54 protein-coding genes, 1 tRNA gene and 2 riboswitches (2 of these 57 cut by a window edge) are annotated in these 57,671 nt (G+C 46.2%); of the genes, 35 read left to right on the top strand and 20 right to left on the bottom strand.

The window, feature by feature from the left end; translation table 11 throughout:
• From J2S25_RS08055 to J2S25_RS08035, 5 genes are all read right to left on the bottom strand, one after another.
• On the bottom strand, positions 1-106 hold the 5' end (the start) of the coding sequence (locus tag J2S25_RS08055; RefSeq protein ID WP_044395632.1) for a hypothetical protein. Its footprint begins 113 nt before the window's first position; only the first 106 of its 219 coding nucleotides appear in the window; it begins with the start codon at positions 104-106; its stop codon lies off the left edge, out of view.
• Positions 107-639: 533 nt separating this feature from the next.
• Positions 640-1,764: a Ger(x)C family spore germination protein gene (locus J2S25_RS08050; protein ID WP_044395630.1), complete on the bottom strand. Its 1,125-nt coding sequence runs from the start codon at positions 1,762-1,764 to the stop codon at positions 640-642.
• Entirely contained in the window at positions 1,745-2,875 is a 1,131-nt protein-coding gene (locus tag J2S25_RS08045) for a GerAB/ArcD/ProY family transporter (protein ID WP_044395628.1), read from the bottom strand. The genes J2S25_RS08050 and J2S25_RS08045 overlap by 20 nt, the downstream gene beginning before the upstream one ends.
• Before the next feature lie 16 nt (positions 2,876-2,891).
• On the bottom strand, positions 2,892-4,397 hold the full coding sequence (locus J2S25_RS08040; protein WP_307191628.1) for a spore germination protein: 1,506 nt from the start codon (positions 4,395-4,397) through the stop codon (positions 2,892-2,894).
• Between the two features lie 119 nt (positions 4,398-4,516).
• A complete protein-coding gene (locus J2S25_RS08035) occupies positions 4,517-5,854 on the bottom strand; it encodes a sodium-dependent transporter (RefSeq protein WP_044395626.1) in 1,338 nt (445 codons plus the stop codon).
• 156 nt (positions 5,855-6,010) lie between these two features.
• Here J2S25_RS08035 and iadA point away from each other — a divergent pair, with 156 nt between their 5' ends.
• Positions 6,011-7,180: a beta-aspartyl-peptidase gene (iadA, locus tag J2S25_RS08030; protein ID WP_044395624.1), complete on the top strand. Its 1,170-nt coding sequence runs from the start codon at positions 6,011-6,013 to the stop codon at positions 7,178-7,180.
• A gap of 1,442 nt (positions 7,181-8,622) precedes the next feature.
• Here the strand turns inward: iadA and J2S25_RS08025 are convergent.
• Positions 8,623-9,816: a chromate transporter gene (locus J2S25_RS08025; RefSeq protein ID WP_307191627.1), complete on the bottom strand. Its 1,194-nt coding sequence runs from the start codon at positions 9,814-9,816 to the stop codon at positions 8,623-8,625.
• Between the two features lie 137 nt (positions 9,817-9,953).
• On the opposite strand from J2S25_RS08025, the gene J2S25_RS08020 reads away from it, so the two are divergent.
• Positions 9,954-10,463 (top strand): hypothetical protein, encoded by a 510-nt coding sequence (locus J2S25_RS08020; RefSeq protein ID WP_044395007.1) that lies wholly within the window; start codon positions 9,954-9,956, stop codon positions 10,461-10,463.
• 69 nt (positions 10,464-10,532) lie between these two features.
• On the opposite strand, the gene J2S25_RS08015 is transcribed toward J2S25_RS08020, so the two are convergent.
• Positions 10,533-12,032, bottom strand: coding sequence for a multicopper oxidase family protein (locus J2S25_RS08015; RefSeq protein ID WP_044395005.1), 1,500 nt, complete (start codon positions 12,030-12,032; stop codon positions 10,533-10,535).
• 316 nt (positions 12,033-12,348) lie between these two features.
• On the opposite strand from J2S25_RS08015, the gene J2S25_RS08010 reads away from it, so the two are divergent.
• The 9 genes from J2S25_RS08010 to J2S25_RS07970 all read left to right on the top strand — a co-directional run bounded on the left by J2S25_RS08010 (position 12,349) and on the right by J2S25_RS07970 (position 27,404).
• A complete protein-coding gene (locus J2S25_RS08010; protein WP_307191626.1) occupies positions 12,349-14,196 on the top strand; it encodes a GAF domain-containing sensor histidine kinase in 1,848 nt (615 codons plus the stop codon).
• Positions 14,171-14,821 (top strand): response regulator, encoded by a 651-nt coding sequence (locus J2S25_RS08005; protein WP_307191660.1) that lies wholly within the window; start codon positions 14,171-14,173, stop codon positions 14,819-14,821. The genes J2S25_RS08010 and J2S25_RS08005 overlap by 26 nt, the downstream gene beginning before the upstream one ends.
• 985 nt (positions 14,822-15,806) lie before the next feature.
• Positions 15,807-17,237, top strand: a complete 1,431-nt coding sequence (locus J2S25_RS08000) for a S8 family serine peptidase (protein WP_307191625.1) — start codon at positions 15,807-15,809, stop codon at positions 17,235-17,237.
• Positions 17,238-17,485: 248 nt separating this feature from the next.
• A complete protein-coding gene (locus tag J2S25_RS07995; protein ID WP_307191624.1) occupies positions 17,486-19,942 on the top strand; it encodes a S8 family serine peptidase in 2,457 nt (818 codons plus the stop codon).
• Positions 19,943-20,084: 142 nt separating this feature from the next.
• Positions 20,085-20,312 (top strand): CsbA family protein, encoded by a 228-nt coding sequence (locus J2S25_RS07990; protein WP_044395000.1) that lies wholly within the window; start codon positions 20,085-20,087, stop codon positions 20,310-20,312.
• 214 nt (positions 20,313-20,526) lie between these two features.
• A complete protein-coding gene (gene uvrB / locus J2S25_RS07985) occupies positions 20,527-22,506 on the top strand; it encodes an excinuclease ABC subunit UvrB (protein WP_044394998.1) in 1,980 nt (659 codons plus the stop codon).
• 7 nt (positions 22,507-22,513) lie between these two features.
• Positions 22,514-25,390 carry an excinuclease ABC subunit UvrA gene (gene uvrA / locus J2S25_RS07980; RefSeq protein ID WP_044394996.1) on the top strand — a complete coding sequence of 959 codons (2,877 nt, stop codon included), beginning with the start codon at positions 22,514-22,516 and terminating at the stop codon, positions 25,388-25,390.
• 555 nt (positions 25,391-25,945) lie between these two features.
• A complete protein-coding gene (locus J2S25_RS07975; RefSeq protein ID WP_044395570.1) occupies positions 25,946-27,043 on the top strand; it encodes a DUF4097 family beta strand repeat-containing protein in 1,098 nt (365 codons plus the stop codon).
• A 13-nt stretch (positions 27,044-27,056) separates the two neighbouring features.
• Positions 27,057-27,404 (top strand): phage holin family protein, encoded by a 348-nt coding sequence (locus tag J2S25_RS07970; RefSeq protein WP_044395572.1) that lies wholly within the window; start codon positions 27,057-27,059, stop codon positions 27,402-27,404.
• Between the two features lie 44 nt (positions 27,405-27,448).
• Here J2S25_RS07970 and J2S25_RS07965 read toward each other — a convergent pair whose 3' ends face one another.
• From J2S25_RS07965 to J2S25_RS07955, 3 genes are all read right to left on the bottom strand, one after another.
• Complete coding sequence (locus J2S25_RS07965; RefSeq protein ID WP_307191659.1) at positions 27,449-28,108, bottom strand: N-acetylmuramoyl-L-alanine amidase; 660 nt, start codon at positions 28,106-28,108, stop codon at positions 27,449-27,451.
• Positions 28,109-28,213: 105 nt separating this feature from the next.
• Complete coding sequence (locus J2S25_RS07960) at positions 28,214-28,441, bottom strand: DUF2164 domain-containing protein (protein ID WP_044395576.1); 228 nt, start codon at positions 28,439-28,441, stop codon at positions 28,214-28,216.
• Positions 28,442-28,690: 249 nt separating this feature from the next.
• Positions 28,691-28,822, bottom strand: coding sequence for a hypothetical protein (locus J2S25_RS07955; protein ID WP_439117491.1), 132 nt, complete (start codon positions 28,820-28,822; stop codon positions 28,691-28,693).
• A 224-nt stretch (positions 28,823-29,046) separates the two neighbouring features.
• Between J2S25_RS07955 and hprK the strand changes: the two genes are divergently transcribed.
• The 13 genes from hprK (at position 29,047) to hisIE (ending at position 39,710) form a co-directional block, all read left to right on the top strand.
• On the top strand, positions 29,047-29,976 hold the full coding sequence (gene hprK / locus J2S25_RS07950; RefSeq protein WP_044395578.1) for an HPr(Ser) kinase/phosphatase: 930 nt from the start codon (positions 29,047-29,049) through the stop codon (positions 29,974-29,976).
• 54 nt (positions 29,977-30,030) lie between these two features.
• On the top strand, positions 30,031-30,843 hold the full coding sequence (gene lgt / locus J2S25_RS07945) for a prolipoprotein diacylglyceryl transferase (RefSeq protein ID WP_307191623.1): 813 nt from the start codon (positions 30,031-30,033) through the stop codon (positions 30,841-30,843).
• A gap of 40 nt (positions 30,844-30,883) precedes the next feature.
• On the top strand, positions 30,884-31,828 hold the full coding sequence (locus J2S25_RS07940) for a nucleoside recognition domain-containing protein (RefSeq protein WP_044390485.1): 945 nt from the start codon (positions 30,884-30,886) through the stop codon (positions 31,826-31,828).
• Positions 31,824-32,462, top strand: a complete 639-nt coding sequence (gene ppaX, locus J2S25_RS07935; protein WP_307191658.1) for a pyrophosphatase PpaX — start codon at positions 31,824-31,826, stop codon at positions 32,460-32,462. Before J2S25_RS07940 ends, ppaX begins: the two co-directional genes overlap by 5 nt.
• Before the next feature lies 1 nt (position 32,463).
• Positions 32,464-33,006 carry an acyltransferase gene (locus J2S25_RS07930; protein ID WP_044390487.1) on the top strand — a complete coding sequence of 181 codons (543 nt, stop codon included), beginning with the start codon at positions 32,464-32,466 and terminating at the stop codon, positions 33,004-33,006.
• Between the two features lie 197 nt (positions 33,007-33,203).
• Positions 33,204-34,379: an ATP phosphoribosyltransferase regulatory subunit gene (locus tag J2S25_RS07925; protein ID WP_307191622.1), complete on the top strand. Its 1,176-nt coding sequence runs from the start codon at positions 33,204-33,206 to the stop codon at positions 34,377-34,379.
• Positions 34,376-35,002, top strand: coding sequence for an ATP phosphoribosyltransferase (gene hisG / locus J2S25_RS07920; protein WP_044390489.1), 627 nt, complete (start codon positions 34,376-34,378; stop codon positions 35,000-35,002). The genes J2S25_RS07925 and hisG overlap by 4 nt, the downstream gene beginning before the upstream one ends.
• 26 nt (positions 35,003-35,028) lie before the next feature.
• Positions 35,029-36,294 carry a histidinol dehydrogenase gene (gene hisD, locus J2S25_RS07915; protein WP_307191621.1) on the top strand — a complete coding sequence of 422 codons (1,266 nt, stop codon included), beginning with the start codon at positions 35,029-35,031 and terminating at the stop codon, positions 36,292-36,294.
• A 24-nt stretch (positions 36,295-36,318) separates the two neighbouring features.
• Positions 36,319-36,906 (top strand): imidazoleglycerol-phosphate dehydratase HisB, encoded by a 588-nt coding sequence (gene hisB, locus J2S25_RS07910; RefSeq protein ID WP_044390493.1) that lies wholly within the window; start codon positions 36,319-36,321, stop codon positions 36,904-36,906.
• Positions 36,907-36,935: 29 nt separating this feature from the next.
• Positions 36,936-37,577, top strand: a complete 642-nt coding sequence (gene hisH, locus J2S25_RS07905) for an imidazole glycerol phosphate synthase subunit HisH (RefSeq protein WP_044390495.1) — start codon at positions 36,936-36,938, stop codon at positions 37,575-37,577.
• Positions 37,574-38,305 (top strand): 1-(5-phosphoribosyl)-5-[(5-phosphoribosylamino)methylideneamino]imidazole-4-carboxamide isomerase, encoded by a 732-nt coding sequence (hisA, locus tag J2S25_RS07900; RefSeq protein ID WP_044390497.1) that lies wholly within the window; start codon positions 37,574-37,576, stop codon positions 38,303-38,305. The genes hisH and hisA overlap by 4 nt, the downstream gene beginning before the upstream one ends.
• Positions 38,305-39,063: an imidazole glycerol phosphate synthase subunit HisF gene (gene hisF, locus J2S25_RS07895; RefSeq protein ID WP_044390499.1), complete on the top strand. Its 759-nt coding sequence runs from the start codon at positions 38,305-38,307 to the stop codon at positions 39,061-39,063. The genes hisA and hisF overlap by 1 nt, the downstream gene beginning before the upstream one ends.
• Complete coding sequence (hisIE, locus tag J2S25_RS07890; RefSeq protein WP_044390501.1) at positions 39,060-39,710, top strand: bifunctional phosphoribosyl-AMP cyclohydrolase/phosphoribosyl-ATP diphosphatase HisIE; 651 nt, start codon at positions 39,060-39,062, stop codon at positions 39,708-39,710. Before hisF ends, hisIE begins: the two co-directional genes overlap by 4 nt.
• A 661-nt stretch (positions 39,711-40,371) precedes the next feature.
• On the opposite strand, the gene J2S25_RS07885 is transcribed toward hisIE, so the two are convergent.
• On the bottom strand, positions 40,372-40,674 hold the full coding sequence (locus J2S25_RS07885; RefSeq protein WP_128721462.1) for a hypothetical protein: 303 nt from the start codon (positions 40,672-40,674) through the stop codon (positions 40,372-40,374).
• Between the two features lie 266 nt (positions 40,675-40,940).
• Here J2S25_RS07885 and J2S25_RS07880 point away from each other — a divergent pair, with 266 nt between their 5' ends.
• A complete protein-coding gene (locus J2S25_RS07880) occupies positions 40,941-42,449 on the top strand; it encodes a tetratricopeptide repeat protein (RefSeq protein ID WP_044390503.1) in 1,509 nt (502 codons plus the stop codon).
• A 102-nt stretch (positions 42,450-42,551) separates the two neighbouring features.
• On the opposite strand, the gene J2S25_RS07875 is transcribed toward J2S25_RS07880, so the two are convergent.
• Genes J2S25_RS07875 through tenA form a run of 8 tightly spaced genes read right to left on the bottom strand, consistent with a single transcriptional unit; the run spans position 42,552 to position 48,755 of the window.
• Complete coding sequence (locus J2S25_RS07875) at positions 42,552-43,571, bottom strand: MoeB/ThiF family adenylyltransferase (protein WP_307191620.1); 1,020 nt, start codon at positions 43,569-43,571, stop codon at positions 42,552-42,554.
• Positions 43,568-44,335 carry a thiazole synthase gene (locus J2S25_RS07870; protein WP_044390505.1) on the bottom strand — a complete coding sequence of 256 codons (768 nt, stop codon included), beginning with the start codon at positions 44,333-44,335 and terminating at the stop codon, positions 43,568-43,570. The genes J2S25_RS07875 and J2S25_RS07870 overlap by 4 nt, the downstream gene beginning before the upstream one ends.
• Before the next feature lie 2 nt (positions 44,336-44,337).
• Positions 44,338-44,541, bottom strand: coding sequence for a sulfur carrier protein ThiS (gene thiS, locus J2S25_RS07865; RefSeq protein WP_307191619.1), 204 nt, complete (start codon positions 44,539-44,541; stop codon positions 44,338-44,340).
• A 13-nt stretch (positions 44,542-44,554) separates the two neighbouring features.
• On the bottom strand, positions 44,555-45,154 hold the full coding sequence (locus tag J2S25_RS07860; RefSeq protein WP_307191618.1) for a thiamine phosphate synthase: 600 nt from the start codon (positions 45,152-45,154) through the stop codon (positions 44,555-44,557).
• A gap of 56 nt (positions 45,155-45,210) precedes the next feature.
• A complete protein-coding gene (locus J2S25_RS07855; protein ID WP_044390510.1) occupies positions 45,211-46,011 on the bottom strand; it encodes an energy-coupling factor transporter transmembrane component T family protein in 801 nt (266 codons plus the stop codon).
• Complete coding sequence (locus tag J2S25_RS07850) at positions 45,995-47,455, bottom strand: ABC transporter ATP-binding protein (protein WP_044390511.1); 1,461 nt, start codon at positions 47,453-47,455, stop codon at positions 45,995-45,997. Before J2S25_RS07850 ends, J2S25_RS07855 begins: the two co-directional genes overlap by 17 nt.
• A 13-nt stretch (positions 47,456-47,468) precedes the next feature.
• Positions 47,469-48,050 (bottom strand): ECF transporter S component, encoded by a 582-nt coding sequence (locus J2S25_RS07845; RefSeq protein ID WP_044390513.1) that lies wholly within the window; start codon positions 48,048-48,050, stop codon positions 47,469-47,471.
• Positions 48,051-48,065: 15 nt separating this feature from the next.
• On the bottom strand, positions 48,066-48,755 hold the full coding sequence (gene tenA, locus J2S25_RS07840; protein WP_044390581.1) for a thiaminase II: 690 nt from the start codon (positions 48,753-48,755) through the stop codon (positions 48,066-48,068).
• Positions 48,756-48,863: 108 nt separating this feature from the next.
• Positions 48,864-48,971: riboswitch (TPP riboswitch) on the bottom strand.
• A gap of 276 nt (positions 48,972-49,247) precedes the next feature.
• Here tenA and trxB point away from each other — a divergent pair.
• The 6 genes from trxB to J2S25_RS07810 all read left to right on the top strand — a co-directional run bounded on the left by trxB (position 49,248) and on the right by J2S25_RS07810 (position 54,293).
• Positions 49,248-50,198 (top strand): thioredoxin-disulfide reductase, encoded by a 951-nt coding sequence (gene trxB, locus J2S25_RS07835; RefSeq protein WP_307191617.1) that lies wholly within the window; start codon positions 49,248-49,250, stop codon positions 50,196-50,198.
• Positions 50,199-50,609: 411 nt separating this feature from the next.
• Entirely contained in the window at positions 50,610-51,068 is a 459-nt protein-coding gene (locus J2S25_RS07830; protein ID WP_307191657.1) for an NUDIX hydrolase, read from the top strand.
• A 39-nt stretch (positions 51,069-51,107) separates the two neighbouring features.
• Positions 51,108-52,001 (top strand): RNase adapter RapZ, encoded by an 894-nt coding sequence (rapZ, locus tag J2S25_RS07825; protein ID WP_044390519.1) that lies wholly within the window; start codon positions 51,108-51,110, stop codon positions 51,999-52,001.
• Entirely contained in the window at positions 51,998-52,981 is a 984-nt protein-coding gene (gene mgfK / locus J2S25_RS07820; protein WP_044390521.1) for a gluconeogenesis morphogenetic factor MgfK, read from the top strand. The genes rapZ and mgfK overlap by 4 nt, the downstream gene beginning before the upstream one ends.
• 88 nt (positions 52,982-53,069) lie before the next feature.
• Positions 53,070-54,017: a DNA-binding protein WhiA gene (gene whiA, locus J2S25_RS07815; RefSeq protein ID WP_044390523.1), complete on the top strand. Its 948-nt coding sequence runs from the start codon at positions 53,070-53,072 to the stop codon at positions 54,015-54,017.
• Positions 54,018-54,035: 18 nt separating this feature from the next.
• Entirely contained in the window at positions 54,036-54,293 is a 258-nt protein-coding gene (locus J2S25_RS07810) for an HPr family phosphocarrier protein (RefSeq protein ID WP_044390525.1), read from the top strand.
• A 46-nt stretch (positions 54,294-54,339) separates the two neighbouring features.
• Here J2S25_RS07810 and clpP read toward each other — a convergent pair whose 3' ends face one another.
• Complete coding sequence (gene clpP / locus J2S25_RS07805) at positions 54,340-54,945, bottom strand: ATP-dependent Clp endopeptidase proteolytic subunit ClpP (RefSeq protein WP_044390527.1); 606 nt, start codon at positions 54,943-54,945, stop codon at positions 54,340-54,342.
• A gap of 405 nt (positions 54,946-55,350) precedes the next feature.
• Here clpP and J2S25_RS07800 point away from each other — a divergent pair.
• From J2S25_RS07800 to rpoN, 4 genes are all read left to right on the top strand, one after another.
• Positions 55,351-55,422 (top strand) — tRNA-Arg (locus J2S25_RS07800).
• A 285-nt stretch (positions 55,423-55,707) separates the two neighbouring features.
• Positions 55,708-55,790: riboswitch (cyclic di-GMP riboswitch) on the top strand.
• A gap of 76 nt (positions 55,791-55,866) precedes the next feature.
• Positions 55,867-56,583 carry an EAL domain-containing protein gene (locus J2S25_RS07795; protein ID WP_044390531.1) on the top strand — a complete coding sequence of 239 codons (717 nt, stop codon included), beginning with the start codon at positions 55,867-55,869 and terminating at the stop codon, positions 56,581-56,583.
• Complete coding sequence (locus J2S25_RS07790; RefSeq protein ID WP_052806904.1) at positions 56,583-57,149, top strand: PilZ domain-containing protein; 567 nt, start codon at positions 56,583-56,585, stop codon at positions 57,147-57,149. The genes J2S25_RS07795 and J2S25_RS07790 overlap by 1 nt, the downstream gene beginning before the upstream one ends.
• A 364-nt stretch (positions 57,150-57,513) precedes the next feature.
• Positions 57,514-57,671, top strand: the 5' portion of a protein-coding gene (rpoN, locus tag J2S25_RS07785; RefSeq protein ID WP_044390532.1) for an RNA polymerase factor sigma-54. Its footprint extends 1,186 nt past the window's final position; the window shows 158 of its 1,344 coding nt (coding positions 1-158); the start codon lies at positions 57,514-57,516; its stop codon lies off the right edge, out of view.

Here is a 57,671-nt window from a genome sequence, read left to right as displayed (position 1 = left end):
TAGTGTTCGCAGCAGATTGTTCAATTGCAGAAGTGATCATATCTTTTACAATAGAAGTAATTGCCTCTGCTTGTTTCAATTTATTTGTATCAATTTGATTAGCCATGTTTATTTCCTCCTTTTTGTATTAAGTACAAAGTATAGAATCCTTCAAAAAAAAGATTTTACCCTCAATTTTTTTGAAATTTATAACTTACGGGTTTTCTAAGAGGGTAACTTTCGTCCGGAATGGTGCCCTTATGAGGAAGGATTCGCCTCCATAAGGGTATCTTTCAGCCGGAATGGTACCCTTATGAGGATAGATTCGCTTGCATAAGGGTATCTTTCAGCCGGAATGGTACCCTTACGAGGAAGGATTCGCCTGCATAAGGGTATCTTTCAGCCGGAATGGTACCCTTATGCGGATAGGTTCGCCTGCATAAGGGTATCTTTCGTCCGGAATGGTGCCCTTATGAGGATGGATTTGCCTACATAAGGGTATCTTTCGATTGCCAGGCTTCCACTCATCGCGTTCCTCCAGCGCGCCAGCCAGCAGCCAGACGTGGCGTGATAGGCGGTGAGGCACTAAGAAGCGCCAGCCCCGCCTGCCATCGAATGTGGCGTAGAAGCGTTTGGCCGAGTTGCCCGGCGCTTTGCTGTCTATTCCACTACACCGGTCCGTAAAATTTCCAGGTCTACTTTTACATTTACCTTGCTTTCTGGGTACATTTTGTGCCATTTGGCTGAGGTTAGATTCGATCCTCTGACGCTCTTTCGATAGATTTCGCCAAAACCGAATGGGTCTGCCCCAGTTTGGCGTGCTTTTTCAATTAGTGCTTCCAAGTCTGAGGTTATTTTTTCGCAAAGCTTCGTTTCCAGTTTTTCTAGTTTTGCTGGGCTCTTTAAATCGTATGCCTGGTTGATTTCAAGCAGCCTTGTTTTTAACTTGACCTTCAATTCGAATTGTAGGTTATTTTTGTTAATCAGATCAATATCGCCATAGCTGGTGATGGTGTCGATTACCACTGTCAGCTTCTCGGGAGTCTCCTCAGAATCAGGTATGTCAAACTCCGATTTGTCGATCGAAAGTTCGATTGATCCAGCCTCAAAACGGTCATTAATCAGCTTGAGGTAAAAGGCCTCCTGGGTATTGATTTTGCCAACCATTTTGTCTTCCTTGATCAACGCCATGCCGGTAATAGTGATTTCCCCATTTCCTCCTTTTAAAGTTGGCATGACAGGATCAACACCAGGGGCATAAAAATCATGCATGACTTCCTGCATGGTTGACGAGGGGATTTTCTCGCCTTTAATATTTTGCTCCAGTTCCTTGTAAATAAACTGGCTCGTGTCAGAGATACCCTCGGTCTTTTGTGTGAGAAGTTCGTGGACGCTTCCTTCGACAACACCTAGATAGATAAGATCACTGATTGCAGGATCGCGTGACAGTGTGTCTGTAAGATTAATCAAACCTGCACGAACTACCTCTTCGCTAAACAGCGCTACCCGAAGCTGGCCTGACTGCAATTTTTTGGGGCTCTTTAAATCGGCCTTGCTTCTCGCTCCTTTGCTAGTATCTGCTGTTGCCGACAAGGCTATTGTTTGCTCTTTCGCCTCGGGATCGATTTGCAGCAGTACCATGGTAACGAGAATTTGTTTGTCTTCCGTCAAATCATAACCACGTGTTGTAATCAAGCCCATTCTCTCGAGCGTTCTCGAATCCGCACAGCCTGACAGGAGCACGACAAGGAGGACTAGGAAGAGTTTATTTATTTTTGGGGACATTGGCGCTTCCTCCTTTTTTTGAAAAAAATTTCTTTTTCATCACAACCGCAATAAATAGGAGGAAAGGGTATCCAAAAATCAAAAATAAAGCGCCCTTTGCAAAATAATCATCCAGCATATTGATTTGGATCCTATTAAGGGGATAGAGGAGAGTCAGGAATAAAAAGACGAGCAGCTTCCAACTGACCTTCTGTTCTTTTTTATTGAATATTCGCGATAATCCGCGGGTGGCGGCCCACAAATAGAGCATCAGATTAGGCAAAATCAATAGCATCCAAAAAGAGATGGCAACATACTCGAATCTTTCGATAAACGGAAAACGCACGATTTTAAAAAGAGACAGAGTGCCCCAAATCGTTCTTTCAAGCTGGTCGCCGCTGAAATAGGCGATTGAAATGACCATAATCGCAAGGTACAGAATGGTGGTGAAGCCGAGGCCAAATTGCATATATTTATGGACCTGATCCTTTTCTTTTAAAAACGGATAGAGGACATAGATGATTTCAAAGCCGACTACGGTAAAGGTCATCTGCTTCGCCCCCATTAAGATCTCAGGAATGCTCGCTTCAAAAACCGGCAATAAATAATCCCAGTTGGCGAACTGGAAGGGAAAAGCCATCAGGAGAATCAGCCAAAGGGCAAGGACAACACTAAAGAAGCTGACGCCGACAATAGTTCTTAGCCCGCCATTTAACCCGTAGTAAACTAGGGAAAGGAGCGAGAAAAAAAACAGCCAGCTCGGAACTTCAGGGAAGATCCATGCCTGAATGACTTCAATATAGTTTCGGGCGACCATGTGAAAGGCTGCGAGAAAATAACAGACAAAAAGGATATTCAACAGGTTCCCAAGCCATTTCCCAAACACATCGTATTGAATTCCGTAAAGGTCCGAATTTTTATAGGAATGTAAAGTTTTGACCATGATAAATCCGACAAGAGCGGCTGCGATTCCACTGAGTATGACGGAAATCCAGGCATCCTGCTTGGCTTCCATATAGATGATCCGCTGGAAACCTTGGATGCCAACTCCTACTTGCATCGAATGGATCACGAACATAAGCAGGATCGTATTGATCATATTTTGCGGTTTAGGCTCGATAAGGACTTTCATTTAAAACACCACGTCTTTATTGTTTGGTTTTTCGAGCTCTGTATTTCTTTCGGTCCAGCGGTCTTGTCTGTGCTGGCCGATAATTAGTCCAGCCGATTGGCAGGCGGATGATGCTATCTCGCCAATCGGCAAACCTTGGCGGATAAAACGGAGCCAAAAACGGGCTTCCCAGACTGGATTGGCGAATCAAGTGAATCAATAGGAAGCAGAAGCCGAACATTAGTCCATAAAAGCCCCAAAAACCAGCTAAGATAATTAATGGAAAGCGCAAGATCCGGATCACATTGCCCATCATATAGTTTGGTGAGGTAAAGGATGACAGGGCGCTAACATTGATGATAATGATCAGGATGTTGCTGGTGAATCCGGCATCGACGGCAGCTGTTCCTACAACGATACCGCCAACGATACCCATAGTCTGCCCGACTTTCGTTGGTAGCCGGGCTGCTGCTTCCCGCAGGAGTTCAATCATCGTTTCCAGCAATAGTGCCTCAATAATCGGTGGGAAAGGGACACGCGACCTGGACTCACCAAGCGGAACCAGCAAGGTCTGCGGAATGATTTCGTAATGGAGAGTCAAAGCCGCTACATAAATGGGGGTGAAAAAAACCGAGACAACCATGGAAAACATCCTGAGAAGGCGGAGAAAAGTAGCGATCTGCCACCGGACATTTTGATCCTCCATACTCTCAAAGAATTCCATGAAGGATTGTGGAGCCCCGATGACCTGGACACTGCCATCGACGAGCACCACTAGCTTCCCGTTCAATAGCCAAGAACAGGCGCGGTCCGGTCTTTCCGTCAGCAGCATTTGCGGGAAAATCCCCATCGAATTGTCTTCGATAAGCTGGCTCAGGTTGGAGCTGTCCATAACTGAATCGATCTCAATCCCCTGGATACGCTCACGCATCCGGTCCACCATTTCTTCATCGGCAATGTCTTTTAAATAAAGCAGTGCGACAGCTGAATTCGTTTGTTTTCCTACTGTAAAACTTTCATTGCATAAATTGGCATTGGTGAGAAACCGGCGGAGCAAGGAAATATTCGTCGCCAGGCTCTCATTGAAAGCAATTTGTGGTCCCATTACCTGGGATTCGGTTTCCGGTTTGGTCAATGAACGGTTTTCCTGGGTAGCTACCACTGCGCTGATGATGACAGGGTACCCAGCAGAATGCACCAATACAGCGCCTTTCAATATCGCATCGACACCATCTTCTATATACTTCTGTTTTGAAGTACTGGAAACGGTGATGCTTTTTAGAGCCTCATCCGGAGTAGCGGAAATTCCTCCCAAACGAGCCAAAATATCCTTATTCAGCATTTTCTTATCTGTCAAAGTGTCGAGAAAAACAAGCGTGAATCCATTGGCTAATTCCTTTGTCTTAAAATCCGCACCATCTTGGAGACGCTGTTTCATGATGGAGATGAACTCATCTTTAGATACTGGGATTAGCTCCTTGTCATCCGTCGTTTCTTTTTTTATTCTGTCAGGAGCCAGGCTTTGCTGTTTCTTGAAGAACATACAGAATTCCTCCGATGCAGTCATCTACCTAACAGGTTTTGCAATACAGGGAAAAATTATACTTCTGAAACAGTAGTGTATAAAAACAGAAAGCCGGCGTAATAAACGCCAGCTTTCTGTTAAATCAGGCCAAGAGAATCAAGAAATACAATGATGATCACGACTGGTACGATGAATCTCATGACCGTATACCAGAGATGGAAGAACCAGCTGCCTGCTTTGGAATGTTGCAGCAGCTCCTGCCGCAATACTTCTTTCTTGATTTTTAGCGGAACGAATATCGAAATCAGCAGGACGCCGAGCGGCATCAGGATATTGCTTACTAGAAAATCAGCTAAGTCAAAGATGTTTTTTCCAAACAAGGTTACCTCTGCAAGCGATCCAAACGACAGCGCAGATGGGATGCCAAGCAGGAAGATCAATCCGCCGGCAATCCAGGAAAATTTAGCTCGTTTCGTACGATCACCTTTCGCAAGCGTGGCAACGACAATTTCCAGCATCGAGAATGCCGAAGTCAAAGTTGCGAACAGGAAAAGGACCAAAAACAGCAGCAAGAACAGCTCGCCAAACACCATTTTTTCAAAAACGGCTGGGAGGACGACGAATAATAGTCCCGGCCCTTCAGTTGGTTCAAAACCAAGTGAGAATACAGCCGGAAAGATCGCCAATCCGGCAAGCAGTGCGATGAACAGGTTCATTCCGACGACCGATAAGGCAGGCTGGATGATGCTGCTTTTTTTCGGCAAGTAAGAGCTATAGGTTACCATCACTGAAACACCGATACTTAGAGAGAAAAACGACTGTCCCATCGCGAACAAAATGCTTTCGGAGGTGATACTTGCGAAATCGGGCGCCAGGAAAAACTTTACGCCAGCAAGCGCGTGATCAAGAGTTAAAGAACGGACGATGAGGATGAGGAAAAGCAGGAACAAAGCTGGCATGAGAAGTTTGCTCGCTTTTTCAATCCCAGACTGGACGCCTTTGGCGACGACGAGGATCGTGACAAGCAAGAACGTCGCCTGCGCAGCGAGGACGCTCGTCGAATCGCTGATCGTCGTCCCAAACAAAGCACCGTAATCAGCACCTTCCTGGACAATTCCGCCAGCAAGTCCTTTTATAAAATAAAGCGAGATCCAGCCGCCGACGACACTGTAAAAACTTAGCAACACGAAGCTCGTGACCACCCCTAAAATTCCGATGAAATACCAATTGCTTTTTGGAGCAATTTGTAAATAAGCACGAATGGCTTCCTTCCCAGTGCTGCGGCCAATCACAAATTCCGCCAGCAGCAGCGGCAGACCGATGAATAACGAAAATAAAAGGAATAAGAGGAAAAACGCTCCGCCGCCGCTGACTCCTGTCACATACGGAAGCTTCCAGATCGCCCCAATTCCTATTGCCGAACCTGCTGCGGCAAGGATAAAGCCTATTTTTGATGACCATTGCTCTTTCTCCATGTTGATTCTTCCTCTCTTTATGGCAAAATAAATAGCCACGCCGCTATCCATCTGGATAGGACGTGGCTGAACACGCGGTGCCACCCTATTAATTCGAAATTATAGTATGATAAGAATAGGCTGTCAAGCAGCTTTTTAGGGAGGAGGGGACAGCATATGCTGCTACTGATTAAGAATGGAGAGGTTTACGCTCCTGAGTATCTTGGCAAAAAAGATATTCTCGTAGTTGATCGGAAAATTGGCTTTATCGAGGAGGAAATGAAGATTCCCGATGAGTTTGTCGAAGTAAGGGTCATCGAGGCGGCTGGGAAAAAGATTGTTCCTGGCTTCATCGATTCCCATGTTCATCTGATTGGCGGCGGCGGCGAAGGTGGATTCCGCACTAGGACGCCAGAAATCCAGCTGACCGATGCGACAACTGCTGGCATCACCACGCTTGTCGGCGTTCTCGGCACAGATGGGACGACACGAACGATGCCGGGTCTCATCGCCAAGGCACGGGCGTTAGAGGAAGAGGGGATTACCACCTATGTGCAGACTGGCTCCTATCAGGTTCCAGTCAAAACGCTTACTGGCAAAATCGAGGACGACATCATTCTGATTGATAAAGTAATTGGAGCGGGCGAGATTGCGATTGCCGATCATCGTTCTTCTCAGCCGACGGTCGAGGAGTTGGCAAAGATTGCCTCGGCTGCGAGGATCGGCGGGATGCTGGCTGGAAAAAGCGGCATCGTCAATATTCATGTTGGCGATAGCCTAGACCATTTGAAGCGAATCGAGGAAGTGGTCGAGCATACCGATATCCCGATCCGGCAATTTTACCCGACCCACATCAACCGAAATCCGCACTTATTTGAAGCAGGTATCGACTATGCGAAAAAGGGCGGGTGGGTGGATTTCACTACCAGCTCCATCCCTAAGTTTTTGGAAGAGGGGGAGGTCAAATGCAGCGTCGCCTTGAAGCGGATGCTTGAAGCGGGTGTCGACATCAGCCAAATTACCTTCACATCCGATGGACAGGCAAGCCTGCCAGATTTTGATGAAAATGGAGAACTGATCGGTTTGCAAATTGGCAAAGTTTCCTCTTTGTATGAAGCGGTGAAGGAAGCGGTAGTGACAGAGGAGATTGCGCTGGAGGTTGCCATCCGCGTCATCACAGCGAACCCGGCAACGGTTTTAAAGCTCTCGCAAAAAGGCCGGATTGAAGTTGGACGAGACGCAGATCTGGTGCTGCTTGATCAAGACCTCGAGATTGATACCGTTATCGCAAAGGGGCAAGTAATGGTGGAAAATAAGCGTCCGTTAGTGAAAGGGACATTTGAATGAAAAGAAGAACCTTGATGGAAAAGTCAAGGTTCTTTTGGACGCGTAGCTTTTTTTAAAAGATAAGCAAGGGAAACATGTGCCCGTGAAAAAAGGAAGCAGTGGTTCACGGTCACATACAAGGGAAACATGTGCCCGTGAAAAAAGGAAGCAGTGGTTCACGGTCACATACAAGGGAAACATGTGCCCGAGAAAAGAGGAAACACCGGTTCACGGTCACATACAAGGGAAACATGTGCCCGAGAAAAGAGGAAACACCGGTTCACGGTCACATACAAGGGAAACATGTGCCCGTGAAAAGAGGAAACAGCGGTTCACGGTCACATAAAAGGGAAACATGTGCCCGTGAACAGAGGAAGCACCGGTTCACGGTCACATAAAAGGGAAACATGTGCCCGTGAAAAGAGGAAACAGCGGTTCACGGTCACATACAAGGGAAACATGTGCCCGTGAAAAGAGGAAACAGCGGTTCACGGTCACATACAAGGGAAACATGTGCCCGTGAAAAGAGGAAGCACCGGTTCACGGTCACATAAAAGGGAAACATGTGCCCGTGAAAAGGGGAAACAGCGGTTCACGGTCACATAGAAGGGAACATGTGCCCGTGAAAAAAGGAAGCAGTGGTTCACGGTCACATGCAAGGGAAACATGTGCCCGTGAAAAGAGAGAACAGCGGTTCACGGTCACATACAAGGGAAACATGTGCCCGTGAAAAGAGAGAACAGCGGTTCACGGTCACATACAAGGGAAACATGTGCTCGTGAAAAGAGGAAACAGCTGTTCACGGTCACATAGAAGGGAAACAGGTGCCCGTGAAAAGAGGAAACAACGGTTCACGGTCACATACAAGGGAAACAGGTGCCCGTGAAAAAAGGAAACAACGGTTCACGGTCACATACAAGGGAAACATGTGCCCGTGAAAAGAGGAAGCAGTGGTTCACTGGCAAAAGGATAAAATTCCCTGAGAATTGTCCAGCTCCAGCGCTTAGCCCCTCGAGTCGCCTGTCTAGCTGCGGCTCCTAACTCCTCGAGACGCTTCGGTCCTGCCAATGAAGTCAAAGAACGACTTCACTGTCAGGCCCTCCGAGGCACAGGATGTGCTAGATCCGCCAGCCACAGGACGTGGCGTTATCGGCGGGCAGCGCTTGTCGGAGTTGAACAGTCGCCTTCGCATTTCGCTAGTCTAGTGTCGCCTCCTAGAAACTCCGAAACTTCCACTCCACCAGCAGAAGCAAAAAGCGCTTCTTCTGGTGGAGTCTCCAGTTTCTGCGTTTCTGGGCAGTCGGCTATACTTTTCGATTTCAGTCCGCTCAGATGAAGTCAAAGAACGACTTCACTGTCAGGCCCTCCGAGGCACAGGATGTGCTAGATCCGCCAGCCACAGGACGTGGCGTTATCGGCGGGCAGCGCTTGTCGGGGCTGACCAAGGCGCCCTGTGCTTTTCTTCAAAAAAGGATAGACAATATCATTCCGCCAATTGCCCCGGTACAGACAATAATCCACGGTGCAAGCTTCCAATATACGAGCATGCTGAACAAAATTGCTGCAAATACGAAATCGATCGGCGCGAGAATCGAACTTGTCCAGATCGGATCGTAGAAGGCCGCAATCAGGATGCCAACAACAGCTGCATTTACGCCAATAAGGGCATTGCTAATTTTGCTGTTTCGTCTCAATGCCTCCCAGAATGGCAATGTACCGACGATCAGCAGGAAGGCTGGCAGAAAGATCGCTGCCGTCGCGAGCAAGCCACCCTTCCAGCCGCTGATGACCGCCCCGATATAGGCTGCGAAGGTGAACAAGGGTCCTGGTACTGCCTGAGCTGCGCCATATCCGGCAAGGAAGGCTTCCTCGCTAAGCCAGCCTGTCGGGACGACTTCGCGTTCTAGCAGAGGAAGGACGACGTGTCCGCCTCCGAACACGAGCGATCCTGAACGGTAAAAGCTGTCGAACATGGCAATTGCGTTAAGGGAAGTCGTTTCCCGCAACACCGGCAGAAGGACAAGCAAGCCAAAAAACAAAGCGAGACTAACATAACCAACCGTTTTGGAGATGGAAAAAGTCATTCTGTTATCCTCGATTTTGTTGCGGGATTTGAATAGCCAGGAGCCAATAACTCCAGCGGCAAGGATCACGCCAATTTGCGTGTACGCTGACTGCGACAGCAAGCTGGCAGTCAGTGCGAATAATGCAATTGTTTTTTGCGGCAAATCGCGAGTGAGCTTCTGTGCCATTCCGAGGATCGCTTGTGCGACAACAGCGACGGCAACGATTTTCAGCCCGTGGATCCAGCCAGCGTCGCCAACCTCGTATCCTTGCAAAATCAGCGCAAAGAGGATGAGCACCAAGACAGAAGGCAGTGTGAATCCGAGGAAGGCGAACAATCCTCCAAATAAACCACCGCGCATCAATCCTATACCAATTCCTACCTGGCTGCTCGCGGGACCAGGAAGAAACTGGCAAAGAGCCACTAAATCGGCATAGCTCTTTTCATCGATCCACTTTCTGCGACGGACATATTCTTCATGGAAATAACCGAGATGGGCAATGGGCCCGCCGAAGGAAGTCAGCCCAAGTCTCGTCGAAACGATTAAGATTTCAAGCAGCGACTGGAATGTAACAGGTTTTTTCTTTGTCATTTCTTTGTCTCCTTCCCTCAATATTCTACCTAACTGAAAACAAAAATCCAATCGAGACTATCTGGGTGTAAAAGCTGGCATATTTTTCAGGAACGGTGTAAAAATGAACGTATGGAGAGAAAAAGGAGGAAAGCGGAATGCCGGGAAGATGGATCAAAATCGGAGGTTACACCGTTATTGCCGTGTTTTCAGCAATGTTTATCCTCGGGTTTATTACTGGGGAAACAGATGTTATGAGCGCGCTTTTTAAAAAAGGTGGAACGATAGCTGAAATTGGAGCAATCGCTGCATTTGGATTATGGATTGTCAGGTTGTTACTCCGGCAATTGAAAAAACGTAAATTTGAATTTTCGAAGTGGGTACAGGTTGTTTTCAAGCTGTTAAGAGAGCATCATACCATGATTGGCTGGGCTGCATTTTCCGCCGCGCTTGCACATGGATCTTATTTTTTCCTGCAGGCAAACGAAGAATGGCAGCGCGTCTACAGCGGATTAGCGACTTTGATTGGTTTTGCGATTCTCGTGACTGTTGGCTTATTCCTGGACAAGCGGGCAAAAGGAAGGAAGTATCAAACCTTTAAAAAAGTCCATCAGGCAATTGCGATAATCTTTGGGTTCGCTTTAGGCATACATCTTTTGGTTGGGTAGCAAAAAGACTCCGGAGTCCCCGGAGTCTTACTCTTTTCTTAGGCGTAAATCATTCCAGTCCCCGAAGTCTTACTCTTCAACGGTGAACTGTCCCATCATTCCTGCATCTTCGTGTTCAAGAATATGGCAGTGATACATAAACAGTCCTTTGTGATCGAATGTCGCAATAGCTCTGACTTTTTCCCCTGGGGAAACCAAAATGGTATCCTTCCAGCCGCGTTCGTTTGGCGGCGGTGGATTGCCGTCTCTGTCGAGGATGAGGAATTGGGTTCCATGGCCGTGGAATGGGTGGGCCATCCCCATGTTATTGCCCATCATCCCCATGCCATCATTCGTAATCTCCCAAATCTCGGTATCATGGAGCTTGAGCTTCTCATCAATTCGGTCCATATCCATTTGTTTGCCGTTGATCGTGACGTTTTGGCCCATGCCGGACATGACGAATTTTCTCGTGTTTGTAGCCATGGACTCATCCACTTGCGGTATGTCCACTAAATGGGCAGGAAGCTCTTTTGGTCCTTTTTCCTCGCCGGTAACGACAAATTTCAGAAATGGAAGCCCCTGATCTGTCAGCTCGACGGTTTCGCCCTCTTTATAGCTGGAAAAATCAACAATTAGCTCCGCCCGCTCAGCCGAACTCAAAATCAGGTTGCTAAGCTTAACCGGCTCTTCCAGTAATCCGCCGTCGGTTCCAATTTGATAGAAATCCTGGCTGTTGCTTAAAGCAAATTGGTAGATCCTTGCATTCGAGCCATTTAGCAGCCGGAATCGAACCTTGCCCTTCGGCACTTCGACATAGGGATTGATGGCGCCGTTGACCATAATCGTATCGCCCTGGAGACCCATCATCACATCCTGCATTCCGAGATTGTAGGCAAATTGGCCATTTTCATCGAGCTGCTTGTCCTGAACAATCAGCGGAATATCGTTGACGCCATACTCATTTGGGAGATCCAGCTGCTCGCTATCTTGATCATCGATAATAAATAACCCTGCAAGCCCCTTGTACACATGTTCACCTGTTTTATGTAGCAGGTGAGGGTGATACCACAATGTTGCTGCGTTTTGGTCGATGGTGAATTGCGGATTCCATGTGGTCCCTGGTTGGATTCCGCTATTTGGTCCGCCATCATCCTCGCCATCCACTTCAAGACCGTGCCAGTGCAAAGTTGTTGCTTCATCAAGCTCATTTTTGACTTTAATCGAAACATCGTCGCCTTTTTTGACACGAATCACCGGCCCTAAATAATTTCCATTGTAGCCAAAGGTGTCGGTTGGCTTTCCTTTTAAAAATTCCATCGACCCTGTTTGCGCTACAAGCGTGAATTCCGCTTTGTTCGGGTCAGGATTTTCGTCTTCCAACAGTGGCGGAATGGGCAGCGGCTTTTCTTCTCCTGAAAAATTGTTGGTTTTCCTATTTTCAACAGCGCCAGAACCGCTGCCCATCATGCCGCCTCCCTGGCCAGGCATATTTCCGCCAGCACCGCCGCTCATCATTCTCATGAAAATCCATCCGCCCCCAATGACCAAGACAAGAACAACGATTGCGGTTATGATTACTTTTTTCATTTATGCGCCTCCTTTGCTGTTCTTTTTTTATCATACCTCATAAACGTCCTCTTCAATCTATCAGGAAAATATGCATTTTTTGTAGAGAAAAAACAGCCCGTAACACTTTCGTACTATATAAATACCCCGTTTGATGAATGGTTATCCTCTAAGGATATTGTCATAATGGAATTCAACGAAACTCTTCGTGAGTTTGGCCCATTCATTGGCTAGTGGCACCCCCATTTGGCCAGTGAGTGGGTTTTATTTGTATAATCAAATCTGCTAGTATAAAATTAATTAACTGAAAATTCTAAAACGTGGTGAGGTGACCTAAATGAAGCGAAAAAGGGAGGGGTATGCAAAGCTGTTCATGAGTTCCGTTACGCTGATCGGCTGGCTGCTCATCATTTTCTCCATTAGAAAATGGGAGACACCTCATGAACCTGTTGTTCTGGCACTTTTGCTGATGTTTTTGCTGATTAGCGAGTACTACCCAATGCCGGTGTGGCGAGGTCATACGGCGATTACCTTCCCGGTCGTTTATGTGCTGTATTTACTGTATGGGTTTTCCTGCACCGCACTCGTCTATGCTTTTGCCGTATTGATCGTCAACCTGCTGCACAGAAGGCCCCTCCGGACGGTATTGTTCAATCCTGCTCAGCTTGTGCTCAGTTTTTATTTGGCCGCAGCGATATTGTCTGGGGCAGAATACCAGCTGGAACAACTGGCAGTGGATCCAATTTTTCAGGGAATCATTCGCTACTTTTTCCTGCTTGCTGTCTATGTCATCATCAATAATCTGATTGTCGACCTTGTATTGCTCATCAGGCCACAGCCTTATTCGCTTCAGTCTTGGAGGCAAAAATCGCTTACGGAACTGAATAGTGCCGCGATCTCACTCGTGTACGGAATTACTTTGTATATTGTCGGCAGCGAAAACCGTGGCGAAATTGATGTGTTTGCCTATTTCTTTTTCTTTTCGCCGCTTGTCGGGATCTCGCTGTTAAGTGCAACGATCGCGAGGCTGAAAAGAGAGCAGAATCGGCTGAAGCTACTTTTTTCAATTACATCGCAGTTGAACCAAATGCTTCCCTCTCAGGACTGGCTTTCCGCATTGAAGGGAAGCTTCAATGAACTGATTGGCGCCGAGGCAAGTATCCTATGGATCAAAAAGGAAGGGGACTGGGAGGTGAGCTTCAAGGATGGCAGGACGCTTGCAGACTGCGGTCTGTTAGCAGAGGCTTTTGCCGAATTTGCGGGAATGCGACGCCCGATGATTTACAATGATCGTAAGAAGGACGCTGGAGTTGCTTCTGCTTGCTTTGAAAAAGATGTAAAGGCTTTTGTTTACTCGCCGCTAGTCATCGAGAACGAAACGATCGGGATGTTCATTGTGGCCCGGAGTCGAACAAAAAGCTTTGAAGACCATGACGTCCAATCGATTGCGACGCTCTCAAACCAACTTGCCGTCGTCATCAAAACACGGATGCTTTTTACCGAAAAAGAAAAGCGGATTGTTCTTGAAGAGCGAAACCGGATTGCCCGCGATATCCACGATGGTGTCGCCCAGACGCTTGCCGGAGCAGTGATGAAGCTCGAAACTGCCGGAAAGAAGTTCAGCAAAAATCCGGAAGAGACGAGGAAGCTTGTCGATGAAAGTGTCCTCGGCCTCAGGGATAGCCTGAAGGAAGTCCGCGAGTCGATTTATGCATTGCGGCCATATCCTACCCAGAAAGCGACGCTCGCAGAAGCGATTTTGCGAAAAATCGAAGCGGCCCAGAAGGAGTACGGGCAGGCCATCCAGTTTGAAATCAGAGGACAGGAGCAGCAGCTCAGCCCGATGGTGGAAAAGGTTCTGTTCGATACCTTCCGGGAAAGCTTGCATAATGCGATCAAGCATTCACAGGCTACGAAAATTGAAATTCTCTTAAGCTATCAATCCGAGCATATCCTTTTGAAAATCAAGGATGACGGCAAAGGATTCTCGCTGTTCCAGGCGATGCTCAAAGCCAGGAGCCAGCCGCATTTCGGGATCCTGCAAATGAACGATGCCGCTGAAAAAATCAATGCTTCCTTGCAAATTGACAGCAAGGAAGGCTCGGGAACGGAAGTAAGCATCGCCGTTCCAAAAATGGGAGTGGAGGGGGAAAGCAATGATGATCAGGCTCATGCTAGTGGATGACCATGCTGTACTGCGCGATGGGCTCCGCAATATTTTGTCCGTTGAAGATGATATTGAAGTTGTCGGGGAAGCCGTCTCTGGCGACGAAGCCCTTTTACAAGTGGAAAAATGCAAGCCGGACTTGATCCTGATGGATATCAACATGCCATTGAAAAATGGCGTCGAAGTTACTGGCATTTTAAAAAAGAAGTACCCGAATATTAAAATTCTTGTGCTGACGATGCACAGCCACGAGGAATACTTTATGTCCGCAATTCGCGAAGGAGCGGACGGTTATTTATTGAAGGATGCGCCATCCGACCAAGTTGTCGAGGCAATCCGGACCGTTGCCCGGGGCGAATCGGTCATCCATCCGTCGATGACTAGAAAGCTACTAGCCTTCCATCAGCAAAAAAAGACGGAGCAGCAGGACAACACGCTGACGGAGAGGGAAAGAGAGGTGTTGCTCTGTCTCGTGGAAGGACTAAGCAACAAAGAGATCGCCGACCGCCTGTTCATTAGCGACAAAACCGTGAAAATCCACGTTAGCAAAATTTTTAAAAAGCTGAATGTCAAAAGCCGTTCCCAAGTAGTTATCCATGCCGTCCAGCACCAGCTCGTCCCCATCCCGCCGACATCGATCTGAGCATAGAGAGAGTCCTCTAAAAAAGGGCTCTCTTTCTCTTTGTAGAATGAGACAGGTTTGGAGGTTGCGAGCGGAAAGGTGTCAAGAACCCCCCGTTATTTTGACAGGTTTGAGGGTGCAGAACGAAAAGTTGTCAAGAAAGCCCCGTTATTTTGACAGCTTTGCGAGTGCAGAGCGAAAAGTTGTCAAGAAAGCCTCGTTATTTTGACAGGTTTGGGGTTGCAGAGCGAAAAGTTGTCAAGAAAGCCTCGTTATTTTGACAGGTTAGGGGTTGCAGAACGAAAAGTTGTCAAGAAAGCCTCGTTATTTTGACAGGTTTGGGTGTGCTGAGCGGAAATTTGTCAAGAAAACACTGTTATTTTGACAGGTTAGGGGTTGCAGAGCGAAAAGTTGTCAAGAAAGCCTCGTTATTTTGACAGGTTTGCGAGTGCAGAGCGAAAAGTTGTCAAGAAAGCCTCGTTATTTTGACAGGTTTGGGGTTGCAGAACGAAAAGTTGTCAAGAAAGCCTCGTTATTTTGACAGGTTTGGGTGTGCAGAACGAAAAGTTGTCAAGAAAACACTGTTATTTTGACAGGTTTGCGAGTGCAGAGCGAAAAGTTGTCAAGAAAGCCCTGTTATTTTGACAGCTTTGCGAGTGCAGAACGGAAAGTTGTCAAGAAAGCCTCGTTATTTTGACAGGTTTGGGGTTGCAGAGAGAAAAGTTGTCAAGAAAGCCCTGTTATTTTGACAGGTTTGCGAGTGCAGAACGAAAAGTTGTCAAGAAAGCCTCGTTATTTTGACAGGTTTGGGGTTGCAGAGCGAGAAGTTGTCAAGAACCCCCCAGGTTGAAATTTTTATTTGGATGGCGCGGTGCCTGATTGATACTACTTTGGTAGTATCAAAGATTAGTACGGAGGTTATTATTTTTTAAACCCAATGCAGAATGGTTTTTACGTAAATATTGTGGGAATATTAAGAAAAATAGCGAAGGAGCTGACTAACTGAATGAAGTGGAAAACTGTATTTTTATCCGGTATTCTTGTGGTTGCTATGGTCTTTGCTTCGATTGTTCCGTTGACCACGACTAAGGCGGTAGAGCCTGAAAAAGCAGTAATAGACGCTGAGTTGACCAAAGTCCTTTTATCAGCTGAGGGCCCGGTGGAAGCGATTGTTACGTTTAAAAGTGATCAAGGAATGCTGCCAGGACAAGTGAAGCTTCTTGAAGAAATTGGCATCACCAATGGTTTGACATTGAAAAGCCTGCCGATTGCCGGAATAGTGGCGACAAAAACGCAAATGGACAGGTTGGCAGAGAGCGACCAGGTAGTTTCGATTTACCTAAACAAAAGGCTGGCATACGAAAATGCGGAAGCGACCGACCTAACTGGCGTCGACAAGGTTCGGACAGATGACAGTATGAGAAAGCGAAACGGCGGATTGCCGGTAACAGGCAAAGGGATTGGCGTCGTCATTAATGACAGCGGCGTGGACGGAACCCATCAGGATCTGGAATTTGGCAAGCATCTCGTCCAAAATGTACTTGGATCGACTAATTTGAATGCGCTCAGCGCTCTGCTTCCCGTCACCTATGTGGAGGGTGTACCGAATACGGATTCCAGCTCGGGGCACGGTACTCATGTTGCCGGGATTGTCGGCGGAACTGGCGAAATGTCCGGAGGCAAATACGAAGGGGTTGCCCCGGGTGCGAACCTGATTGGCTACGGATCAGGAGCTGCGGTGGCGATGCTTGATATACTCGGCGGCTTTGATTATGCATTGACCCATCAGCAGCAGTACAATATTCGCGTCATTACCAATTCCTGGGGAGACACGGGGGACGCCGGCACTGACTTTGATCCATCTAATCCTATTAATATCGCAACCAAGAAATTGTATGACCGCGGGATTGTCACGGTATTCTCTGCAGGAAATTCAGGCCCGGATGAAAAAACCATTTCGGGAAATTACAAGAAGGCACCATGGGTAGTGACCGTTGCTGCCGGAGATAAATCGGGCAAGCTTGCAGACTTTTCCTCACGCGGGGAAGATGGCCGGGGAGGGACTGTTACAGTCGACGGCAAGTCTTGGGAGTGGCAAGACCAGCCAACGGTGACTTCCCCTGGTGTCGACATTATTTCTACCAGAGTAATCAGCCCACTGGTCGCGCTTGGTGCAACTTCGGACGTCGAATATATTGAGCCTGCCTATCTGCCATTTTATACAACGATGAGTGGAACATCGATGGCCGCTCCACATGTCGCCGGCATAATTGCTCTGATGCTGGAAGCGAACCCGGTGCTGTCGCCAGCCGAGGTAAAGTCGATTCTTGAAAACACCGCAACAGCCATGCCGGATTACGCTGATTGGGAAGTTGGTGCTGGGTATGTGAATGCCTACAATGCAGTAAATGCAGCTTTTAAAGAGAATGATAGATAGGAGATCAACAAGTACAGGAAGTAACCGGTATTTTGGGTCATTAAACAAAGCGAATTCCATAAAAAATCAACTTTGCGGAAATATAGGATGTCCTTATTTTGGAAAAAAACACTATCTAAGCTACTACTTTTGTATGAGGCCAAAATAGACATTACGGAAAATAAGTTTATTACCTTTGAAGAATGGTTTTGCAGTAGCGATTTGATGATAATAAAGGAAGAAAGATGAAAAATGGAGAGGAGAATACGATGAAACGTTATCTGTATCTGTTGATGGCATTCTTGTTGATGATCCCGATTTTTGCAGCTCCCCAGGGGAAGGCGAGTAGTCTGGCGGTCATAGACCCGCTTGTTACCAAGGCATTGGACACGACAAGCTCCCTGCAAGTCATCGTCACTTTCAAGGGAGACAGTGCACCAACTAGTTCCCAGCTAGCTCAGTTAAAAATGCTCGGAATCGAAACGGGAGTAAGCATGAAATCCTTGCCGATTGTCGGAGTGATCGCGACAAAGGCTCAAATTGAAAAACTGGCGGCCGATCCGGAAGTTCAATCGATTTATATGAACAAAAAGCTCACTTACTTCAACGCAGATGCGACAGCGATCACGGGTGTCGATAAAGCGAGAACAGACGACGGCTTCCGCAAGGCGAACGGCGGACTGCCTGTTTCAGGAAAAGGAGTAGGAGTCGTCGTGAATGACAGTGGTGTAGACGGCACGCATAGGGACATCGAGTTCGGCAAAAATCTCGTCCAGAATGTAATGGCGCAGACGAATTTGAATGCCTTAGCCCCAGGCTTGCTGCCGATCACTTATCAGGAAAACGTCCCTAATACGGATACAAATTCAGGACATGGTACACATGTAGCCGGCACGGTAGGCGGAACGGGCGCGATGTCTGGCGGAAAGTATGAAGGCGCTGCCCCGGGTGCGGATTTAATTGGCTACGGTTCAGGAGCAGCATTATTTGTCCTTGATGGCATCGGCGGTTTTGACTACGCGATTACCCATCAGTCTTCATACAATATTCGCGTCATCACGAATTCCTGGGGTTCCTCAGGAGACTTTGATCCTAACGACCCAATCAATATTGCCAGCAAAAAAGCACATGACCGCGGAATTACGGTTCTTTTTGCGGCAGGGAATGAAGGGCCAGGAGAGAACACGCAAAACCCATACGCAAAAGCTCCGTGGGTCATTTCAGTTGCTGCTGGAGTCAAAGACGGAACCCTTGCAGACTTCTCATCAAGAGGCACGAAGGGTGTCGGCGGTACTTTTACAATCGACGGCAAGGATTGGACATGGAAGGATGAACCGACTGTGACCGCTCCAGGGGTGGATATCGTTTCGACCCGCGTCCTCGCTCCCGTATCCTCGCTGGCAGTCGACCAGGATGTGCAAACAATCGAAACAGGGTACCTGCCTTATTACACAACTATGAGCGGCACATCGATGGCAACTCCTCATGTTGCCGGAATTGTCGCCTTGATGCTCGAAGCCAATCCGCTATTGTCGCCGGATGAAATCAAATTGATTCTTGAACAGACCGCTACGAATATGCCAGGCTATGAAACTTGGGAAGCTGGCGCAGGCTATGTGAATGCCTATACAGCCATTGATCATGCATTCAATGGAACGGCTTATGGATCAACCCTTAACTCAACCCAGACATTCTACAGCAATGTGGACGCCGAAACAGAGCGGAAGGAATTTTCGGTTGATTATAATCCGCTCACCTTTGTTTCGGATAACCAATATGAATTCACAGTGGAAGCAGGTATATCCAGCCTTGTCGCCAAAGTAGACGGGGCAGGTTTGATGGAGCAGACGGGCAACACTATTAATCTAGTGCTGATCGCCCCGGATGGAACGGAATACAGTTCTGGTGTAAGTTTGCTGTTCCCGCTCTATTATGATCGGACAGTTTCGGTCACATCGCCGGAACCTGGTGCATGGAAGGCTGAAATCCGCGGACTTCGTGGTGTGGATGCCAACCCACTTGGCGTCGCACTGCCTGAAACGGTAAAAGGAGAAATGGCGTTCACGAAAGTTAGCGGCTTCTCTGGATTAAATGATATTGCCGGACATCCAGCAGCAGAAGCGATAAAAATGGGAGTGAACGAACGGTTATTGGACGGCTTCTCCAATGGTGCCTTCAAACCAGATGCATTTTTAACGAGAGCAGAGCTGGCAAAATACTTGGTGATGGGCGCTGAAATCAAGCAATCTCTCCCAGCAGCACCAAGTTTCTCAGATGTTTCGGAATCCACTCTTCCATTTGCAGAAGCAGTCGCAGCAAAGGGTGCTTCGTTTCGTGACAAGCAGCAAATCCAAAATGGGGTCATCCTTCCGAAGGGAAATGGGAAATTTGCCCCTAAGGATGGAGTGACACGTGCTGAGTTGGCGTACTCACTCGTTCAGGCATTGGGCATGCAAGAACAAGCAGAAGACTTCTCTGGTCAGCTGACTGTCCAGTACAAGGACGAAAGAATTGCCATTTCAGATGGAGCAGAAGTGCCCGAACAGCTGAAAGGTTATGTTCAAATCGCGCTGGACCTGAATATTCTTAATGCGAGCTTCGCTGTCACACAGGGACCATATGATTTAGAACCAACAGTCACAGCAAGTTTCAGGCCAACAGCCAAAAATACGCGCGGTGATTTCGCAGTGGCGATGACCCGCTACTATCATGCATTCCTAAAGTGACCCACTAAGGAGAACAGGCAGAAATTGGCCTGTTCTCTTTTTTAATGGATAAATTCTTGTAACCTACTGCTAAAAAAGCTATATTTTGTACATAGATAAAGTCTGCTAGAAAAAAGTTCACTCTGAATGAGGTGTTTTTCCAGTGTTGCTGAAATATTTATCCGCACTGTTCCTGCCTGGTTTCATGGTCGTGTTTTTTGCGCGGGTTGCCTATAACCATGTGCTTGCCCTTGTATTGACGGTCGCATTGATTGCGGCTTCGGTTTATAAAGGCTATACGGACTCCTTCCTGCTCATTGTCGTGGACGCTTTCTCGCTGACCGTTGGCTTTTTTCTGGCTAGTCAGATGAGAAGGCGGAACAAGAAATAGCTGAATAAACCTGTCGATTTTTATTCGACAGGTTTTTGCTGTTACAGCATCATGATGAAAAAGCAAAAATTCGAATGCTTGTTCGCTTTTTAGTGGTTTGTTCTGCCTACTTTGTGGTAGAATGAGGATATGACTTTTTGACAACTGTGTATGGATTATATATAAGAAGGTTCTTATTTTATTAAGAAAGAATTACAGTACAGGAGGCTTTTCTGTGAAGGACCAATTTGAATTAGTCTCGAAGTATTCCCCGCAGGGAGACCAGCCTGCGGCAATAATAGAGCTAGTGAAAGGGATACGCGCGAACAAGAAGCATCAGACGCTTCTTGGTGCGACGGGAACAGGGAAAACATTTACGATTTCGAATGTGATCCAGGAAGTGAACAAGCCGACGCTTGTCATCGCCCACAATAAAACGCTTGCTGGCCAGCTCTACAGCGAGTTTAAGGAATTTTTTCCGAACAACGCGGTGGAGTATTTCGTCAGTTACTATGATTATTATCAGCCGGAAGCATACGTGCCGCAGACAGATACCTTCATTGAAAAAGATGCAAGCATCAATGATGAGATTGACAAGCTTCGTCACTCGGCTACATCGTCGTTGTTTGAGCGCAAGGATGTCATCATTATTGCCAGCGTATCCTGCATATACGGTCTTGGTAATCCAGATGAATACCGTGACATGGTCGTGTCTCTGCGGACCGGCATGGAGATCGAAAGGAATAAACTGCTTCACAAACTCGTCGATATCCAGTATGGACGGAATGATATTGACTTCAAGCGCGGGACGTTTCGTGTGCGCGGAGATGTCGTCGAGATTTTCCCAGCCTCGCGCGATGAGCATTGCATGAGAATTGAATTTTTCGGCGATGAGATTGACCGGATCCGCGAGGTGGATGCCCTTACTGGCGAGATCATCGGTGAACGGGATCATGTGGCGATTTTTCCGGCATCCCACTTCGTTACCCGCGAAGAGAAAATGAAAATTGCCATTGAAAACATTGAAAAAGAACTGGAAGAACGACTGGAAGTGCTCCGGTCCGAGGAAAAATTGCTGGAAGCCCAAAGACTGGAACAGCGGACAAGGTATGATCTTGAGATGATGCGCGAGATGGGCTTCTGCTCCGGAATTGAAAATTACTCGCGCCATCTGACCTTAAGGCCGGCAGGTGCGACTCCCTATACATTGCTCGATTATTTTCCTGAAGACTTTTTACTTGTTGTCGATGAGTCGCATGTTACCTTGCCACAAGTAAGGGGAATGTTCAATGGGGACCAGGCGCGTAAGCAAGTGCTGGTTGACCATGGCTTCCGACTGCCGTCTGCCATGGACAACCGTCCGCTGACTTTTGCTGAATTTGAAAAACATGTCAAACAGGCAGTGTTCGTTTCGGCGACACCGGGTCCATATGAATTGGAACATACACCAGAAATGGTCCAGCAAATCATCCGTCCAACTGGATTGCTCGACCCGACAATTGATGTTAGGCCGATTGAGGGCCAGATCGATGACCTGATCGGTGAAATTCAGGAGCGGGCAAAGCGGAATGAACGCGTACTGGTGACGACTTTGACGAAGAAAATGTCCGAGGACCTGACCGATTACTTAAAGGAAATCGGCATCAAGGTCCAGTACTTGCACTCAGAGATCAAAACGCTCGAGCGGATTGAAATCATCCGTGAACTGCGGCTCGGAAAATACGATGTCCTCATCGGGATCAATCTTTTAAGGGAAGGATTGGATATTCCAGAGGTTTCGCTCGTGGCGATTCTCGATGCCGATAAGGAAGGCTTTCTCCGGTCCGAAAGATCGCTCATCCAGACGATGGGACGAGCGGCGCGGAATGCAAATGGCCATGTTATCATGTATGCCGACAAGATGACCGATTCGATGACTAAGGCGATAAGTGTTACAAAGCGCCGCCGCGAAATTCAGGAGGAATACAACAAAAAGCACGGCATCACACCGCAAACGATCCAGAAAAGCATCCGCGACGTGATTCGTGCGACGATTGCTGCCGAGGACATGGAAGTTTACAGCCCGGCCGAAGGACTGAAGAAGCTGACAAAGAAAGATCGTGAGAAAGTGATTTTAAATATGGAAAAAGAAATGAAGGACGCAGCAAAAGCGCTCAATTTCGAACGGGCGGCAGAGCTGCGTGACCTCATTCTTGAGTTGAAAGCGGAAGGATGACGATAATATGGCAATGGATAAACTGATTGTCAAAGGCGCCAGAGCCCATAATTTGAAAAATATCGATGTCACCATTCCGAGAGACAAGCTTGTTGTCTTGACAGGACTTTCCGGTTCAGGGAAGTCATCGCTGGCGTTCGACACGATTTACGCGGAAGGACAGCGCCGTTATGTGGAGTCCTTATCTGCGTACGCCCGTCAGTTCCTCGGTCAGATGGATAAGCCGGATGTCGATTCAATTGAAGGATTGTCTCCGGCCATCTCAATCGATCAGAAAACAACAAGCCGAAACCCGCGTTCCACCGTGGGAACGGTGACGGAAATATATGATTATTTACGACTGTTATTCGCACGGGTGGGAAGACCAACTTGCCCGATTCACAAGATAGAAATTACATCCCAAACGATTGAACAGATGGTCGACCGGGTGCTGGAATACCCGGAAAGAACGAAGCTGCAAATCCTGGCACCAATCGTGTCTGGCCGAAAGGGTACCCATGCGAAAGTGTTGGAGGATGTAAAAAAGCAGGGCTTTGTCCGTGTCCGCGTGGACGGAGACATGCTTGATCTAGATGACGAAATCGAGCTGGAAAAAAACAAGAAACATTCCATTGAAGTCGTCATCGACCGGATTGTTGTCAAGGAAGGGATTGCTGCACGTTTGGCGGACTCCCTTGAATCGGCGCTCAGGCTGGGCGAAGGCAATGTGCTGATTGACGTAATCGGCAAGGAAGAATTGATGTTCAGCGAAAACCATGCCTGTCCAATCTGCGGTTTTTCCATCGGCGAGCTGGAGCCGCGAATGTTCTCATTCAACAGCCCGTTTGGCGCCTGCCCAGAATGCGATGGGCTTGGCGCAAAGCTCGAGGTGGATGTCGACATGGTGATCCCAAACAAGGAATTGACATTGAAGCAGCATGCGATCGCCCCGTGGGAGCCAACCAGTTCGCAATACTATCCGCAGCTGTTAGAGGCGGTCTGCACTCACTATGGAATTGACATGAATATTCCGGTCAAAGATCTGCCCGACAATCAATTGGAAAAAATTCTGTATGGGTCAGACAAAGACCGGATTTATTTTCGGTATGAAAATGATTGGGGACAAGTCCGGGAAAATTATCTTATTTTTGAGGGCGTGTTGAAGAATGTCGAACGTCGTTATAAGGAAACAAGCTCGGACTATATCCGCGAACAGATGGAGAAGTATATGGGCGAGCATGCCTGCCCGACATGCAAAGGATTCAGACTGAAACGGGAAACGTTAGCTGTCCTGGTTGACGGCCACCATATTGGAGAAGTGACAGCTTTATCGGTGGAGGAGGCACTTCAATTTTTCCAGAGCCTTGAACTTTCCGAAAAAGAAATGAAAATTGCCAACATGATTTTTCGTGAAATTACCGAGCGGCTCGGCTTTCTGATCAATGTTGGCCTGGATTATTTGACGCTGAGTCGAGCTGCCGGAACGCTATCCGGCGGGGAAGCCCAGCGGATCAGGCTGGCAACCCAGATTGGCTCGCGGCTAACAGGTGTGCTTTACATTTTGGATGAACCTTCTATCGGGTTGCATCAGCGCGATAATGACAGGCTGATTGCTACGCTGAAAAACATGCGGGATATTGGCAATACGTTGATCGTGGTCGAACATGATGAGGATACAATGCTTGCTGCGGACCACCTGATCGATATCGGCCCTGGTGCTGGTGTCCATGGCGGGGAAATCATCTCCCAAGGAACGCCAGCAGAAGTCATGGCCGATCCAAACTCACTTACGGGCCAGTATCTCTCGGGAAAAAAATTCATTCCCCTTCCAGTCGAGCGCCGCAAACCAGACGGACGCTATATTGAAATCAAAGGCGCAAAGGAAAACAACCTGAAAAATATCAATGTGAAATTCCCGCTTGGAATTTTCATCGCGGTTACGGGGGTATCTGGTTCCGGCAAGAGTACGCTAATCAATGAAATCCTTCATAAATCACTAGCAATGAAGCTGAACCGAGCAAAAAGCAAACCCGGAGAGTTTAAGGAAATAAAAGGGGTTGATCACCTCGAAAAAGTCATCGATATTGATCAATCGCCAATCGGCCGTACGCCAAGATCAAACCCGGCCACCTACACCGGAGTGTTCGATGATATCCGTGACGTGTTTGCATCGACGAATGAAGCGAAGGTGCGCGGCTATAAAAAAGGGCGATTCAGCTTCAATGTCAAAGGCGGACGCTGTGAAGCCTGCCGCGGCGACGGCATCATCAAAATCGAAATGCATTTTCTGCCTGACGTCTACGTTCCTTGTGAAGTCTGCCATGGCAAGCGCTACAACCGCGAAACTTTGGAAGTGAGGTACAAGGGGAAAAATATTTCCGATATCCTGGAGATGACGGTGGAAGCGGGAGTGGAATTCTTCGCCAATATTCCGAAGATTTCCAGAAAATTGCAGACGATTTACGATGTCGGCCTCGGCTATATTAAACTCGGCCAGCCCGCGACTACCCTTTCCGGCGGAGAAGCCCAGCGTGTAAAGCTTGCATCCGAGCTGCACCGACGCTCGACCGGACGTTCACTTTATATTCTTGATGAGCCTACGACCGGCTTGCATGTGGATGATATATCCCGCCTGCTTGTCGTCCTCCAGCGTCTTGTCGAAAATGGGGACACTGTGCTGGTAATCGAACATAATTTGGATGTCATCAAAGCTGCCGACTATATCGTCGATCTTGGACCGGAAGGCGGAGATCGCGGCGGCACGATCATCGCCAGCGGAACTCCCGAAAAAATTGCCGAAGTACAGGAATCCTATACGGGCCGCTACCTAAAGCCGATCCTAGAACGCGAGAAACTGCGGATGAAAGAACAGATCAACGAGAAAGAAAAAACGACAATCAAGTAGACAGTGCCCTTTATTAAAAAAAAAAGGGGATTGTTCAAAAACTTTCGGGTTTATTTAAAGGCAAAAACTATTTTTTGCACTCTGTTGATTGGAACGGAAGAAACTCGACTCCTGCCGGATAAGCGATCAAGGTGTGACCCCGCACGAGCGAAGCGAGGAGGAGGCTCACCTGTCGCCCCGGGGAAAGCGAGTGTCTGGAGTGGAAATCAAGAGCACTGATTATTAGCCAAACCTATAAAGGACCGGGCGTAATTTGCCCGGTTTTTATTTTGGCATTTTATTCCTGCAATGATATAATTAAGATGCCGGACAATTGTTAATGATATTTGGTGCGAATACGTCCGGTTGTATCCTATACCAGAAACTTATTTTAAAGTTATTCAAGATTTTTTTTATACGAAATGAAACTTCCGGGATTCCTAAGCGTATTAATTGCTGAGGAGAGAATTAGGGCAATGTTCCTTCTGGTAACATTAAGGGTAATGTAAAGAACGCGTCTGATGCTGCATTAAATCAAAGGGATAAAAACGTAACACAAATAGAGGAGGATGGACGATGAAAGACGAAAGAAAACGCATCTTGAAGCTTGTGGAAGAAGGAAAGTTGTCGGTGGAGGAAGCTTTGTTTCTGATTGAGCAGCTGGATCAGAATAAATCAACTGCGCTTTCTACGAATGTGAGCTTTGATGAAGCTAAAAAAGAAGAATTTAAAAAAGAAGATTACAACACGTATCACTTCCATACAGTAAAAGATAAGGTGCTTGAATTTGTTGATTCTGCCTTCAAAAAAATCAAGGATTTCGATTTGGATCTGAACTTTGGCCACTCTGTTGAAGTCTCGCATATTTTCTTGCAGGAAAATCCTTCTTTGAATCAGGTGGACATTGATCTGGCAAATGGTTCAGTGAAAGTAGTGCCATGGGATCAGAAAGATGTGCGTGTCGAATGCAGTGCGAAGGTGTACCGGGTCGAAAGTCAGGATGAAGCACGCAAGAAGTTTTTAGAGGACACGGTGTTTACCATTGAAAATCAAAAGCTGCGGTTTTCCGTTCAACAAAAATGGATGAAGGTGGATGCAGTCATCCATGTACCACAAGCAGAATACGATTCATTCCGAATTCGCTTGTTTAATGGATCGATCGACGCTGAAAACGTAACAGCAAAAGATTGTCGGGCAAAAACAGCAAACGGCAAGGTACTATTAAAGAACTTTGCGTGCGGCAAGCTAGAAACAGAAACAGTGAGTGGCCCAATCGATATCCAGCAGAGCACGATCAAGGAACTGGAGGTAGAAACGATCAATGGCGCAATCAAGGCAGATGGAGTTTTTGTCAATGTGGATCTCCAGTCGTTTAATGGAAATGTCACATGCACGGTTTTGAACCAAGATTGCGAAAACGTGGATATGAAGGCGACCACCGGAAGCATCGAGGTGTACCTGCCAGAGAAAACACCGGCAAGCGGCGAGCTGAAATCAAATCTTGGCAGCTTTGCCATCGAACTTGATGGCATACAGATCGTCGAGGAGAAAAGCGATATGGTCCAGAAACATCTTCGTTTCAAGCCCGCGGACGATGGACAAAAGGCTGTCAGGCTACATGCAGACACGAAAACTGGTTCGATTGTGGTGAAAAAGCTGATCCAACAGCAATAGGAGGAGTAGGGAAATGAGGTGGCTGCTGGGGATTGTCATTAACGCCGTGCTGTTTATGGCGCTTGCCGGATTTTTTGAAAGGGAAATCTACCTGTCAGGATTTGGCGCTGCTTTAGGTGCGAGCTTTGTTCTTTCTATCTTAAATATTTTGGTTAAACCGATTTTGATTATTTTGACGCTTCCTGTCACAGTCCTTAGCCTCGGGCTGTTCTTGTTTGTGATTAACGCCGTTACATTGATGCTGACGGACAGCCTGATGGGGAGTTCGTTTGAAATCGCCGGCTTTGGCATGGCGCTGCTTACAGCGGTGATCATGTCCTTGGCAAATTTGGTCATTCAAAACACCGTGTTACGTGAATAGGATAAAAAAAGGGAAAGCAAAGGCCGGCACTTATAGTGTCGGCCTTACTCAATATAGGCATCAAAGCCTGCGGACTTTAAACGTGCAGCAAGTTGTTTGGCATTCCGTTCCCTTTCGAACGCTCCTGCCTGGACTTTAAATACTTTAGGCGCATTGTCCTTTCTCTGGAGTTTGAACTGTTCTGTCAGAGCTTGGACAATCCCTTCTGCGACCGCTTTTCGGTACGTTTCAGTGCGCAATAGCCCCGCTTCCCTCCGGTTTGTCATGAATCCGCATTCTACTAGGACGGCATCCATTTTTGTTTCCCTCAAGACGTGGAAGTCAGCAGTTTTCACCCCGCGATTTTCAAGGCCGGTCGCAAGAACAAGGTTGTGCTGAATTTTCTGCGCCAGCTGAATTGCTTCAGGCGGTCTAGATAGATAGACATAGGTCTCCAAACCGCCGACATCATTCCAGGCACCGCTGCCAAATGCATTGGCGTGAATCGATACAAATACATCCACATTCAGGTTGTTGGCCTTGTCCGTTCTTGCTGTCAATAGCACATCCCGCTGATCGGAATGAGAAAAATAGACGGTGACATTCTTGTAGTTTTCTAGCAGCAGTTTAGCATAGTTTGCCACAGCACGATTAAACTCATATTCTCTCAAGCCATCTGGACTTTGCTTTCCTGATGTGTTGTAGCCGTGGCCAGCATCAAGCATGATCTTCAAGATCCTCCCACCTTTCAAATAAAAGATTTCCTCATCCGTATATATAAGACCAAAAGTCAGAAAAGGACATAGTGGGATCTGGAAGACTATCATCCATTATTTGTTCAGCTCAAAAATATCTTCCAGACGCAAGGACATGAACTCATGCCCATCCTGGATCGCTTTGTTATAAAAGTGGGGGGCAAGCTTGCTGGCAAAAAAATCAAGAATCAGCATCGCAGCTAAATCCCCAAGCTCCTCTCCGCGTTCTTCATGGAAATACCTTTTAATTTCTGCGATCATTTGATTTCTAGCAGCATCATCCATTTGAAAATTCTTCAGCATTGTATCTACTCCTCATCCTTTTAAATCGAAACAAAGAAAATATTCGACAAAGACATTCGATTATTTCCGTGGAAATAAGCTAAAATTTCTTGCTGCATCGACAATGCAGCGGTGTTGTTAAAGGGGCATGATTGGGTTTTATTGTATCGTTAAAGCCGCTGCATATACAAACGAATTTATAGCGGTCGGTTTTATCGGGTATAGCTGATAGTCTCCGCGACAAAAAGTTTGATGACATCATGGTTGTTGTCAAGCACAACGAGATCGGCATCTTTTTCCGCAAGCAATACTTCCTTTTCGATCAAAAATATTCAGCTGTCTAGCTGGATTTTCGCTGGCAAGCTTTACTGGATCTGAAAGACTGAGCCCAGTTAATTCCATCCTATTTTTTAATAGCAAAAAATCTCATTCTTTTCACCCTAACATTGTGTCCTATTTTTTCCATTATACAAAAACTTCATTTCAGTTGTCTAGACCACTTTGTGTTAACAGAAGAATTGAGGGAAATTATCCAACTTATATTTGGAACTTCATGAAAAAGTGCTAAAATAGAAAGTATTGTGATCTTATTGTAAAAAAATGCCCTAATAAAGGAGGAACTTTCTTTGCCAAAAGTCCGGACGAAAGACATTGTCGAGAAATTCGACATGGAATTGTTAAGTGGAGAGGAGGGCATCAACCGTCCGATTACGACAACTGATATCTCCAGGCCAGGACTCGAGATTGCCGGTTACTTTGAATATTATCCTGCAGAGCGCCTGCAGTTGCTTGGTAAAACAGAGTTGACCTTTTTTGAAAAACTAAACCCTCGCGAAAGAGCAGAGCGAATGGAGAAGCTTTGCACCGATATTACGCCTGGCATTATCGTCACAAGGGATATGGAGGTTCCAGCAGAACTGATCGAAGCGTCAGAGCGCGAGTCTGTACCGGTGATGCGGTCGAAACAAAAAACGACAAGGCTTTCTAGTCATCTGACAAATTACCTGGAGAGCAAGCTGGCTCCCACTACTGCCGTCCATGGGGTACTGGTCGATCTGTATGGAATCGGTGTCTTAATTACAGGGAAAAGCGGTGTCGGTAAAAGTGAAACAGCGTTAGAATTGGTGAAGCGCGGACACCGCCTGGTCGCCGACGATTGTGTCGAGATCCGTCAGGAAGATGTCGGAACGCTTGTCGGTAACTCGCCTGATTTGATTGAACACCTGCTCGAAATCCGCGGTGTGGGCATCATCAATGTGATGACACTGTTCGGTGCAGGAGCTGTTCGCTCGCACAAACGGATTTCGCTGAACATTGACCTCGAAATCTGGGATCAGAAAAAATCATATGACAGATTGGGACTAGATGAAGAAACAATGAGAGTCCTCGACACGGAAATCACCAAGCTTACGATTCCGGTCCGTCCAGGGCGGAACCTCGCTGTCATTATTGAAGTAGCGGCGATGAACTTCAGGCTAAAGCGGATGGGAGTGAACGCTGCAGAACAATTCACCAACAGGCTTGCAGACGTCATCGAGGATGGCGACCATGATTAACTGGAAAATGAGGCATTATTGATAAGCGCTTTTCTACATGAAAGGGGAAATGATATGGAACAGAATATTCAGCCGCTTGATCCGATTGCTTTTTCGCTTGGTCCGATTCAGGTGCACTGGTACGGGATCATTATTGGACTTGGAATTGCTCTCGCGTTATGGATTGCTATACGGGAAGCGGATCGTCGCGGTCTGCCAAAAGACATATTTGCAGATTTAATGCTTTGGGCGATTCCGATCGCCATCATCTCAGCAAGAATTTATTACGTTCTCTTCCAGTGGGAGTATTACGCACAGTATCCTGGGGAGATTTTTAAGATCTGGAATGGCGGAATTGCGATTCATGGCGCTTTGATCGGTGCTGTTATCACGACGTATTTCTTTACGAAGGCTAGAAATGTGTCGTTCTGGAAACTTGCGGATATCGCTGCTCCGAGCATCATTCTTGGCCAGGCCATCGGTCGCTGGGGCAATTTCATGAACCAGGAAGCACATGGTCGGGAGGTTACTCGGGCCTTTTTGGAGAATCTCCATCTGCCAGAATTCATCATCAACCAAATGTATATCAATGGCGTCTACTACCATCCTACCTTCCTGTATGAATCCGTCTGGAACTTGCTCGGATTCATCCTGCTTATGTCCTTGCGCAGGGTCAATTTGGGCCGCGGGGAAATGTTCCTTAGCTATATCATTTGGTATTCAATTGGCCGCTTCTTTGTTGAAGGCATGCGAACAGACAGTCTGATGCTGACGGACACGCTTAGAATCGCCCAGACGATCTCGATCGTGCTGATAGCTTTGGCAATTGGCTTATGGGTCTACAGGAGAGTCAAGGGATACTCGAAGGTAAGATATTTGGAAAACTAGAAAAAGATCGGATTACGGAAAAAGTGGGAGAGATGCTTCGATGGGTTCTTCATTGTCAAAAGGGTTAATGGTTGGTTTGAAAACTACATGGGCACTTGGCAAAGTCATTTTTCCAGTGACCGTGATTGTTTCGATTCTCCAATATACTTCTGTCCTGCCGTGGGTCATCGACTTGATCACACCGCTGATGGCGATGATCGGCTTGTCAGGTGATGCGGCCATTCCGCTTGTTATCGGCAACTTCCTTAATCTTTACGCAGCAATTGGGGCGATATTGACACTCGATTTGACGGTAAAAGAAGTATTTCTCATCGCGGTGATGCTTAGCTTTTCGCACAATTTGCTGGTGGAATCAAGCGTGGCCGTTAAGGTTGGTGTTAAGCTTTGGACGATCGTGCTTGTCCGGCTTGGCCTTGCCTTCTCATCAGCGATCATTATCAATCTTGTCTGGAATGGCGGTTCTGAACTTGCAAAATATGGGATGGTTCCGGCAAAGGGAGAACAAATTTCAGGCTGGGGATCCATTCTGCTTGAAAGTGTCACCAAAGCCAGTTTTGGCATTTTCCAGCTGGCAATCATCGTAATCCCGCTAATGGTAGCCGTTCAGATTATGAAGGATAAGCAATGGCTTGCTGTTTTTTCCAGATGGATGGCGCCGGCAACAAAAGCGCTAGGCATGAAGGAAAACACCTCGACGACGATGGCTGCTGGACTGCTGATCGGTCTCGCATACGGTGCAGGCGTAATGATCCAGGCAGTTCAGGAGGATGGAGTCAGCAAAAAGGATGTCACGTTGGCGTTCATTTTTCTGGTTGCCTGCCACGCAGTCGTGGAAGATACATTAATTTTTGTTCCGCTTGGAATCCCGGTGCTGCCGCTGCTATTGATTCGTCTAGGAGTGGCGATCGTATTGACGGCAGCAGTTGCGTTCCTCTGGAATCGGGCAGATCTTGCCAAAAGAAAGGAAACAGCATATGAGCATTAAAATAGATACGGTCCTGTTCGATCTTGACGGGACTTTGATAGATACGAATGAATTGATCATTTCTTCCTTCCTTCACACGATGGAAACTTATTTTCCGGGTCAGTACGAACGGGAGGATGTCCTGCCGTTTCTTGGGCCTTCGTTAAAGGATACGTTCGAGAAATTGAATCCTGAAGGCTACGAGGATATGATCAAAACCTACCGCGCCTATAATCTGGCAAACCACGACCTGCTGGTAAAGGGCTTCGAGGGTGTGTACGAAACGGTTAGGACGCTAAAAGAAAATGGCTTCCAGCTTGGAATCGTTACGACAAAGCTTTCAGATGTTGTGCAAATGGGTTTGAAGCTGACTGGGCTTGATGAGTTTTTTGAAGTGATCGTCGCCCTGGACCATGTCGAAAAAGCTAAGCCAAATCCAGAGCCGCTTTTAAAAGCATTGGATTTGCTTGATTCCTCACCAGACCGTGCTATCATGGTTGGCGATAACCACCATGATATCCTTGGCGGCAAAAATGCCGGTACAAAGACGGCTGCGGTAGCCTGGTCCATCAAAGGCAGAGCGCATTTGGAGCAATACCATCCGGATTATATGCTGGAAAAAATGGCGGATATCCTGCCAATCCTCGGGGTGTAGCATGAGACGGACGACACGCTATCGTGTTGAAGGCGCCAATTCACTGTGGCATGTTTATAAGACCGTCCCGTTCTGGAAGGTCGTCAAGAATTTTATCGTTATCCAGATAGCGCGCTACACGCCATTTCTTGGAATGAAAAACTGGCTTTACCGAACATTTTTACGGATGAAGATTGGTGAACAGACATCATTTGCGCTGATGGTCATGCTCGACGTCATGTTCCCGGAAAAAATATCGGTCGGACGCAATACCGTCATCGGCTATAACACCACGATTCTCGCACACGAATATTTGATCAAAGAGTATCGTCTTGGAGACGTGGAAATCGGCAATGAAGTCATGATCGGAGCCAATTCAACGATCATGCCTGGCATCAAAATCGGGGACGGTGCGATCGTCTCTGCCGGGACACTCGTCCATAAAGACGTCCCCGAGGGTACCTTCGTCGGAGGAAACCCAATGCGCGTCATCTATACGAAAGAAGAACTGGCTGAACGCTCGGCGGTCGATGAAATGTATGCAACAAAAAGCGAACGGAATTGATTCCGCTTCGCTTTTTGTTGTTGCTTGACAGGGAAGCTAATATTTCTTAAGGTTTGAATGAACAAATGGTTGACGAATAATAGAATGAGCGGTACACTACCTATAACTTCAACTTGTTACCATATTAGCGAACTAAAGGATTTCGATAATTTGATGAAAAGCAAACCAACCACATCGGCAACGAGAGGGTGACCATATTGAGTCGATTATTTATGTTCGAAAAACCGCTTGGCATGCGGGATACACTTCCGGAGCTGCATGATGCGAAGGAAAGTGTCCGAAGCTCCATTGAAATGGAAATGAAACGCTGGGGGTTCCAGTTTATTGAAACACCAGCATTGGAATATTACGAAACGGTTGGAATGGCATCGGCGATACAGGATCAGCAATTGTTCAAGCTGCTGGACCAGCAAGGGCATACACTCGTGCTGCGCCCAGATATGACGGCGCCAATCGCCAGAATTGCGGCCTCCAAGCTTTACAAAGAACAGATACCGTTAAGATTAGCTTATTCGGCGAATGTCTACCGTGCGCAGCAGCGTGAAGGAGGCAGGCCGGCTGAGTTTGAACAAATTGGAGTCGAGTGCATCGGTGATGACTCTGTCAGTGCGGACGGTGAGATGATTGCGCTGGCCATTTCTTCGCTGAAAAAAGCTGGATTGGAACCGTTCCAGCTTTCAGTTGGCCATGTTGGCTTCGTTAACGAATTGTTCTTGCAAATTCTTGGCAATGAGGAACGCGCCAGAGAATTAACGAAATTTTTATACGAGAAAAATTATGTCGGCTATCGGGAGCATGTCCATTCCTTGCCGCTGTCATCGATTGATTCACAGAGGCTACTAGCCTTTCTGGACTTGCGCGGTGGCCCGGAAGTGATCGGCAAAGCGCTGGAATTAGTTGAAAACGGCAAGGGCAGGGATGCACTGGACGAATTGAAACTTCTCTGGGAGATTATCGAGGATTTTGGAGAGAGTAGCCGAATCAAATTTGATCTGACGATTGTCAGTCATATGAGCTACTATACAGGGATTTTATTCGAGGTATATGCGGGCATGATCGGGTTTGCAATCGGCAATGGCGGCCGCTATGACAAATTGCTCGAGAAATTCGGCAAAACAACTGGCGCGACGGGCTTTGCCATTAGACTCGACCGCCTGCTTGAAAGTCTTGGTGACCTCGAACCACCTGAACCTGTTACCTGCATTCTTTTCAGTCCGGAACGAAGGAAGGAAGCCTATCAGATGGCAGCGGAAAAACGGGAAAATCATGAGCGAATCGTGCTGCAGGATATTCGCGCAGTCCGGAATCTGGATGCCTGTTCCGATGCTTTTGCCAATGTCGTTTTTCTTGTTGGGAAGGAGGGAACGCAATGAATAAACAGCTGACAATCGCGATGCCAAAGGGCAGGATTTTTACTGAAGCAGTCGAGCTGTTGCGCAACGCGGGTTTTGAGCTACCTCCTGAATTCGATGACTCACGGAAGCTGATTATCGATGTCGACGAAGAAGATTTCCGCTTTATCCTCGCGAAGCCAATGGATGTGGCGACATATGTGGAGCATGGCGTTGCCGATCTCGGAATTGCCGGGAAGGACGTCCTGCTTGAGGAAGAACGAGATGTGTACGAGCTGCTCGATTTAAAAATCAGCAGCTGCTACCTTGCCGTCGCAGGGTTGCCTGGTACAAAAATCAATGATGTCGCTCCGAAAATCGCGACGAAATACCCGAACATCGCTGCAGCTTATTTCCGGGAACAGGGCGAGCAAGTGGAGATCATCAAATTGAACGGTTCCATTGAGCTTGCGCCTATGATCGGTCTAGCCGACCGAATCGTTGATATTGTTTCAACCGGCAGGACCCTAAAGGAGAACGGCCTAGTCGAATACGAAACGATTGCTGGCGTGACCTCAAGGCTAATCGTGAATCCGGTTAGCTACCGGATCAAGGACGAGCGCATCAGCGAATTGATCAAAAGATTGAATGAAGTCATTTACTAGTGGAAACTGAAAGGATTTGATTTTCGGTGGAAATTTTACAGATAGACGATACTTTGTCATTGAAACGAACGGTAGATGGCGGAACGGAAGAACAGCGAAAGGCCGTGAAGGCAATCATCGCCGAGGTCAGGGCAGCGGGAGACCAAGCATTAAGGGCCTTTACCGAAAATTTCGACGCCGTCAAGCTAGATGATTTCCGTGTAACGGAAGAAGAAATTCTGGAAGCTTATCATGCAGTCAGCAGTGCAGTCGTAGAGATCATCACCGAAGCGGCTGCCAATATTCGTACCTACCATGAAAAACAGCTGCGACCTTCCTGGATGACGACTGCGGAAAATGGAACGATGCTCGGCCAGAAGGTGACGCCGCTCGATTCTGTCGGTGTTTATGTCCCAGGAGGAACAGCTGCCTATCCTTCCTCTGTCTTAATGAACGTTATTCCCGCTATCACGGCTGGTGTCGAGCGGATCGTCATGGTGTCCCCGCCCGGGCAAGATGGAAAGCTTCCGCCAGGTGTACTGGTAGCGGCCGACATCGCTGGGGTAAAAGAGATCTATAAAGTTGGCGGAGCTCAGGCAATTGCCGCTCTCGCTTATGGTACGGAAACGATAAAGCCAGTCGATAAAATCACTGGTCCAGGCAATATTTTTGTCGCCCTTGCCAAACGGGAGGTGTTTGGGGATGTCGCGATCGATATGATCGCCGGCCCAAGCGAAATTGGCATCCTTGCCGACGATACAGCGCGCGCCAATGAGATTGCAGCTGATCTGCTCTCACAGGCAGAGCATGATCCGCGTGCGTGCGCAGTCCTAGTAACCACCTCCCGAACTCTGGCCGAAAATGTACTGGACGAGGTGTACAAACAGCTGCCGCACTTGCCGCGAAAGGATATTGCGACTGCGGCGATTGAGAATTTCGGGGCGATTTATGTTGCCGAGGATCTCGAGGAAGCGGTCGGAGCGATCAATCAGCTTGCTCCAGAGCACCTGGAGATTGTCACAGAAAATCCAGTTGGATTGCTTGGGAAAATCAAGCACGCAGGGGCGATTTTTCTTGGCAGATATAGTTCGGAACCTGTTGGGGATTATTTTGCTGGACCGAATCATGTCCTGCCGACGAACGGAACAGCGCGGTTTTCCAGTCCGTTAAGCGTCGAGGATTTCCAGAAAAAATCAAGCATCATTTTATACAGCGAGCAGGCAATGAACGAGAACGGAGCAAAAATAGCCGAATTTGCAAGGCTTGAGGGGCTTGAAGCACATGCCCGTGCAGTAGAAGCGCGGCTGAAATAAGACTTTTTCTGGGAGGTATCATTCATGGAACGGATTGCAACAGTGAACAGATATACAAATGAAACAAAAATAGATTTAACGTTTGGCATCGATGGGGAGGGGAAATCATCGCTCGAAACAGGAGTGCCTTTTCTCTCTCACATGCTCGATTTATTCGCGAAGCACGGACAGTTCGACTTGACTGTGGACGCAAAGGGGGATGTTGAGGTGGACGGCCATCACACAACCGAAGACATCGGCATCTGCATCGGCCAGGCACTCCGCGAAGCGCTCGGCGATAAAAAAGGAATCAAACGCTATGGAAACGCATTTGTGCCGATGGATGAGGCCCTTGCACAGGTTGTCATCGATTTAAGCAACCGGCCGCACCTCGAAATGCGCGCAGAATTCCCGGCGCAGCAGGTCGGTACTTTCGATGTCGAGCTTGTTCATGAATTCCTCTGGAAGCTTGCGCTTGAAGCGAGGATGAACCTGCATGTGATCGTTCCTTACGGGAAAAACACTCATCATATGATCGAGGCCGTCTTTAAAGCTCTTGGCCGCGCTCTTGATGAAGCAACGACCATCGACCCGCGCGTAAAAGGCGTTCCATCAACAAAGGGGATGCTGTAAAGGCTCTCCACACGAAAGGAAGGGAAACGATGATTGGCATCGTCGATTACGGCATGGGCAATTTGTTCAGCGTCAGCAAAGCGCTGGAACGGCTGGATGCGCCCTATTTCATTTCACAGTCTAAAGAAGAATTAATGGAAGCAGATGCATTGCTTGTCCCCGGCGTTGGTTCCTTTCGTGACGCAATGGACGTGTTGAACCAGACGGGTCTGGCAGAAATGATTCGTGATTTCGCGGCTACTGGCAAGCCTTTGCTAGGCATCTGCCTTGGCATGCAGCTGCTGTTTGAAGAAAGTTCAGAGAATGGCCTGACAGCAGGTTTAAAGCTTTTGCCTGGAAAAGTGGACCGTTTCAGCGGAAAGACAGCAGATGGAGAGTCCTATAAAGTGCCGCATATGGGGTGGAATAAGCTACGGTTTACTGGAGATTCCCCTTTGCTGACTTCGCTTCAGGAAGAGTATGTGTACTTCGTCCATTCTTATTATGTAAAAACGGATGACCAGGACGTGCTTGTTGCAGTCGGAGACTATTATGATATGGAAGTGCCGGCTATCGTTGGCAGAGGGAATATTTACGGCATGCAGTTCCATCCGGAAAAAAGCAGTGACATGGGCATGGGGCTGCTCCGCAACTTTACGAAACTTGCAGCAGAAAGGAAGTCTGAGCAATGAAATTCATAGTCTATCCGGCAATCGACATGCGCGGCGGAAAATGTGTTCGGCTGCTGCAAGGCGATTATGATCAGGAAACAGTGTATGGGGACTCTCCGTTTGAAATGGCGAAAACCTTCGCAGCAGAAGGAGCGGAATGGATACACATGGTGGATCTGGACGGTGCGCGGGATGGCAAGCGCGTCAATGATCCGTTTGTCATTCAAGCAGCTCAGGAGCTTGGCGTGAACGTACAGATTGGCGGCGGAATTCGCAGCGAATCGGATATCAACCATTATCTTGAAAATGGCGTTAACCGGGTGATCATCGGCAGCATCGTTGTTTCCAATCCTGAATTTGCCGAGAAGATGGTCAGAAAGTACGGCACGAAAATCGCAATTGGTCTGGACGCGAAAAACGGCTTTGTCGCAACACATGGCTGGCTGAATACTTCGGAAGTGAGCGCTCTTGAGCTTGGCAAAAGATTCGCTGATGCTGGAGCGGAGACGTTTATTTTTACCGATATTGCAACGGACGGAACGCTCGGCGGACCAAATGTGGAGGCAACCCGCCAGTTGGCATTGGAAACAGGCAAAAGTGTCATCGCTTCCGGTGGTGTCAGCACACTTGACGACTTGGCTGCACTCCGCCAGCTTCGAAAAGATGGCGTCAGCGGTGCAATTGTTGGCAAAGCGATCTATGAAGGGCGTTTCTCGGTATCAGCTGCGCTAGAAATGGGGAATGCCTAATGTTGAGCAAACGAATCATTCCATGCCTTGATGTGAAGGATGGTCGCGTGGTAAAAGGAATTCAGTTCGTCCAGCTCCGCGATGCCGGCGATCCAGTAGAACTTGCCAGATTTTATGATGAGCAGGGGGCTGATGAGCTCGTTTTCCTTGATATTTCCGCATCTGTCGAAGGCAGAAAAACGATGGTCGAGGTGGTCAGGGACGTAGCCTCCGAATTGGCGATTCCTTTTACAGTAGGTGGCGGAATCGATACTCTTGAGGATATGAAGAAAATGCTCCGCTCTGGTGCCGATAAAGTATCACTGAATACCGCAGCTGTAAACAATCCAAAATTGATCACACAAGGGTCTGATTTCTTTGGCGCCCAGTGCATTGTGGTTGCCATTGATGCAAAGTTCGATCCAGAGCTTGGTTCATGGCGAGTGTATACCCATGGCGGCCGCACGCCGACAGATTGGGAAGTCATTGAATGGGCAAAAGAAGCCGTCCGTCTCGGCGCAGGGGAAATTCTCCTTACGAGCATGGACAGCGACGGCGAAAAGAATGGTTTCGACCTGGCATTGACGCGTGCCGTCAGTGAAGCGGTATCCGTACCGGTGATTGCCTCAGGCGGCGCTGGCAATGCGGATCATTTTGTCGATGCTTTTATAGAAGGAAAAGCTGATGCCGCCCTTGCTGCTTCGATTTTCCACTACCGTGAAACATCTGTAACAGAAGTGAAATCCCATCTTCGTGAAAAAGGAGTGACAGTACGATGAAAATAGAAAACTTGAAATTTGCTGCCGATGGACTGATTCCCGCGGTTGTTCAGGACGCTTCCACTCGTGAAGTCCTGACGGTCGCCTACATGAATAAAGACTCACTCGCCAAATCACTGGAAACACGCGAAACCTGGTTTTACAGCCGTTCTCGCCAGGAGCTGTGGCATAAAGGCGCAACAAGCGGCAATACCCAGAAAATTGTCGAAATCAAATATGATTGTGACGGTGACGCCCTCGTCGTTCTGGTAGATCCCGCCGGACCTGCATGTCATACCGGTGCAATCAGCTGTTTTGCCGAGAGTCTCATCAGTGAAAAGTTCACAGAAAAAACCGTGCTAACTGATTTCGCCGTCATGCTAGAATTAGAAAAGACAATCCGCGAGCGAGAACAGGACATGCCAGAAGGCGCCTATACCACTTATCTGTTCGAAAAAGGCGTCGATAAGATTTTGAAAAAAGTCGGCGAAGAAGCTGCAGAAGTCATCATCGCCGCCAAAAACCGCGACCCCGAAGAATTAAAATGGGAAGCAGCCGATTTATTGTATCACCTGCTAGTTTTGCTGCAAGAGCAAAAGCTGCCACTAAAAGAAGTACTCGGTGTATTAAATAAAAGGAAGAAACCAAGCGCTGGAGAGAAGTTTTAATAACTACTTGATTATAATCTCACACATTTTTGGAAGAAATGAACTTCAAAAAAATGCGATTCAGATGATTCAGATGATTCATACGGACTGTAAGAAAGATGTATGAGCGACTATAGGCTTTATCAACGGTTAGAGAGAAAATATCAACGGTTGTGGCGGTTTTATCGACGGTTAGAGAGAAAATATCAACGGTTGTGGCATTTTTATCGACGGTTGGAGTGGGTTGATCACTTTAACAATAAGAGCCACAGGACAAAATAAAACTGGGATAAAACAACTTGAAAATATTAGGATGTAGATGGAGCTTCTTAGGTGATTTTTCTAAAATTCCAGCGCGTTTTGTAAATAAGTACTAAAAAAGGACATGGAAATCCCGTCGTCAGTTTTCTGTTTTCCAGCTACTGGTAATGATATGTAGATACTATTATATAGATTGTCTTGTCCAACCTTGATAGGGTTGACCTGTTTCTTGAACGGACATATAAGCTAAGGAGTGTGCAGTTAAAATACATCGATCTACGTGAGCCTCATCTGCTACACGTCCTCGTTTGTGAACTCTACACATACTAAGCGGATGCAAACTTGACGTATAAATCCGTATTTACATTTATTACCAAATTTACTTTTGTAGTAGGTTTATTTTGTAATGCCCATTTTTCATTTATGATGTGCTTTTACCTTCTTTCAAACTAAGCCATTCTTTTGCCTGTGAGTTGACCCGTTCAATGGCCGTTCTTTCCGCATATTTGGTTTTAAACGATGGAAGATGTTGCGGAAATTCAGGATCTATTTGAGGAGATCGTGTTTGTTGAATCCGAACGGTTCTACCCATTTGGGCTCCACTACAACATTGAATGTGGCAAGCTTCCGTACATGAAAGCCCATCTTGCTTATACTTTGGATCAAATACTGGACATGTCCAAACATATTGTTTTTTGGTTTCATCAAGTCCTTTTAATTTCAATTTATGCCCTCTTAAAAAGAGGAAAAGCAGTCCGAACAAGGGCCAACTTCGGACAGGTTTTTGGATGAATAAAGATCATTATCAACCGTCTCTAATCATTACTGGCAGAAAATGAAATACACTCCAACCTACAATTTCCCTTCCACACCTTCTCGAATACTCTGTCTGTATGATATAATAAATTAGTTACGGTTGTTTCGATAAAATACGGTATGTGTATTCTTATATAGACTACTTTTTTTACTACAATATAAACGGAGGATCACATGGGTAAAGACTCTAAAGCAACGAAGCAAAAAGGCCAATTGCTGTCTTTCGTTCCTACTGGTGAGTATTATTTCACTAAAGGGGTCAAGGCTTTCCACAGGCAGGATTTAAAAAAGGCGGAGAAGTATTTTCAGCGTGCGATGCATCTAGAACCGGGCGAGCCAATGATTATTTGCCAGCTGGCGATCGTGCAGTCGGAATTGGGAGAATATCAGCCATCTAACCGTCTCTTGCACATGATCCTTGAAGAATTGGATGAAAACATGGTTGATTGCCATTATTTTCTTGCCAATAATTACGCTCATATGGGTTTGTTCCGTGATGCGTTCAGGCATGCGAACCTTTACATGGAAGAAAATGAAGATGGCGAGTTTGCCGAGGATGCACTCGATCTTCTTGAACTTTTAACTATGGAAGCGGAAGAAATGGATGAGGATTATTACGAAGAGGATGACCTGATCGTCAAGCAAGAGGAAGCGCGCAATCACCTCGAAACAGGAGAGTTTCCACTGGCGATTGAAATTTTCACAGAGGTGATCGAGGAGTATCCGGAATACTGGTCCGCATATAACAATCTTGCGCTCGCCTATTTTTACCTTGGAGAAACGAAAAAGGCCAGTGATATCCTGAACGATGTTCTGAAGCGAAATCCCGGCAACCTGCATGCTCTCTGCAATTGGCTTGTATTTATACATTACGAAGGGCAGGAAAAGGAAGGCCAAAAGCTTAAGGAAGCACTGGAAAAAATCTATCCGATTCACGTGGAGCACCAGTTCAAGCTTGGTGCGACATTCGCGCTGATCGGCGAATATGAACTTGCTTACCGCTGGCTGAAGAAGCTGCAAAAATCAGGCTTTGAAGGGGATGGTGCCTTTTATTACTGGCTAGCGAATGCTTCTTACTTTACCGGCCGGGAAAATATGGCACGTTCAGCCTGGAAAAAGGTTCTCGAGCACAATCCAGAAAAAGATGGAATGGAACCGTGGTCGGAAAAGTCCGGCATGAAGTTTGAAGCACAGGTTTCGGTCATCCTCAGCCAGCTAAACAGCGATTACCCGGAGGAACGCCTTTTTGCGCTATTTCTTACATCAGTTTCCGCGAAAAAGAAAGAAATACTTGCAGCGGAAAAGTCGATAGATAAACTGACAGAAATGGAAAAATCCTATTTTGCTTATGTCAGCTCAGGCAATCTGAGCAGTAAGGAAGAAGAAGTAAAAGGCGCGCATGAAACGGCGAAACTATTGTATGATCACCACCAGCCGATTGGGAAAAATGAAGCCGGCGTCTACATTATGTGGTTTTCGGTATTTGAGCAGGCAGCAAAGGCAGGCTACGATTTTAAAAACAAAAAAGCATGGGCAGCGGCAGTCGATTACCTCTGGGATAAACTGAGGAATATCAGAACTACGAAAGCAGCAGTCGCAAAAAAATACGGCTTGTCCGCAGCCACGTTATCCAAATATATCAATTTGGCAAGCGAATTTCTTCATGAAGAAGACAGCATTTAAGGAAGAGCAAGAAGATGCAAGTTAGCATTTTTGATTGGCAAGAATGATAAAGGATCAATACAGAAAAGTCATTGCCAGCCCTGGCAATGACTTTTCTTAATATTACCCCAGATAACGATGGTAAAGTGTTTTTGCTTCGGAAATATCTTTGATTCCATGTACGAACACTCTTCCGTCCTTAAAAATTACCAATCTTGCGGTTTCGACCTGAAAAGATAGCAAATATGGGTTGCGCTTAGTCTTTAATCCTTGTCCAGACAGGAACTTCTCTAAATGGCCGAGATTCCTTGTTTGGATTGTCCCCGGCCTGATTTGGACTGTATCCCTTCCGCAAAGCACAGCGGCCTTCGTCTGGTTATCATATGATAGAAACGGGTGAGTCTGTTCTTCTCCGCAGGAAGGGCAGGATGCTTTTTTCAGCGAGGAGACGTTGATGGCTCGAAACTGATTTTTCCATACATCGAATGAGACAAGTTTGCTGTTCAGAGAATCGAAGGCACCTGTCAATATCTTTAGCGCTTCTGCTGATTGATGGGCGGCTACCATCTGGATGGCAGGCTGTATCACTCCGGCGGTGTCACAAGTGATTCCCCCCATTGGCATGGACTCCAATAAGCAGTTCATGCAAGGTGTAGTTCCAGGTAGTATCGTAAAGCTCAGGCCGTAGCTGCCGACACTGCCACCGTAAATCCAGGGAATCTTATGTTTTTGTGAAATATCGTTGATCATCAGGCGAATATCGAAGTTATCAGTACCGTCTATGATCAAATCCACCCCCGTGATGAACTGTTCCAGCTCCCGAGCTCCAACATCAGCTATGTGGGGGATGATTTCCACTTGCGAATTTATCGCCCTTAACCTTCGAGCTGCTGCCACTGCTTTTGGCATTCGTTCGCGAGCATCTGTTTCACTAAAAAGCTGTTGCCGCTGAAGATTGCTCCATTCTACATAATCCCTGTCGGCAATGGTCAGTTTCCCAATTCCTGCTCTGACAAGAAGCTCAGCATTTGCAGAACCAAGTGCACCTGCACCGATCATTAAAACATGCTTGCTGCGAAGTCTTTTTTGACCTTCCTTGCCGATTGGCGCAAATAATTCCTGGCGGGAGTATCTGCTTGTCAACTAAAAATCATTCCTTCCGCAGGACTGCTTGCAGCAGCGTAATCTTTTTTTGCGATTCTTCCGGCTTCAAATCCCAATCTCCCCGCATCGACTGCGAGCTTCATAGCTTTTGCCATTTTTACCGGATCCTTTGCGGAGGAAACGGCAGTATTCAACAATACACCGTCCGCTCCTAGTTCCATGGAGAAAGCCGCATCTGCGGGACTGCCGATTCCGGCATCGACTATCACCGGCACCGTTGCCTGTTCCATGATGAATTTTAGATAAAGAGGATTAAGAATCCCTTGTCCTGAACCGATCGGTGATGCACAAGGCATGACAGCATGACAGCCGAGTTCTTGCAGTTTCCTTGCTAGAACAACATCGTCTGAGGTGTAGGGAAGAACAATAAATCCTTCATTTAAAAGAATTTCTGAAGCCTTTAGAGTTTCTACTGGATCAGGGAGGAGTGTTTTGTCACAGCCGATGACCTCAACCTTCACCATGTCACAGAGCCCTGAGGCCTTGGAAAGTCTCGCAATCCGTACAGCTTCGTCTGCAGTCTTTGCTCCTGCGGTGTTTGGGAGTAGTTTGTATTTCTTTAAATCTAGCTGTTCGAGAAAATTGGGCTGGTTTGCTTCAAATATATTCATGCGCCGAACTGCAAACGTAAGCACCTCCGTGCCGGATTCCTCTACAGCTTTCCTTTGGATGTCAAAGTCAGGGTATTTCCCGGTTCCCAGCAATAAACGAGAGTTAAATTCATAAGGTCCTATTTTTAGCATGGTCATCCTCCTCCTACAAAATGTACGATTTCAATTCGGTCACCAGCAGAGAGTGTTGTATCCTGATGCGCATTTTTTGCCACAATAGCTTCATTCAATTCGACGATTGCTACCTTATCTTCAAGCTGAAAAAAATTTAATAACGCTGCAGACGTTTTAATATGGTCGGGAATAGTTACAGCTTCCCCGTTAATGATAAGCTCCATGATCATTCCCCTTTCATGTATGGATTTTTTGTGAATAGCACCAGGCAGCATGGTAGGGATCTTCTGCGTGAAGAATCCCTGACATCACAGCAGCCCCATCTGCACCGGCCGATAACACCAATTCGAGGTTATCAGGCTGGATGCCACCAATGACCATAACGGGAATCTCTACCATTTTCTTAATCGCTGCTAGTTCGTGCACCCCTTTCCCTGGGAGTCCCTCTTTAGAAAGGGTCTCAAAAACATGCCCATAAAGAAGAAAGTCGGCCCCTCTGTTTGCGGCTTGAAGAGCATCATGGTAGGAATGGACCGAACAGCCGGCTGTAATCCCCGGAAAGTGTTGTTTCACAAGGTTGACAGAAAGGCTGTGATAAGCGAGCTGGACGGAAGTATTATAGGACCAGGCTACATCTGTTCGATCATTGACTACTATTTTTTCGGAAGGTATGCCTTTATTAAGGAGCATTTCGACTCCAGCGGCAATCTCCTTTGCGGTCAGCTTTTTTTCACGCAAATGAAATCTGTCGATGAATGGGTTGATTTTACCGGCGATGTCGGCAAATTCTTTTAAGGAAAGCTTTCCGTCTGATAGGAGGTGCAATTGTTTTTTCATTTAATCACCTGTTTGGCTGGGTTTGTAGACCGATGACGATTAGATCCGCGCATGGATTACAGCGACCGGACATCGACGACAGGGAAAAGCGGATAATGTCCGGAAATGGAAAGGACTAGCAATAGAAACAGTCCGAAATAGGCAATGAAAAGCAAGTCGTACCTGGAAAAATGAAGCTGATAATAGTAGGTCCGCTTTCTGCTGTCCGTGAATCGCTTTGCTTCCATTGCTACCGCGATTCTGTACGCGCGCCGTATGCTCTGAGAAAGCAGCGGGATGGAATAGCCTTTGATCGATGAAAATATCCCGCTGACAGTATAAGTATTTTGAATTCCTCTAACCATCCTTGCGTATCTGATCGCGGTTAGTTCTTCGATCATGATTGGAATCAACCGGATGCCTGCCATGAAGCTGTATGCGTATTTTGGATTGAGCTTCAGCTGTTGCATCAATGAATAAAACAGCAGAACCTGACTGGTCGTCAGAGCGAAGGTGAGACCAAGCATGGCATAAATGATTGCCCTGAATCCAAGGTGCATTCCCCTGTAAAGACTTTCCACGGTAATATCGATCAAACCCCAGTGGAATAGCGTCGTTTCTCCTTTTCCGAACAGAATCATCGACGAAGAAGTCGATAGAAAAATCAACAGGAACGGAATCGAAAAAAGCAGGATCCGCTTGAAAGGATGACCAGTGAAAAAGAGAAACAGTATCGCAGGTCCAATGGCAAACAGTACCATGACATTCGGGTTATGGATGAACAGAACTGCGACAAACAGACAGGCGAGCACAACTAGTTTCACACTTGGGTTGATTTTGTGCAGCCAGGTCATTTTATGGTCAAATGAGATAGGCATGGCCGACCTCCACTGGAATTGACATTTCTGCTTCTTTAACAGTCACTTCTCCGTCGACGACATTCCAGACCTTTGTTGCAAAGTGTTGGATAATATGGCTGTCATGGGTTGCCATAATAATGATGTGCCCGCTTAGCCGATAGCTCTCTAAAAGTTCGAGAACAGCAAATGTATTTTTTGCATCCTGGCCAAAAGTCGGCTCATCCAGAAGCAAGATAGCAGGATTTTTGGCAATAGCTGTGGCCACACTAAGGCGCCGCTTTTGACCCATTGATAATTGGTACGGATGGAGCTCCCTTTGATTCGCGAGATGGAATAGCTGCAACAGCTCGGCAACCTTTTTCTCCATGGTTTCTTGGCTTGCATGTGTTTGTCGGAAAGAAATCGCAAGCTCGTCAAAAACAGTATTCGTAACGAATTGAAGTTCAGGATTTTGAAAAACAAAACCGGCCTCGCTAGAGATGTCTTTATTGCTGTGAATGCTCCGTCCGTTCACCTGGTAGGTCCCGGAAGTTTTCAGCAGTTGAATCAGGGATAAAAGCAAGGTGCTTTTCCCGGCTCCATTTTTTCCAGTTACCGCAATCCAGTCACCAGATACTGCTTCGGCATGCTGGATCCTCAGCTTGGTTTGCTTGTTCCGGAAACCTGTAAAGTTTTCTAAAACGATTTTCCGTTTAAGCGGAAAATCTGGCGTTTTAATGGAGACAGCTGTCGATTGATACTGATCCCATACTCCTGGAAACCAAATACCGTATTTCTCGAACTCGGTTTGATGCGATGGAAAAACTTCATCAGGGCTGCCATCTGCGATAATGGTTCCTGCTGCATCAAATACGATAATCCGATCAATGAAGTCAATCACATGCTCGATTTTGTGTTCAACGATGATGACTGTCTTATCAGCTGCGATTCTCTTTACCGTTTCCCAGATTGCGATTGTCCCTTCTGGATCAAGCATTGCGGTCGGCTCATCAAAGAACAGCACCTCTGGATCGAGGGCCAGCACCGATGCAATCGCCAGCCGCTGCTTCATGCCGCCAGAGAAAGTATTGATTCGTGCATGCGGGTCCTTCAGGTCAAGTCCGACTAATGACAACAGCTCGGAAATTCTTTGAGGCATCTGTTCTCGCGGGACTTGAAGATTTTCCAATACAAAGGCAATCTCCTCATCCGCATATGGCATGCAAAACTGGGAGTCTGGATCTTGAAAAACAAATCCCCAGGAATCTGGATAGGTGCAGTCAGCATATTTGAGCGGTACCTCAATCGAATTTGGAATCAACCCTGAAAGTGCCTGTAACAACGTCGATTTGCCGCAGCCTGAAGGACCAAGCAGGAGCACTTTTTCGCCTTTTTCAAAGGATAGGGACAGATCCTCGAATAGCAATTCTTTCGTTCCGGGAAACTTTAGTCTCAGCTTTTCAAATGAAGATACTATTGGCATCCAATCACTCCTGTTAGTGGTTCAATGAATCAAAGTCATCTTGAGAAGTCGGCCGGAGGATAGCCGTCACACCTGTTCGCTCCAGAGCTCTCACGATTCCGATTGCCAGCAGTCCGGAAAAAACAATGGAACCTGCCGCTCTCATGACAATCAATAATACAAGATTCCATGTCGCCAGGTCTTCGATATACCCTTTATAAAAGTCCATGATCAAGGAACCTGTGCATGCAGCTATACTGGCAAGGCTGACAACAATTATACCGGATCGCTTATAGCCAAAAGCCATCAAAACCAATTCTGCAAACAACCCTTGGACAATGCCGTAGATCAGCACCTCCAGACCCCATTCAGAGCCCATCAGGAATTCTCCGGAAGAAGCGGCTACTTCAGCAAGTAATGCAACACCAGGCTTTCTGATTACGAGAAACGCGACGATGGCAGCGATGAACCACATTCCATAGATGAATTGATCAAGGTGAAGCCCAAGTGGTTTGAGCGCATAATAGAGTGGTCCCCAAATTTTATAGATAATCCCGAATGCAATCGAAATGACGACTGTTACTAAAATATCGGTTAGCCTTAATCCCTTTGTCATTTTTCTTCCCCCCTTTTAATGGACCGCTGCTTTCTTATTGGTTATTGACCAGCCTTCCAGCGTATGAGCCATTTCCCAAAACTTGAGCTCATAATGGCAACTGTAGATAAAGTGTTGCTTCATCTTTTCTCTTTCTTTTTCCGAAGCATTTTCAGCAATCGTATCGAGAAGGCTGAGCTGCTCGTTTACAAGCTCGCTGAACCAGTCACTTCCGTATGCAGCAATCCATTCCTGGTAGATCGGTGTTTCAGGGGCTGCGTGTTTAAGCGTCTCGCCAATTTCGTAGTAAATCCAGTAACAGGGGAGCATGGCGGCAATGATTTCTCCAAGGCTACCTGAAGCCGCCACCCTGTATAGATGGGAAGTATAGGCATATGCCGTTGGTGCTGGCAGAAAGCTTTGGAGTTCCTCCCTCGTCACTCCGAGCTGGCCGATGAATTTTTCATGGAGGCTTAGCTCTGCCTGAAAGGTTCCTTGGGCATGGGCTGCCATTTTAGCGGTAATCGACAATTCCTCAGCCCTTGAAGCAGCAATGGCCTGGATGCGGGCAAAATGAGAAAGGTAATACGAATCCTGTAAAACATAGTAGCGGAAGTTTTCAATTGGCAAGCTACCCTTGGCAATTCCTTGAACGAATGGATGGTCCAAATTTGCTTCCCAAATGGCATTTGCTTCTTGACGGATCAACTGGGTAAAAGTAGACATAATTCCCTCCTGGTAAGTGATTTTTAAGATGCTGAATTTTTCCAATAAAAAAGCCACTTTCTGCAGGCAGAAAGTGGCTGTATTGGCAGTAAAAGAAAAGGATACCGCTTTTTACATACTCCACTTCCCTACGCTGGTATCATCCAGATCAGGTTCAAAGGGTCTTAAAGTTTCACTCTAATCTCAGCCTTCACAAAGGCTCCCCTAGCAGGTAAAAAATCACTATTGAATTTATTTTCTGATTTTGATCATATCACTCTTCACGAAATTGTCAATAATTCTGAAAGCTTTTTTAGCAGGAAAAAGGGCAAAAATGAATCGCTATAAGGCTTGTTTCAGGCATTTTAGTAATTTCGGAAAACAAATTCCTCTTTTAAGCATATTTTTGGACTATGCAGCACTTCTTTTATAGGATAGGTTTATGCAGGAAATACTATTTCCGAATGGGTAACGGAAATTGGCGTATTATGATATCCAAAGGAGTTGTACACCATGTCAGAAGAAAAAATTTATGACGTCATTATCATCGGTGCCGGACCAGCAGGGATGACGGCTGCTGTTTATACCTCCCGTGCGAACTTATCGACACTGATGCTTGAGCGCGGCGTGCCGGGCGGCCAGATGGCTAATACAGAAGAAGTGGAAAACTATCCAGGATTTGAGCATATTCTTGGGCCAGAACTATCGACAAAAATGTTTGACCACGCAAAAAAATTCGGTGCAGAATATGCTTATGGGGATGTAAAAGAAGTCATCGATGGCAAAGAATATAAAACAATAAAGGTGGGCAATAAGGAATACAAAGCCCGCTCCATCATCATTTCTGCTGGTGCCGAGTACAAAAAGCTTGGCGTTCCTGGCGAGCAGGAGCTTGGCGGCCGAGGTGTGTCTTACTGTGCGGTTTGCGACGGCGCATTCTTTAAAAATAAAGAACTTGTAGTGGTTGGCGGCGGCGATTCCGCTGTGGAAGAGGGCGTTTATTTGACGCGCTTCGCTTCAAAAGTGACGATCGTGCACCGTCGTGACGAACTTCGTGCGCAAAAAATTCTTCAAGACCGCGCCTTTGCGAATGAAAAAATTGATTTCATCTGGAATCACACGATCAAAAAAATCAATGATAAAGACGGCAAAGTTGGCAGCGTGACGCTAATTTCCACACTAGATGGCACGGAACAGGAATTTGCGGCTGACGGCGTGTTCATCTACATTGGAATGGTTCCATTGACCAAGCCATTCGAAGCCCTTGGCATTACAAACAGCAACGGCTATATCGAAACAAATGAGCAGATGGAAACGAAAGTTCCAGGTATTTTTGCAGCTGGAGACATCCGTGAAAAAACGCTGCGCCAAATCGTGACGGCAACTGGCGACGGAAGTATCGCTGGTCAAAACGCTCAGCATTATGTCGAAGAATTGATCGAGGAATTGAAAGCAAAAGCGTAACAGCTCTTATTGATGGGAAAAACCTCACATCGAGGGATAAATTAACAAAAAGTCATCGTTTATTAATTCAACTGTAACAGTAGTGAAACAATCATTGGATATAATAAAAATAGAAATTGACCCCCTTTTAAAAATATAAACCTTGTTGCACAGGTAATCCTGTGCTCTTTTTTTTATCCATAAAAATGGTACAGACATAGGCAAACGAATAGAACACTTAAAAAATTATCGCTCTTCGATATCATTGTGGGGAAAACTGAAAAATAGTATAATGGAAAGAATAAAAAGTCCGGTAAATTGAAGGCTATGCGTCCGGATTCCATTAAAATAGCAACAAGTGAAAGGTATGCAGGAATACCGCCTTTTTTGCGGCGGACTTTTCTAATGCATATTGATGAAGAGGTGGACAGAATGCAGCGCGTCACGAATTGTGTTTTGGTGAAAGAGGATAAAATTTTGCTGCTGCAGAAGCCACGCCGCAATTGGTGGGTGGCTCCAGGCGGGAAGATGGAACCAGGAGAGACTGTGAAGGATTCTTGTATTCGGGAATTCCGGGAAGAAACAGGTATTTACCTGAGAAATCCTCAAATTAAAGGGATTTTCACGTTCGTCATCAAGGAAGAGGACCAGGTCGTATCTGAGTGGATGATGTTCACTTTTTATGCTACTGAGGCAGATGGGAACAATCTCGATGTTACGGACGAAGGGACTATCTCCTGGCACGGGATAGAGGACATCAAAGAACTGCCGATGGCGGCAGGAGATTATCATATTCTCGATTATATGGTCCATGGACAAGGAATCATTTATGGAACATTTACGTATACACCGGATTTCGAGCTGATTCATTACAGGCTCGACCCAAATTAATCCGAAAAATACAAAATTAATTTTTCAGGGGGAAGAGAAATGACTACCGGTTCCATTACTGATACCCAGCTTGTCATCATAACAGGTATGTCAGGGGCAGGAAAAACGGTTGCGATCCAGAGTTTTGAGGACCTTGGCTTTTTCTGTGTCGACAATTTGCCGCCGACCTTGCTGCCGAAGTTCCTTGAGTTGATGAAGGAATCTGGTACTAAAATGAATAAGGTCGCACTGGTCATGGATTTGCGTGGACGTGAATTTTTTGATTCTTTGTTCAAGGCACTGGATGATCTGGCGGAAACTTCATGGGTGACACCCGAGGTCTTGTTCCTTGATGCAGATGATTCGACCCTTGTCCGCCGGTATAAAGAAACGAGACGTTCGCATCCACTTGCTCCATCTGGTTTGCCGCTTGAAGGCATCCAGCTTGAACGGGAGCTGCTGGAAGAACTGAAGGGCAGAGCGCAGCTTATTTATAATACAACCGGGATGAAACCGAAAGATCTGCGCGAAAAAATCCTTGAAGAATTTTCGATTAATAAGAAGACGATTTTCACCGTGAATGTCATGTCCTTTGGGTTTAAGCATGGAATCCCAATCGATGCTGACCTCGTTTTCGATGTCCGCTTTTTGCCAAATCCGCATTATATTGAGCATATGCGGCCAAAAACCGGTCTTGATGAAGAGGTGTCGACATACGTTTTAAAATGGAATGAGACATCCAAATTTCTTGAAAAGGTCACCGATCTGCTGAGCTTCATGCTTCCTCATTATAAGCGAGAAGGAAAGGCTCAGCTGATCATTGCCATCGGCTGTACGGGAGGTCAGCATCGTTCGGTAGCACTGGCGGAGCATATTGCCAAATATTTCGAGAAGGATTACCATACGCGCGTGACCCACCGAGATATCGATAAAAGGAAGGGACTTACGACATGATGACGGAACTACTGCCAAAAATCGTCATCATCGGAGGCGGAACAGGCCTTCCAGTCCTGCTCCGGGGCTTGAAAAAGCATCCCGTCGAAATCACTGCAATTGTCACTGTGGCTGATGATGGCGGAAGTTCAGGCCGTCTGCGTGAGAATATGCAGATTCCTCCTCCTGGCGATATTCGAAATGTCCTCGCTGCCCTATCGGATGTGGAGCCGTTGATTGAGGAAATGTTTCAGCATCGATTCAATACATCCAATGAGTTATCCGGCCACTCGCTCGGAAATCTGATCCTGGCGGCAATGACGTCGATTACCGGCAATTTTGTCCATGCGATCCAGGAGATGAGCAAGGTGCTCAATGTGCACGGAAAAGTCTTGCCGGCAGCAAACAGAAGCGTCATTTTGAATGCGGTGATGGAGGATGACAGCATCGTCAGAGGCGAATCGAAAATTCCATACTCAGGCAAACGAATCAAGAGAGTGTACTTGAACCCTGAAGGCGTAAAGCCATTGCCTGAAACGCTCCAGGCGATCAGAGAAGCGGATTTGATTGTCATCGGCCCGGGAAGCTTATATACAAGCATCCTGCCAAACTTGCTTGTGAAAAAGCTTGGCAAGGAAGTGTGCAAAGCAAAAGCGCGCAAGGTGTATGTTTGCAATTTAATGACCCAGGCCGGCGAGACGCATGATTTTACGGCAAGCGACCATATACAAGCGATCTACGATCATATGGATTGTGCTTTTATCGATACGGTTTTGGTAAACAGTGAGACCATCCCACCGGATGTGGAGCTTCGCTACAAGGAAGAACGGGCCCAGCCTGTCGTATTTGATCTGGAACGATTGAATTCTTTAGGAGTCGAAGTCGTCCAGGACGAAATCGCAGAACTGGATGGCAATGTCATCCGACATGATACAAAGAAAGTTGCAGAAATTTTATATTCGATGATAATTGATGAAACCAAAAAGAGGCATAACGCGTAAATATAAGAAGCAAGCGTTTGCCTCGATAAAAAAAACAGCTGCTGTCCTTTTGTGAGGCGTCAGCACCAGACAATCAGGGGGTGAAGAGGTGTCGTTCGCTTCGGAAACAAAAAAAGAACTCACGAATATGGACGTGAAGGGCTGCTGCGGCAATGCCGAATTGTCCGCTTTGATCCGGATGAATGGTTCCCTTTCCTTCTCTAATCGCAAACTCATCGTAGACGTACAGACAGAAAATGCCGCGATTGCCAGGCGAATCTATACCTTGATCAAGAAAAGCTATCAGATACAGGTAGAGCTTTTGGTGCGAAAGAAGATGCGGCTGAAAAAAAATAATGTTTATATTGTCCGCCTGAATGAATCGGCCAGAGAAATTCTGGAGGATTTAAAGATTTTAGGAGAAGGCATGGAAATTAACCATGAAATTTCACGAGAACTAGTTAAAAAGAAATGTTGTAAGCGTTCTTATTTAAGAGGTGCTTTTCTTGCAGGTGGGTCAGTGAATAACCCGGAAACATCGTCCTATCATCTGGAGATTGCCTCGATATATCAGGAGCATAATGATTCTTTAAGTCAGTTGATGAACACCTTTGGACTGAACAGCAAAACGCTGGAACGGAAAAAAGGCTTTATCACTTATCTGAAGGAGGCGGAAAAAATCACCGAGTTTTTGACCATTGTCGGTGCCCACAATGCCTTGCTGAGATTTGAAGATATCCGGATTGTCCGCGATATGAGAAACTCGGTCAATCGCCTTGTTAATTGTGAAACGGCGAACTTAAATAAAACGATCAGCGCCGCATTAAGACAGGTGGAGAATATCCGATTTATAAGGGATACAGTTGGCCTGCAAATTTTACCGGAAAAGCTGAGGGAGATTGCTCAGCTTCGTGTCGATTATCAGGAAGTCACCCTCAAGGAGCTGGGCGAAATGGTCAGCGGGGGAACGATCAGCAAATCAGGAATCAATCACCGGCTGCGAAAAATTGATGAGATAGCAGATAAACTGCGTGCCGGGCAAACGATAAATAAATAGGGATCAGGAGGAAAAGCAATGGTTGAAAAACAGGTGCAAGTCAAACTGAAGACCGGACTGCAGGCACGCCCTGCGGCATTATTCGTGCAAGAAGCAAACAGGTTCTCATCCGATATTTTTCTGGAGAAGGATGGGAAAAAGGTGAATGCAAAGAGCATCATGGGCTTGATGAGTCTGGCAGTCAGTTCCGGCGTATCGGTGAATCTGATCGCAAATGGAAAGGACGAAGAAGAAGCGATAGCAAAGCTAACTGAATATATTCAGAATGAAAATTAAGCTTAATAAAAAAACTCGCTCTTTTACAAGGGCGAGTTTTCTGCGATTATTTATTCTTTTTTTCTTCGATTATGCTGCGTGTGATGATTTGATCGACAAGACCATATTCTTTCGCACGCTCAGCTGTCATGAAATTATCGCGGTCCGTATCCTTTGAAATGACTTCAAGCGACTGGCCGGTACGTTCGGAAAGAATGGTATTCAGCTTTTCACGAAGGAACAGGATGCGCTTTGCAGCGATTTCGATTTCAGTTGCCTGTCCTTGTGCGCCTCCAAGTGGCTGGTGAATCATGACTTCCGCGTTTGGCAGGGCATAACGCTTGCCTTTTGTTCCGGCTGCGAGAAGGAAGGCACCCATGGAAGCAGCCATACCGATACAGATTGTCTGTACATCTGGTTTGATGAACTGCATAGTATCGTAAATTGCCATTCCGGCAGTGATGCTGCCGCCAGGGCTATTAATGTAGATAGAAATGTCTTTTTCCGGATTTTCAGCTTCCAGGAAAAGCAGCTGGGCTACAATGGAGTTGGCAACATTGTCATCAATGCCGCTTCCCAGCATAATAATGCGATCCTTTAAAAGGCGGGAATAAATATCATATGCCCTCTCGCCCCGGTTCGTTTGTTCAATAACTGTAGGAATCAAGTTCATGTTTGTTTTCCTCCTTTAACGTTAAATCTTGCCATAACTAGGCTGGCATTAAATGGTTCGTTTGCCAAAGTGCCTTATGTAGTTTCATGATACACGCATGGTCAATAAAGGTCAAACAAATCGCTTACAAAGCCAGCAAAAACTGTTCGACAATATTCCCATTTGCTGTACCGTATCCATCTTACCCAAGTTAGTCATTTTTAAACAAACGCTGATAGGGCAGATGTAGATGAGTATTTGAGATTTTAAGAGACGAACGACTATCGTCACATAATAAATTTTTTGTATGATAACTGTGTATTCGGGATCGATTACATCGGGTAAAAAAGATACGGCAGAAAATCCTTCTTGCAAATGGAGATGACTTATCCTATAATAGTTAAGCGTACTGTCAACTTCAGACATGCCCTCGTGGTGCAACGGATAGCACGTAAGCCTCCGAAGCTTAAAATGTGAGTTCGATTCTCGCCGAGGGCACTACAACATAGAAAAAATAAGGGTTTTCGAGTATTCGGATCAACTGTCCGTATACCTCGAAAACCCTTATTTTATTTACATTCCTATAAATAGAGATGTCATTCGTATAAAAGATTCCCAAAATATTCTTGAACACCTTCATTACCAAATAGGAAACCGGACCCAATAATTGGATGGTTAATTAAAACTAAAAACCCATATTTTCTTTAAAAAAACCAATAAAATGTAAAATGGTGTAGACTTTTGTCGGAATAAAGTGTAAATTATTCACTATATCGACACTTTATACGAAAAAGGCAAACTTATCGAAAGGTAAGGACGCAAAGCTTCAGACCTAAGGCAATTGCTAAGGTAGCTGGGTTACCGAAGAAAGTGGGAAAGAAAAAAGCACACGCTCCCATTTTTTTGGGAATTTGTGCTTTTTTATATTTATGGAGGTGTAAAATGATTGAATCAGAACAAGGTTTAGAAATGTATCATTTATTTCAACCAATCTACGATGTCCAGAAATGGCACTTGGTTGGTTATGAAGGCCTATTAAGAACCATGCAACGCATCAATCCGGAAGAAAGTTTCAGGATCGCTAAAAAGGAAAAAAGGCTTTATGAATTAGATTCGCGGTCTATTCACAAAGCCTTCGCCACCTACCAATTGGCAGATGATTCAAAAGGACGAAAGAAACTGTTTTTAAATGTCTTTCCATCGACAATTATTAATCCCAATTTCCTGCCTTTTATAAGGAGTATTATCCAGGAAAATCGTTTCATGAGTCAACAGATAATCTTGGAAATTGTAGAAAGTGAGCAAATTAATTTAGAAAAAGTAAAGATGGCATTACCTGAATTAAAGAAACTAGGCTTGAAAATAGCAGTAGATGATTTTGGTAAAGGTTCTACATCGATCAGGATGCTTTTAGAATTACAACCTGACTTTTTAAAGTTAGATCGTTATTTTGTTACAGATTTATTTTCGAATGAGCAGAAAAAAGACGTTATATTTTCTTTGCTTAATTTTTGTGAGAAATACAATTCCGATCTAATTGTAGAGGGAGTAGAAGACGAGATAAGCCTGGCAATTTTAAAAAGCTTAGGTGTTAAATATGCTCAAGGATATCTACTCGGTAAACCTTCACTCCTTTCAAGAACAGGAGTTTGCTTATAATGACTACTGAAATAAGCTTGTTAATTATTTTTTCAATAACATTGATTCATATTCTTATGTATTTGAATATAGCTAATTTAAATAAAAGAATGAAAACAGAAATAACTTCACAGCCAAAAAAGCATTTTCCCAAACAAGTAACAGATAAAGCCCCTTCGGTTGGTACACCTAGGAAAAACAGAAGAAAATGTATAAGGGTACCAGTTGAGAATGAATTTTGTACTGTAAGTTTTTATGAGATAGGAAATCCGAAATTTAGAAGTTTACGAAATAAGAAGATTACTGGTTATATTAAGGATATTAGCTTATCCGGATTGAAAATGACGAGTAATTTTGAACTTCCTGTAAGGTCTGATATTTGTGTAATGATCTCTTTTGAATTGCATGGAATTCCTTTAATCTTAAAGGGGAAGATAGTAAGAAGAGAAGATCATCTTGGGGAAGAATTCGTTGTTTATGGAATTGAATTTCAAAATTTAAGTAGACAAGCCCAATTGGAGTTAAGTAAGTTTATTAACAATAAAACGAAAGTAACTGCTCATCAAGAGTTTGCCGACAGTATTTGATTAAAGAAGCTACGTTCATTCGGTAACTGGTTCGGTTTGGAGGGGAAAGCTGTCCGAAGTTGGCCTTAGTTCGGACAGGTTTTCGTCGCTTTCGGCAAAAGTAGTCCGAAGTTGGCGCTAGTTCGGACAGGTTCCCGTCGTTTTCGGCAAAAGTAGTCCGAAGTTTGCTAAAGTTCGGACAGGTTTCCGTCGTTTCCGGCAAAAGTAGTCCGAAGTTGGTTCAAGTCCGGAAAGGTTTTCGTCTTTTCCGGCAAAAGTAGTCGGAAGTAATGTGATGTCGATAGTGGATTTTGATTGTCCTGTCAAATTCTTTCCATACACCAATGCTCGTTTATCATGTAAAATGAATGCAGGGGTGATTTGGATGGATATGAAAGCTAGTTTGGTGCAAAAGCAAACGTTGAAATTGGCGATGACGCAGGAGTTGACTCAGGCAATTGCGCTTTTGCAATATTCTGCACAGGAGCTTGCTGCTTTTTTAGAAGCTAAATCGGTGGAAAATCCCCTGTTGCAAGTTGAATT

Origin of the sequence: Mesobacillus stamsii (assembly GCF_030814065.1) — a bacterium.
Lineage (GTDB): Bacteria > Bacillota > Bacilli > Bacillales > Cytobacillaceae > Mesobacillus > Mesobacillus stamsii.
This window is presented reverse-complemented; position numbering and strand designations above follow the sequence as displayed.

What these genes read in the sequence shown, in the direction of transcription:
- J2S25_RS08050 (WP_044395630.1), bottom strand. Translation starts at nt 1,764, where the DNA reads ATGTCCCCAAAAATAAATAAACTCTTCCTAGTCCTCCTTGTCGTGCTC.
- J2S25_RS08045 (WP_044395628.1), bottom strand. Translation starts at nt 2,875, where the DNA reads ATGAAAGTCCTTATCGAGCCTAAACCGCAAAATATGATCAATACGATC.
- J2S25_RS08040 (WP_307191628.1), bottom strand. Translation starts at nt 4,397, where the DNA reads ATGTTCTTCAAGAAACAGCAAAGCCTGGCTCCTGACAGAATAAAAAAA.
- J2S25_RS08035 (WP_044395626.1), bottom strand. Translation starts at nt 5,854, where the DNA reads ATGGAGAAAGAGCAATGGTCATCAAAAATAGGCTTTATCCTTGCCGCA.
- iadA (WP_044395624.1), top strand. Translation starts at nt 6,011, where the DNA reads ATGCTGCTACTGATTAAGAATGGAGAGGTTTACGCTCCTGAGTATCTT.
- J2S25_RS08025 (WP_307191627.1), bottom strand. Translation starts at nt 9,816, where the DNA reads ATGACAAAGAAAAAACCTGTTACATTCCAGTCGCTGCTTGAAATCTTA.
- J2S25_RS08020 (WP_044395007.1), top strand. Translation starts at nt 9,954, where the DNA reads ATGCCGGGAAGATGGATCAAAATCGGAGGTTACACCGTTATTGCCGTG.
- J2S25_RS08015 (WP_044395005.1), bottom strand. Translation starts at nt 12,032, where the DNA reads ATGAAAAAAGTAATCATAACCGCAATCGTTGTTCTTGTCTTGGTCATT.
- J2S25_RS08010 (WP_307191626.1), top strand. Translation starts at nt 12,349, where the DNA reads ATGAAGCGAAAAAGGGAGGGGTATGCAAAGCTGTTCATGAGTTCCGTT.
- J2S25_RS08005 (WP_307191660.1), top strand. Translation starts at nt 14,171, where the DNA reads ATGATCAGGCTCATGCTAGTGGATGACCATGCTGTACTGCGCGATGGG.
- J2S25_RS08000 (WP_307191625.1), top strand. Translation starts at nt 15,807, where the DNA reads ATGAAGTGGAAAACTGTATTTTTATCCGGTATTCTTGTGGTTGCTATG.
- J2S25_RS07995 (WP_307191624.1), top strand. Translation starts at nt 17,486, where the DNA reads ATGAAACGTTATCTGTATCTGTTGATGGCATTCTTGTTGATGATCCCG.
- uvrA (WP_044394996.1), top strand. Translation starts at nt 22,514, where the DNA reads ATGGCAATGGATAAACTGATTGTCAAAGGCGCCAGAGCCCATAATTTG.
- J2S25_RS07975 (WP_044395570.1), top strand. Translation starts at nt 25,946, where the DNA reads ATGAAAGACGAAAGAAAACGCATCTTGAAGCTTGTGGAAGAAGGAAAG.
- J2S25_RS07970 (WP_044395572.1), top strand. Translation starts at nt 27,057, where the DNA reads ATGAGGTGGCTGCTGGGGATTGTCATTAACGCCGTGCTGTTTATGGCG.
- J2S25_RS07965 (WP_307191659.1), bottom strand. Translation starts at nt 28,108, where the DNA reads ATGCTTGATGCTGGCCACGGCTACAACACATCAGGAAAGCAAAGTCCA.
- J2S25_RS07960 (WP_044395576.1), bottom strand. Translation starts at nt 28,441, where the DNA reads ATGCTGAAGAATTTTCAAATGGATGATGCTGCTAGAAATCAAATGATC.
- J2S25_RS07955 (WP_439117491.1), bottom strand. Translation starts at nt 28,822, where the DNA reads ATGGAATTAACTGGGCTCAGTCTTTCAGATCCAGTAAAGCTTGCCAGC.
- lgt (WP_307191623.1), top strand. Translation starts at nt 30,031, where the DNA reads ATGGAACAGAATATTCAGCCGCTTGATCCGATTGCTTTTTCGCTTGGT.
- J2S25_RS07940 (WP_044390485.1), top strand. Translation starts at nt 30,884, where the DNA reads ATGGGTTCTTCATTGTCAAAAGGGTTAATGGTTGGTTTGAAAACTACA.
- J2S25_RS07930 (WP_044390487.1), top strand. Translation starts at nt 32,464, where the DNA reads ATGAGACGGACGACACGCTATCGTGTTGAAGGCGCCAATTCACTGTGG.
- hisG (WP_044390489.1), top strand. Translation starts at nt 34,376, where the DNA reads ATGAATAAACAGCTGACAATCGCGATGCCAAAGGGCAGGATTTTTACT.
- hisB (WP_044390493.1), top strand. Translation starts at nt 36,319, where the DNA reads ATGGAACGGATTGCAACAGTGAACAGATATACAAATGAAACAAAAATA.
- hisH (WP_044390495.1), top strand. Translation starts at nt 36,936, where the DNA reads ATGATTGGCATCGTCGATTACGGCATGGGCAATTTGTTCAGCGTCAGC.
- hisA (WP_044390497.1), top strand. Translation starts at nt 37,574, where the DNA reads ATGAAATTCATAGTCTATCCGGCAATCGACATGCGCGGCGGAAAATGT.
- hisF (WP_044390499.1), top strand. Translation starts at nt 38,305, where the DNA reads ATGTTGAGCAAACGAATCATTCCATGCCTTGATGTGAAGGATGGTCGC.
- hisIE (WP_044390501.1), top strand. Translation starts at nt 39,060, where the DNA reads ATGAAAATAGAAAACTTGAAATTTGCTGCCGATGGACTGATTCCCGCG.
- J2S25_RS07880 (WP_044390503.1), top strand. Translation starts at nt 40,941, where the DNA reads ATGGGTAAAGACTCTAAAGCAACGAAGCAAAAAGGCCAATTGCTGTCT.
- J2S25_RS07870 (WP_044390505.1), bottom strand. Translation starts at nt 44,335, where the DNA reads ATGCTAAAAATAGGACCTTATGAATTTAACTCTCGTTTATTGCTGGGA.
- thiS (WP_307191619.1), bottom strand. Translation starts at nt 44,541, where the DNA reads ATGGAGCTTATCATTAACGGGGAAGCTGTAACTATTCCCGACCATATT.
- J2S25_RS07860 (WP_307191618.1), bottom strand. Translation starts at nt 45,154, where the DNA reads ATGAAAAAACAATTGCACCTCCTATCAGACGGAAAGCTTTCCTTAAAA.
- J2S25_RS07855 (WP_044390510.1), bottom strand. Translation starts at nt 46,011, where the DNA reads ATGCCTATCTCATTTGACCATAAAATGACCTGGCTGCACAAAATCAAC.
- J2S25_RS07850 (WP_044390511.1), bottom strand. Translation starts at nt 47,455, where the DNA reads ATGCCAATAGTATCTTCATTTGAAAAGCTGAGACTAAAGTTTCCCGGA.
- J2S25_RS07845 (WP_044390513.1), bottom strand. Translation starts at nt 48,050, where the DNA reads ATGACAAAGGGATTAAGGCTAACCGATATTTTAGTAACAGTCGTCATT.
- tenA (WP_044390581.1), bottom strand. Translation starts at nt 48,755, where the DNA reads ATGTCTACTTTTACCCAGTTGATCCGTCAAGAAGCAAATGCCATTTGG.
- trxB (WP_307191617.1), top strand. Translation starts at nt 49,248, where the DNA reads ATGTCAGAAGAAAAAATTTATGACGTCATTATCATCGGTGCCGGACCA.
- J2S25_RS07830 (WP_307191657.1), top strand. Translation starts at nt 50,610, where the DNA reads ATGCAGCGCGTCACGAATTGTGTTTTGGTGAAAGAGGATAAAATTTTG.
- rapZ (WP_044390519.1), top strand. Translation starts at nt 51,108, where the DNA reads ATGACTACCGGTTCCATTACTGATACCCAGCTTGTCATCATAACAGGT.
- mgfK (WP_044390521.1), top strand. Translation starts at nt 51,998, where the DNA reads ATGATGACGGAACTACTGCCAAAAATCGTCATCATCGGAGGCGGAACA.
- J2S25_RS07810 (WP_044390525.1), top strand. Translation starts at nt 54,036, where the DNA reads ATGGTTGAAAAACAGGTGCAAGTCAAACTGAAGACCGGACTGCAGGCA.
- clpP (WP_044390527.1), bottom strand. Translation starts at nt 54,945, where the DNA reads ATGAACTTGATTCCTACAGTTATTGAACAAACGAACCGGGGCGAGAGG.
- J2S25_RS07795 (WP_044390531.1), top strand. Translation starts at nt 55,867, where the DNA reads ATGATTGAATCAGAACAAGGTTTAGAAATGTATCATTTATTTCAACCA.
- J2S25_RS07790 (WP_052806904.1), top strand. Translation starts at nt 56,583, where the DNA reads ATGACTACTGAAATAAGCTTGTTAATTATTTTTTCAATAACATTGATT.